The organism is Nonomuraea sp. NPDC005501 (assembly GCF_040605905.1).
Classification (GTDB): Bacteria; Actinomycetota; Actinomycetes; order Streptosporangiales; family Streptosporangiaceae; genus Nonomuraea.
The window spans coordinates 1-56,740 of the sequence record NZ_JBEXDT010000011.1; the positions used below are offsets into that span (position 1 = coordinate 1).

51 protein-coding genes and 2 pseudogenes are annotated in these 56,740 nt (G+C 70.6%); 23 read left to right on the plus strand and 30 right to left on the minus strand.

Features of this window, described 5'->3' with window-relative positions; all coding sequences use genetic code 11:
• The 4 genes and pseudogenes from ABZS51_RS08740 to ABZS51_RS08755 all read right to left on the minus strand — a co-directional run.
• A pseudogene (locus tag ABZS51_RS08740) lies at positions 1-1,257 on the minus strand (hypothetical protein); the annotation flags it as partial.
• Entirely contained in the window at positions 1,254-4,346 is a 3,093-nt protein-coding gene (locus ABZS51_RS08745) for an ABC transporter permease (RefSeq protein ID WP_355437866.1), read from the minus strand. The gene ABZS51_RS08745 and the pseudogene ABZS51_RS08740, both read right to left, overlap by 4 nt.
• Before the next feature lie 219 nt (positions 4,347-4,565).
• A complete protein-coding gene (gene rpsT / locus ABZS51_RS08750) occupies positions 4,566-4,835 on the minus strand; it encodes a 30S ribosomal protein S20 (RefSeq protein WP_310710404.1) in 270 nt (89 codons plus the stop codon).
• 130 nt (positions 4,836-4,965) lie between these two features.
• Positions 4,966-5,955 (minus strand): hypothetical protein, encoded by a 990-nt coding sequence (locus ABZS51_RS08755; protein WP_355437868.1) that lies wholly within the window; start codon positions 5,953-5,955, stop codon positions 4,966-4,968.
• 55 nt (positions 5,956-6,010) lie between these two features.
• Between ABZS51_RS08755 and lepA the strand changes: the two genes are divergently transcribed.
• Positions 6,011-7,840, plus strand: coding sequence for a translation elongation factor 4 (gene lepA / locus ABZS51_RS08760; protein ID WP_355437870.1), 1,830 nt, complete (start codon positions 6,011-6,013; stop codon positions 7,838-7,840).
• A gap of 72 nt (positions 7,841-7,912) precedes the next feature.
• On the opposite strand, the gene ABZS51_RS08765 is transcribed toward lepA, so the two are convergent.
• Both ABZS51_RS08765 and ccmA read right to left on the minus strand, forming a co-directional pair.
• On the minus strand, positions 7,913-9,553 hold the full coding sequence (locus ABZS51_RS08765) for a DUF6297 family protein (RefSeq protein WP_355437872.1): 1,641 nt from the start codon (positions 9,551-9,553) through the stop codon (positions 7,913-7,915).
• A complete protein-coding gene (gene ccmA / locus ABZS51_RS08770) occupies positions 9,550-10,176 on the minus strand; it encodes a heme ABC exporter ATP-binding protein CcmA (RefSeq protein ID WP_355437874.1) in 627 nt (208 codons plus the stop codon). Before ccmA ends, ABZS51_RS08765 begins: the two co-directional genes overlap by 4 nt.
• Before the next feature lie 124 nt (positions 10,177-10,300).
• Between ccmA and ABZS51_RS08775 the strand changes: the two genes are divergently transcribed.
• Positions 10,301-10,675 (plus strand): hypothetical protein, encoded by a 375-nt coding sequence (locus ABZS51_RS08775; RefSeq protein WP_355437876.1) that lies wholly within the window; start codon positions 10,301-10,303, stop codon positions 10,673-10,675.
• Between the two features lie 40 nt (positions 10,676-10,715).
• Here the strand turns inward: ABZS51_RS08775 and ABZS51_RS08780 are convergent, their stop codons facing one another.
• Positions 10,716-11,375, minus strand: a complete 660-nt coding sequence (locus ABZS51_RS08780; protein ID WP_355437878.1) for a TetR/AcrR family transcriptional regulator — start codon at positions 11,373-11,375, stop codon at positions 10,716-10,718.
• A 22-nt stretch (positions 11,376-11,397) separates the two neighbouring features.
• Here ABZS51_RS08780 and ABZS51_RS08785 point away from each other — a divergent pair, with 22 nt between their 5' ends.
• The 3 genes from ABZS51_RS08785 to hemW all read left to right on the plus strand — a co-directional run bounded on the left by ABZS51_RS08785 (position 11,398) and on the right by hemW (position 14,942).
• A complete protein-coding gene (locus ABZS51_RS08785) occupies positions 11,398-12,807 on the plus strand; it encodes an MFS transporter (protein WP_355437880.1) in 1,410 nt (469 codons plus the stop codon).
• 105 nt (positions 12,808-12,912) lie between these two features.
• Positions 12,913-13,545: an MOSC domain-containing protein gene (locus ABZS51_RS08790; protein ID WP_355437882.1), complete on the plus strand. Its 633-nt coding sequence runs from the start codon at positions 12,913-12,915 to the stop codon at positions 13,543-13,545.
• 176 nt (positions 13,546-13,721) lie between these two features.
• Positions 13,722-14,942, plus strand: coding sequence for a radical SAM family heme chaperone HemW (hemW, locus tag ABZS51_RS08795; protein WP_355437884.1), 1,221 nt, complete (start codon positions 13,722-13,724; stop codon positions 14,940-14,942).
• Positions 14,943-15,102: 160 nt separating this feature from the next.
• Here hemW and ABZS51_RS08800 read toward each other — a convergent pair whose 3' ends face one another.
• On the minus strand, positions 15,103-15,909 hold the full coding sequence (locus ABZS51_RS08800; RefSeq protein WP_355437886.1) for a DUF3097 domain-containing protein: 807 nt from the start codon (positions 15,907-15,909) through the stop codon (positions 15,103-15,105).
• Between the two features lie 18 nt (positions 15,910-15,927).
• Positions 15,928-16,926, minus strand: coding sequence for a hypothetical protein (locus ABZS51_RS08805; RefSeq protein ID WP_355437888.1), 999 nt, complete (start codon positions 16,924-16,926; stop codon positions 15,928-15,930).
• Positions 16,927-17,077: 151 nt separating this feature from the next.
• Here ABZS51_RS08805 and hrcA point away from each other — a divergent pair, with 151 nt between their 5' ends.
• From hrcA to ABZS51_RS08820, 3 genes are read left to right on the plus strand one after another with little or no spacing between them, the layout of a single operon-like run.
• The gene (hrcA, locus tag ABZS51_RS08810) at positions 17,078-18,091 is read left to right on the plus strand and encodes a heat-inducible transcriptional repressor HrcA (protein WP_310710390.1); all 1,014 of its coding nucleotides are present in this window, start codon (positions 17,078-17,080) and stop codon (positions 18,089-18,091) included.
• Positions 18,092-18,102: 11 nt separating this feature from the next.
• Positions 18,103-19,242, plus strand: coding sequence for a molecular chaperone DnaJ (dnaJ, locus tag ABZS51_RS08815; protein ID WP_310710389.1), 1,140 nt, complete (start codon positions 18,103-18,105; stop codon positions 19,240-19,242).
• A gap of 28 nt (positions 19,243-19,270) precedes the next feature.
• A complete protein-coding gene (locus ABZS51_RS08820) occupies positions 19,271-19,996 on the plus strand; it encodes a 16S rRNA (uracil(1498)-N(3))-methyltransferase (protein ID WP_355437891.1) in 726 nt (241 codons plus the stop codon).
• A 101-nt stretch (positions 19,997-20,097) separates the two neighbouring features.
• On the opposite strand, the gene ABZS51_RS08825 is transcribed toward ABZS51_RS08820, so the two are convergent.
• Together ABZS51_RS08825 and ABZS51_RS08830 are read right to left on the minus strand one after the other, a co-directional pair.
• Positions 20,098-20,859, minus strand: coding sequence for a hypothetical protein (locus ABZS51_RS08825; RefSeq protein ID WP_355437893.1), 762 nt, complete (start codon positions 20,857-20,859; stop codon positions 20,098-20,100).
• A complete protein-coding gene (locus ABZS51_RS08830) occupies positions 20,856-21,335 on the minus strand; it encodes a SigE family RNA polymerase sigma factor (RefSeq protein ID WP_175595049.1) in 480 nt (159 codons plus the stop codon). The genes ABZS51_RS08825 and ABZS51_RS08830 overlap by 4 nt, the downstream gene beginning before the upstream one ends.
• A 350-nt stretch (positions 21,336-21,685) precedes the next feature.
• On the opposite strand from ABZS51_RS08830, the gene ABZS51_RS08835 reads away from it, so the two are divergent.
• The 8 genes from ABZS51_RS08835 (at position 21,686) to era (ending at position 27,691) form a co-directional block, all read left to right on the plus strand.
• On the plus strand, positions 21,686-22,030 hold the full coding sequence (locus ABZS51_RS08835) for a histidine triad nucleotide-binding protein (RefSeq protein ID WP_355437895.1): 345 nt from the start codon (positions 21,686-21,688) through the stop codon (positions 22,028-22,030).
• A gap of 91 nt (positions 22,031-22,121) precedes the next feature.
• Positions 22,122-23,162, plus strand: coding sequence for a PhoH family protein (locus tag ABZS51_RS08840; RefSeq protein WP_355437897.1), 1,041 nt, complete (start codon positions 22,122-22,124; stop codon positions 23,160-23,162).
• On the plus strand, positions 23,159-23,635 hold the full coding sequence (gene ybeY / locus ABZS51_RS08845) for an rRNA maturation RNase YbeY (protein WP_310710383.1): 477 nt from the start codon (positions 23,159-23,161) through the stop codon (positions 23,633-23,635). Before ABZS51_RS08840 ends, ybeY begins: the two co-directional genes overlap by 4 nt.
• Positions 23,632-24,936, plus strand: a complete 1,305-nt coding sequence (locus tag ABZS51_RS08850) for a hemolysin family protein (protein WP_355437899.1) — start codon at positions 23,632-23,634, stop codon at positions 24,934-24,936. Before ybeY ends, ABZS51_RS08850 begins: the two co-directional genes overlap by 4 nt.
• Positions 24,937-25,274: 338 nt before the next feature.
• Positions 25,275-25,955, plus strand: a complete 681-nt coding sequence (locus tag ABZS51_RS08855; RefSeq protein WP_355437901.1) for a hypothetical protein — start codon at positions 25,275-25,277, stop codon at positions 25,953-25,955.
• Between the two features lie 10 nt (positions 25,956-25,965).
• The gene (locus ABZS51_RS08860) at positions 25,966-26,286 is read left to right on the plus strand and encodes a cytidine deaminase (RefSeq protein ID WP_310710380.1); all 321 of its coding nucleotides are present in this window, start codon (positions 25,966-25,968) and stop codon (positions 26,284-26,286) included.
• A 1-nt stretch (position 26,287) separates the two neighbouring features.
• Positions 26,288-26,764 (plus strand): NUDIX domain-containing protein, encoded by a 477-nt coding sequence (locus ABZS51_RS08865; protein ID WP_355437903.1) that lies wholly within the window; start codon positions 26,288-26,290, stop codon positions 26,762-26,764.
• Between the two features lie 9 nt (positions 26,765-26,773).
• Complete coding sequence (era, locus tag ABZS51_RS08870; protein ID WP_355437905.1) at positions 26,774-27,691, plus strand: GTPase Era; 918 nt, start codon at positions 26,774-26,776, stop codon at positions 27,689-27,691.
• A 56-nt stretch (positions 27,692-27,747) separates the two neighbouring features.
• Here era and ABZS51_RS08875 read toward each other — a convergent pair whose 3' ends face one another.
• Positions 27,748-28,218, minus strand: a complete 471-nt coding sequence (locus ABZS51_RS08875) for a hypothetical protein (RefSeq protein ID WP_355437907.1) — start codon at positions 28,216-28,218, stop codon at positions 27,748-27,750.
• A gap of 9 nt (positions 28,219-28,227) precedes the next feature.
• Positions 28,228-28,983, minus strand: coding sequence for a Mut7-C RNAse domain-containing protein (locus ABZS51_RS08880; protein ID WP_355437909.1), 756 nt, complete (start codon positions 28,981-28,983; stop codon positions 28,228-28,230).
• A gap of 32 nt (positions 28,984-29,015) precedes the next feature.
• Between ABZS51_RS08880 and ABZS51_RS08885 the strand changes: the two genes are divergently transcribed.
• Positions 29,016-29,915 carry a TAXI family TRAP transporter solute-binding subunit gene (locus tag ABZS51_RS08885; RefSeq protein ID WP_355438026.1) on the plus strand — a complete coding sequence of 300 codons (900 nt, stop codon included), beginning with the start codon at positions 29,016-29,018 and terminating at the stop codon, positions 29,913-29,915.
• Positions 29,916-29,921: 6 nt separating this feature from the next.
• On the opposite strand, the gene ABZS51_RS08890 is transcribed toward ABZS51_RS08885, so the two are convergent.
• The 4 genes from ABZS51_RS08890 to ABZS51_RS08905 form a co-directional block, all read right to left on the minus strand.
• The gene (locus ABZS51_RS08890; RefSeq protein ID WP_310710375.1) at positions 29,922-31,259 is read right to left on the minus strand and encodes a HAMP domain-containing sensor histidine kinase; all 1,338 of its coding nucleotides are present in this window, start codon (positions 31,257-31,259) and stop codon (positions 29,922-29,924) included.
• Entirely contained in the window at positions 31,256-31,921 is a 666-nt protein-coding gene (locus tag ABZS51_RS08895) for a response regulator transcription factor (RefSeq protein ID WP_310710374.1), read from the minus strand. The genes ABZS51_RS08890 and ABZS51_RS08895 overlap by 4 nt, the downstream gene beginning before the upstream one ends.
• Before the next feature lie 9 nt (positions 31,922-31,930).
• A complete protein-coding gene (locus ABZS51_RS08900; RefSeq protein WP_310710373.1) occupies positions 31,931-33,256 on the minus strand; it encodes an MFS transporter in 1,326 nt (441 codons plus the stop codon).
• A 155-nt stretch (positions 33,257-33,411) separates the two neighbouring features.
• Complete coding sequence (locus ABZS51_RS08905; protein ID WP_310710372.1) at positions 33,412-33,657, minus strand: DUF2630 family protein; 246 nt, start codon at positions 33,655-33,657, stop codon at positions 33,412-33,414.
• A gap of 38 nt (positions 33,658-33,695) precedes the next feature.
• Here ABZS51_RS08905 and ddaH point away from each other — a divergent pair, with 38 nt between their 5' ends.
• Both ddaH and leuA read left to right on the plus strand, forming a co-directional pair.
• Entirely contained in the window at positions 33,696-34,439 is a 744-nt protein-coding gene (ddaH, locus tag ABZS51_RS08910) for a dimethylargininase (protein WP_355437912.1), read from the plus strand.
• 198 nt (positions 34,440-34,637) lie between these two features.
• On the plus strand, positions 34,638-36,347 hold the full coding sequence (gene leuA / locus ABZS51_RS08915; RefSeq protein WP_355438028.1) for a 2-isopropylmalate synthase: 1,710 nt from the start codon (positions 34,638-34,640) through the stop codon (positions 36,345-36,347).
• A 97-nt stretch (positions 36,348-36,444) separates the two neighbouring features.
• On the opposite strand, the gene ABZS51_RS08920 is transcribed toward leuA, so the two are convergent.
• The 8 genes from ABZS51_RS08920 to ABZS51_RS08955 all read right to left on the minus strand — a co-directional run bounded on the left by ABZS51_RS08920 (position 36,445) and on the right by ABZS51_RS08955 (position 49,942).
• The gene (locus ABZS51_RS08920) at positions 36,445-37,035 is read right to left on the minus strand and encodes a hypothetical protein (protein WP_355437914.1); all 591 of its coding nucleotides are present in this window, start codon (positions 37,033-37,035) and stop codon (positions 36,445-36,447) included.
• Positions 37,032-39,245, minus strand: coding sequence for a hypothetical protein (locus ABZS51_RS08925; protein WP_355437916.1), 2,214 nt, complete (start codon positions 39,243-39,245; stop codon positions 37,032-37,034). Before ABZS51_RS08925 ends, ABZS51_RS08920 begins: the two co-directional genes overlap by 4 nt.
• Positions 39,242-39,484 carry a hypothetical protein gene (locus ABZS51_RS08930; protein WP_355437918.1) on the minus strand — a complete coding sequence of 81 codons (243 nt, stop codon included), beginning with the start codon at positions 39,482-39,484 and terminating at the stop codon, positions 39,242-39,244. The genes ABZS51_RS08925 and ABZS51_RS08930 overlap by 4 nt, the downstream gene beginning before the upstream one ends.
• A 264-nt stretch (positions 39,485-39,748) precedes the next feature.
• Positions 39,749-41,323: a serine/threonine-protein kinase gene (locus tag ABZS51_RS08935; protein WP_355437920.1), complete on the minus strand. Its 1,575-nt coding sequence runs from the start codon at positions 41,321-41,323 to the stop codon at positions 39,749-39,751.
• Positions 41,324-41,382: 59 nt separating this feature from the next.
• Positions 41,383-44,529, minus strand: coding sequence for a type I restriction endonuclease (locus tag ABZS51_RS08940; RefSeq protein WP_355437922.1), 3,147 nt, complete (start codon positions 44,527-44,529; stop codon positions 41,383-41,385).
• Between the two features lie 2 nt (positions 44,530-44,531).
• Positions 44,532-45,800 carry a restriction endonuclease subunit S gene (locus ABZS51_RS08945; RefSeq protein WP_355437924.1) on the minus strand — a complete coding sequence of 423 codons (1,269 nt, stop codon included), beginning with the start codon at positions 45,798-45,800 and terminating at the stop codon, positions 44,532-44,534.
• On the minus strand, positions 45,797-47,791 hold the full coding sequence (locus ABZS51_RS08950; RefSeq protein ID WP_355437926.1) for a class I SAM-dependent DNA methyltransferase: 1,995 nt from the start codon (positions 47,789-47,791) through the stop codon (positions 45,797-45,799). The genes ABZS51_RS08945 and ABZS51_RS08950 overlap by 4 nt, the downstream gene beginning before the upstream one ends.
• A 90-nt stretch (positions 47,792-47,881) precedes the next feature.
• The gene (locus ABZS51_RS08955) at positions 47,882-49,942 is read right to left on the minus strand and encodes an N-6 DNA methylase (protein WP_355437928.1); all 2,061 of its coding nucleotides are present in this window, start codon (positions 49,940-49,942) and stop codon (positions 47,882-47,884) included.
• Positions 49,943-50,077: 135 nt separating this feature from the next.
• Here ABZS51_RS08955 and ABZS51_RS08960 point away from each other — a divergent pair, with 135 nt between their 5' ends.
• The gene (locus ABZS51_RS08960) at positions 50,078-51,712 is read left to right on the plus strand and encodes a DUF6119 family protein (RefSeq protein ID WP_355437930.1); all 1,635 of its coding nucleotides are present in this window, start codon (positions 50,078-50,080) and stop codon (positions 51,710-51,712) included.
• 46 nt (positions 51,713-51,758) lie between these two features.
• Here the strand turns inward: ABZS51_RS08960 and ABZS51_RS08965 are convergent, their stop codons facing one another.
• Together ABZS51_RS08965 and ABZS51_RS08970 are read right to left on the minus strand one after the other, a co-directional pair.
• Positions 51,759-51,971, minus strand: a complete 213-nt coding sequence (locus ABZS51_RS08965; protein ID WP_355437932.1) for a DUF397 domain-containing protein — start codon at positions 51,969-51,971, stop codon at positions 51,759-51,761.
• Positions 51,959-52,786: a helix-turn-helix transcriptional regulator gene (locus ABZS51_RS08970; protein ID WP_355437934.1), complete on the minus strand. Its 828-nt coding sequence runs from the start codon at positions 52,784-52,786 to the stop codon at positions 51,959-51,961. Before ABZS51_RS08970 ends, ABZS51_RS08965 begins: the two co-directional genes overlap by 13 nt.
• 196 nt (positions 52,787-52,982) lie before the next feature.
• On the opposite strand from ABZS51_RS08970, the pseudogene ABZS51_RS08975 reads away from it, so the two are divergent.
• Positions 52,983-53,312: pseudogene (locus ABZS51_RS08975) on the plus strand (ATP-binding protein); the annotation flags it as partial.
• Positions 53,313-53,339: 27 nt separating this feature from the next.
• Here ABZS51_RS08975 and ABZS51_RS08980 read toward each other — a convergent pair.
• The 3 genes from ABZS51_RS08980 to ABZS51_RS08990 all read right to left on the minus strand — a co-directional run bounded on the left by ABZS51_RS08980 (position 53,340) and on the right by ABZS51_RS08990 (position 55,097).
• Positions 53,340-53,798, minus strand: coding sequence for a DUF3995 domain-containing protein (locus tag ABZS51_RS08980; RefSeq protein WP_355438030.1), 459 nt, complete (start codon positions 53,796-53,798; stop codon positions 53,340-53,342).
• A 55-nt stretch (positions 53,799-53,853) separates the two neighbouring features.
• Positions 53,854-54,306 (minus strand): hypothetical protein, encoded by a 453-nt coding sequence (locus ABZS51_RS08985; protein ID WP_355437936.1) that lies wholly within the window; start codon positions 54,304-54,306, stop codon positions 53,854-53,856.
• Between the two features lie 86 nt (positions 54,307-54,392).
• The gene (locus ABZS51_RS08990; RefSeq protein ID WP_355437938.1) at positions 54,393-55,097 is read right to left on the minus strand and encodes a TetR/AcrR family transcriptional regulator; all 705 of its coding nucleotides are present in this window, start codon (positions 55,095-55,097) and stop codon (positions 54,393-54,395) included.
• 113 nt (positions 55,098-55,210) lie between these two features.
• On the opposite strand from ABZS51_RS08990, the gene ABZS51_RS08995 reads away from it, so the two are divergent.
• Complete coding sequence (locus tag ABZS51_RS08995) at positions 55,211-55,564, plus strand: YrdB family protein (protein ID WP_355437940.1); 354 nt, start codon at positions 55,211-55,213, stop codon at positions 55,562-55,564.
• A gap of 38 nt (positions 55,565-55,602) precedes the next feature.
• The gene (locus tag ABZS51_RS09000; RefSeq protein ID WP_355437942.1) at positions 55,603-56,541 is read left to right on the plus strand and encodes a Gfo/Idh/MocA family oxidoreductase; all 939 of its coding nucleotides are present in this window, start codon (positions 55,603-55,605) and stop codon (positions 56,539-56,541) included.
• Positions 56,542-56,740: the final 199 nt, after the last annotated feature.

Here is a 56,740-nt window from a genome sequence, read left to right on the forward strand (position 1 = left end):
GCGCAGCGGCGCGCGGTGGGCGACGACCGGCCGCAGGGCGGCGAACCCGACGGCCGCGGCGAGCACCAGCGCCGGCCCGGCGTGGACGACGAACGTGGCGGGTCCGGGCACCAGCCACGACAGGGCGTACCCGGCGACGGCGGCCGGCACGGCGGCGAGCGCCACCGGCCCCGCCCCGGCGAAGGCCAGCTGTGGCAGGGACGCGCCGCGCGCCCGGGCGAGCGCCAGCGCCGGGTCGGCCCGTTCGGACAGCAGCCGCACGCCCAGCACGATCACGCCGGCGGATACGGCCAGCAACCCGCCGAGCACGAGGACCATCACGGTCCGCGCGGTGCCCTGCGCGGTGAGGAAGCCGTCGAGCAGCCCGGGCAGCCCGGTCACCAGCCGGTAGCGGCCGGAGGCCGGCGCCTCCACCGACACCGTCCGCTCGTAGTCGGCGACGGCGTCCTTCACCTCGGCGGCGCCGAGCGAGGTGGGCGCGGCCGGGTCCAGGCCGAGCACCCAGGTGTAGACGAGGTTGCGGTCGTCGCCGTTCAGCCGTGTCAGGCCGGCCTCGGAGATGAGGGCCGTGGCGCGCCGCTCCAGGTCGGTCTTGCCGGGTGGTTGCGTCTCGGTGACCCGCAGGACGTCGGCGTGGTGGGTCCAGTAGCGGTCGGCCGGGTCGTACGCGGCGAACACGCCCACGACCTTGACGGCCGCGTAGTCGCTCTCGCCGAGGATCCGCGTGGCGCCGATCTCCAGCCCCATCTTGGCGCGGGCGTCCTCGGAGACGCCGACCTCGAACACGGGAATGCTCTCCCGCTCGTACGTCATGGAGGCCGGCGCGCCGGGCCGCCTGCCCTCGACCCAGCGCACCCGCCGGTCGGCGTCGGACAGCCAGCCGAGGTTGAGGTACCGCATGCCGCCGGTGCCGTGGACCGGCGTGTCGTACGTCGTGGCGCTGGCGTGGCTGGTGCCCCGGCCGGGCGGCAGCACGAGCGGCCGGAGCGGCGCGGGCAGGAGCGAGCGCAGCCGCTCCTCGCCGGCGGCGAACTGGGCGGGCTCGCGCAGGGTCGCCTCCGCCGAGGCCGGCTCCACCTGCGCGAGGAGGTCGGTCTGCAACGCCGCCGCGTCGCTCAGGGACGCGTGCAGGGCGTCGTCGAGGGACGCCTGGACGGCCCGCGGCAGCCCGCCGACCAGCAGGCAGGCGCTCAGCGTGAGCACGGCCAGCAGCGTCACAGGGCCGAGATGGACGCGCGCCGGCACCAAGGACTTCACTGGAGCTCCCCCAGGCGGGCCCCGCGCCCGCGCACCGCGCGCGCGAGCCCGGCGACGATGGCGAACAGCAGGGCCGTCACCAGCGCCAGCATGCCGGCGATGGCGGCCCAGGGAACGTCGAGCACCACGTCCGGCGTGACGGCCGACGCCTGCCCGGTGAGCACGACGTGCGGCACGACGAGAACGTTCATGACGGCGGCGAGCGCGGTGCCCGCCACCAGCGACAGGCCGACGACGAACGCCTGCTCCACGGCCAGCAGCCCGAGCACCTGCCGCGAGCCGACCCCCAGCGCTCGCAGCACGGCGAACTCCGCGGCCCGCTCCCTGACCGCGACCGTGGCGTTGACCAGGAACCCGAGCACCGCGAACACCAGCGCCGCCACGAATCCGAGGATCAACGCCCCCTGCAGGCCGCCGGCGAGCGGGTCGTCGCGCAACGCGGTGGTCAGCTCGCGCCGGTCGACCGCGGTCACGTCCCACTCGGGCCGGCGGTCGAGGGCGGCGCAGGCGGGCGCGGTGTCGCCGTCGCGCACGGCCAGCCACCATTCGGTCGCGGGCCGCGGCTGCTGCCCGGCCGCCAGGGCGCGGGACTGGAGCGCCGCCCAGTCGGCGAGAACGGCCTGCTGGTCGCCGGCCGTCGTGGGCATCCGCTCGACGATGCCGGCCACCTCCACCTCGACGACGTCCCGGTCCAGCGTGACGCGCCCCCTCTGCCCGGCCCGCAGCTCGAGCGACTCGGCGAGCCCGGTCGTGAGCACCACGGGCAGCGGCCCGGCGGCCGGGACCGCGCCCGGCGTGAAGACGGCCGGCCGGATCCCGGTGGCCTCCAGCGGCCCGGAGCCGCCCGGCACGGCGAGTGGCCGGCCGCCGGCGCTCAGGCCGGTCAGCGTCACCTCGGCCCGGCCCTCCGCGACCGGCCCGGCGGTGACGCCGCGGATCCGCAGCGGGTAGGCGATCTTCCCGCCCCGCCCGGCCAGGCCGCTCAGGTCCGCCTCGAAGCGGTTGTCGCCGGCGCGCAGGGCGCCCAGGGGGAGGTCGCGCCACATGCCGAGCGCGTCGGAGACGGTCAGCCGCAGCGGCGCCGCGCCGTCCGAACGGACCTCGACCGTGAGTGTGGCGGGCCGGCCGGGGACCTCCAGGCCACCGGAGCCCGGCCCGGCGGGGCGCAGCGCGCGGGACAGCTCGCCCGTGTCCCGGTCCGACAGGTCCGGGCGCAGCCTGAACAGCTCGGCCAGCCGCGTGGCGTCGAGGCCGAGCAGCACGGCGTCGCCGCCGCCGAACTCGGCCTGTCCCCGGAACGCCGGGGAGATCGCCGTGACGCCCGGCAGCGCGGCGAAGGCCGTGCCCCGCCCGAGGGCTCCCAGCTCCGGCCCGTCGGGAGGCCCGGAGAGCCGCAGGTCGGCACCGGCCCGGTGGTCCGCCTGGTCCTGCTGCGAGGTCCGCCAGGTGGCGGCTGTGGCCATCGACATGATCCCGATCGCGATGGCCATGGTCAGCAGCAGCGCGGGCCCGGAGTACCGCAGCGGGCGCCTGCTGACCTGCCAGGCACCGAGCGCGGGGGCGAGCGCCCGGCGGCGCGCCGTCAGCCGCTCGGCGAGCCGGGACACGCGCGGCACCAGCCGCAGGCCCAGCATGCCGCCGGTGAGCAGCGCCAGCGCGGGCCCGGAGACGATCAGCGGGTCGACGCCCAGCTCGCCGGTGGCCGTGGCGGTGACGGGCGAGCCGTACCGGCGTAGCTGCCAGATGGCCAGCACGGCGACCACGAGCAGCGCCACGTCGGCGCCCGCCCGCTCGACCAGGCCGCGCCCGACCCCGCGCCCGCGCGTCGCCTGCTCCTCGACGTACGTACGGCGGGCGCCCGCGAGCGCCGGCAGCACGAGCAGCCCGGCCGAGGCCAGCGCCACACCCGTGGACACCAGGAACGTGCCCGGCCCGGCCTGCGGCGTCAGCCGCACGCCCGAGGCCGCGATCCACGGCAGCGACCCGATCAGCGACAGCAGGGGCGGCCCGAGGAACGGCGCGACCGCCGCGCACGGCAACGCCACCAGCAGCGCCTCGCCGGCCGCCAGCGCGGCCAGCCGGGACGTGCCCGCGCCGCGCGAGCGCAGCAGAGCGACCTCCATCCGGCGGTGGTCGGCGAGCAGCCGCGCGGTGAGCATGAGCGCGTACGCGGCCAGCAGCAGAAGCTGGAGCACCGGGATGAGCATGGTGGAGCGGGCCACCAGCGCGGCCGTGCCGAGCTGGGACAGCAGCTCCGGCAGGCGGCTGGTGGCGGTGCAGGACCGGCAGCCGGCGTCCTGGAGGGACTGGCGCAGCCCGGCCACCCGGCCGGCGAAGGGCCGCAGCGCCTCCGGGGTGAGGCCGCGCAGGTCGGGGACGGCGGTCCAGGTGGCGTTGACGCTGGTGGCGAAGCGGGCGAGGAACGTCTCACGGGCCACCATCACCGGCCCGTACGTGGTGAACTGGCCGGTCTCCACGCCCCGGCTGAGCAGCTGCTCGCCGGCCCAGCGGTCGCCGAACGGGTCGTCGAGCTGGAAGACGCCGGTGAGCCGTACCCGTACCGGCCGGTGGTCGAGGCGGCCCTCGGTGGTGAACTCCTGCCCGGCCTTCCAACCGGCCGCCGACGCCGCGGACAGGGACACCGCCGCCTCGACCTGGCCGGCCCCGTCCGGCGCGGGCCGTGGCCAGGAGCCCGACACGAGCCTGGCGTGCCGGTCGAGGCCGTCGTGGGTGCCGAACCTGAGCAGGCCGGGCTGCTTGCGGCGCTCCTGGCCGGGCAGCACGTACGAGTCGGAGCGGATGCTGGTGGTGATCGTGACAGGGGTGCCGGTGTACGCGGCGCCGGTCCGCTCACGCACGACCTTGTCCAGCCGGGGGAACGTCTCGGCCGTCACGGGGGTGGAGACGGCCGCGGCCACCTGGCCCAGCGGGGCGGTCTCCATCGCGCGCCGCAGGCCCGCCTCGGCCGTGGACGTGGCGTACATGGTGAGCGACACCAGCGTGGTCGTCGCCAGCAGGATCGACCCGAACGCCACCAGCAGCAGCAACGGCTCGCTGAGCGCGCGCCTGACCACCCACGGCCCCCGCACGGTGCTCCCTTCCGCCGTCCTGTGTGAACTCTGGGGACTCACCGGGACGAGGGCAAGGGATCTTGGCAACGGTGACGCAGCCGATACGGTGCGGCGACGCCGATGTGATATCGAAACTGTGACACGGAACGGCTGGACATCGCCGTTATCGGCGGATATGGGGTGGGGAACTGCAAACGCCGCACTTCACAGGTGAAGTGCGGCGCTCGAAGAACCAGGTTACTTGGCGGCCAGCGCGGCGGCCTGCTTGGCGATCGCCGACTTGCGGTTGGCGGCCTGGTTCTTGTGGATGACGCCCTTGCTGACGGCCTTGTCCAGCTGACGGGCGGCGATGCGCTGCGCCGCGGCGGCCTGCTCGAGGTCGCCCTGCTCGGCGGCCTCACGGAACTTGCGAACGGCCGTCTTCAGGGACGACTTGACCGCCTTGTTGCGCAGGCGGGCCTTCTCGTTCTGCTTGTTGCGCTTGATCTGGGACTTGATGTTCGCCACGAAGAAGCCTCGAAGAAAGTCTGGGTGATGGATGGGGCGCGCGGGCTCGAGAGAGGGCGCGCCACACGCAGTTGTACAGGATACCAATAACCCAGGCGGCTGCTCAAATCAACGACCTGGGTGTGCTCCGTCAAACGAGCCACTGTGCAGCGTACTCCCTCCAGTCCTCCTCTGTCGCCGCGAAGTCCACGTACAGCGCGAGGCCGAAATTCCGGCGAGGGCCGTGCTCCGACAGCGCCAGCTTGGCGGCGCGCGCCGCGTCCGCCACGCTCTCCGCGGCGTCGCTCCAGGAGACGCCGTGGTCGTGGTACGCGGGGGCGCCGATCAGCAGGTGGGTCCGCTCCGGGACCAGGCCGAGGGCCAGCTCGGCCTGGCGCGCGACGAATCCGCCGTAGAGCGACCCGGACGGCATGCCGGTGTCGTACGTCATGACCGCCACCTGGTCCACGCGCTCCGCGACCCGCCGGAAGTAGTCCTGCGACCAGTACTTGTCGTGGGAGATCGCCGCGCGGGCGGTCAGGCGCAGGAGCGGGTACGGCTCGACCTGCGGGGTCGAGGTGGACAGCAGCCTGGTGAGGGGCCTGGTCCGCGCCAGCAGGTCGAGGAACTCCTCGTCGCCGCTGCCGATGGGCTCGAAGTTGTAGTGGACGCCGTCGTATCCGGCCGCGACCACGTCCCGGACGCCGTCGAGCACGTTGGCCCGGGACTCGGCGTCGTCGAGGTCGAGGGTGCCGTCGACCTTCTGGCCGAGCCAGGCGGAGACGCGGACGCCGGGCAGGGCCTCGCGCACCCATGCCAGGAAGTCACGGGCGGCGGGGTACTTGGCGGGGTCCAAGCGGCCGTCGGCCGCGAACGGACCGGAATGGACGTACACGTCCTTGATGCCCGTGCCGCGCAGCCGTACCGCCAGATTCTGTACATCCTGCCGCGTACGGCGGCCGTCCACCCACATGTGGCCCAGCCAGAGGGCGTCGTTGCCCGTGCTCTTCGCCCAGCCTGCCGGAGCGCCGGTAAACTGGACACGGAACGCGGCGGCCAGGAGGCCGACCAGCGCGACCACGACGACCAAGGCAAGCGCGAGCAGGCGCAGGCCGCGGCGGATGACGGTTCGGGGGATCACCCGGGCATGTCACCATGAAAGACGCTTGACCTCAACCCTGTCGAAACGGACTTCGGTGCGCACTCAGCCTGGCCAGACCGACCCCGCGTTGATCCGCAACTTCTGCATCATCGCGCACATCGACCACGGCAAGTCCACCCTTGCCGACCGGATGTTGCAGATCACCGGCGTGGTGGACGACCGCTCCATGCGCGCGCAGTACCTCGACCGGATGGACATCGAGCGCGAACGCGGCATCACGATCAAATCCCAGGCCGTCCGGCTGCCGTGGGACGGTCACGTGCTCAACATGATCGACACGCCCGGCCACGTCGACTTCACCTACGAGGTGTCGCGCTCCCTCCAGGCGTGCGAGGGCGCGGTCCTGCTGGTCGACGCCGCCCAGGGCATCGAGGCCCAGACCCTGGCCAACCTCTACCTGGCCATGAACGCCGACCTGCACATCATCCCGGTGCTCAACAAGATCGACCTGCCCGCCGCGCAGCCCGAGAAGTTCGCCGAGGAGCTCGCCGGCCTCATCGGCTGCGAGCCCTCCGACGTGCTGCGCGTGTCCGGCAAGACCGGTGCGGGCGTGCGCGAGCTGCTCGACCACGTGGTCGCCTCCGTGCCGGCGCCGGTGGGCGACGCCGACGCCGCCGCCCGCGCGCTGATCTTCGACTCGGTGTACGACACCTACCGGGGCGTCGTCACGTACGTCCGGGTGATCGACGGCCACCTGAGCAAGCGCGAGCGCATCCTCATGATGTCCACCGCCGCCACCCACGAGACGCTGGAGATCGGCGTCATCTCGCCCGAGCCCAAGCCCGCCGAGCGCGGACTGGGCGTCGGCGAGGTGGGCTACCTCATCACCGGCGTGAAGGACGTCCGCCAGTCACGTGTCGGCGACACCGTCACCTCCTCGGCCAACCCGGCCGGCGAGATGCTGGCCGGCTACGAGCACCCCAAGCCCATGGTCTTCTCGGGCCTGTACCCGATCGACGGCGACGAGTACCCCGAGCTGCGCGAGGCGCTCGACAAGCTCCAGCTCAACGACGCCGCGCTGGTCTACGAGCCGGAGACGTCGGCCGCGCTCGGCTTCGGCTTCCGCGTCGGCTTCCTTGGCCTGCTGCACATGGAGATCGTGCGTGAGCGGCTGGAGCGCGAGTTCGGCCTGTCGCTGATCTCGACCGCCCCCAACGTCGTCTACCGCGTGGTCATGGAGGACGGCAGCGAGCTCACGGTCACCAACCCGTCGGAGTTCCCCACCGGCGGCAAGATCTCGCAGGTCTTCGAGCCGGTCACCAAGTCCACGATCCTCGCGCCGTCCGAGTTCATCGGCGCGATCATGGAGATCTGCCAGGGCCGTCGCGGGCAGCTCAAGGGCATGGACTACCTGTCGGAGGACCGTGTCGAGATCCGCTACACGCTGCCGCTCGGCGAGATCATCTTCGACTTCTTCGACCAGCTCAAGTCCCGCACCCGCGGCTACGCCTCGCTCGACTACGAGCCCGCCGGCGAGGAGGAGGCCGACCTGGTCAAGGTCGACATCCTGCTGCAGGGCGAGCCGGTCGACGCCTTCAGCGCGATCGTGCACAAGGACAAGGCGTACGCCTACGGGGTCGACATGGCCAAGAAGCTGCGCGAGCTGATCCCGAGGCAGCAGTTCGAGGTGCCCATCCAGGCGGCCATCGGCGCCCGCGTCATCGCCCGCGAGAACATCCGCGCCATCCGCAAGGACGTCCTCGCCAAGTGCTACGGCGGCGACATCTCCCGCAAGCGCAAGCTGCTGGAGAAGCAGAAGGAGGGCAAGAAGCGCATGAAGATGGTCGGCCGCGTGGAGGTTCCGCAGGAGGCGTTCGTCGCCGCCCTGTCGACCGACTCCAGCGCCGACAAGTCCAAGCGCTGACCCTCGCCCGCGTCCAGCCATCGTCCGACCATCGCCGCGCCCGGTTCCCCGGGCGCGGCTCTCCACCGCTTCTCAGCTGATCGTCGGCTTCCGCGCCCTCAGCAGGTAGGTCGCGAGCATCAGCGGACCCGCCACGGCCTGCGCCACCAGCAACATGGCCAGGCCGTCCGGCGGGGCCAGGAGCGCGACGACGGCCGGCAGGCAGCCGGCCAAGGCGACGTCGACGCCGGTCAGCGCCCAGAGCAGCGGGCCCGTGGGGATGGCGCCGCCCGGGGTGTCGATGACCGGCATGGAGTGGTCGATGGGCCGCCTGCGTGCCATCCGGAGCGCCCCGGCGGCCACGGCGGGCGCGACTGCCGGGCCGAACGCCCACCACGCCCCGGCGGGCAACGCGCCCACCAGCGTCAGGCCGGTCAGCGCGGCGGCCGTCCAGGCGCCGGCGAGGAGCGCGGGCAGCATGGCCCGGGCGGCGAGTGCCGGTCGCAGGCCGACGGCGGCGAGCCTGGCCAGGGTGGGGTTGTCGCCGTCCCGGCGCGCCCCCGCCACAGCAGCCGCTGCCACGGCCACGGCCCCGGCCAGAACGGCCGCCGCCGTAGGCACTCCCGGTCCGCTGGCCGTGACGCCCAGGGCCTGGGCCAGGATGGCGGGGAGGGCGGCGGAGGCGGCCATCGCGATCAGGCGGCCCGGCCGGCGGGCGAGGCGGCGCCAGTCGTGCCAGGCCAGCGCCGCCGGCGCCGGAAGCGACGGCCACCTCCTGGACCGCAGCCTCCTGGCGCTCCAGTGGTTGTCCTCGGCGATCCAGGTCAGCGCCCCGGGATCGAGGAGCACGGCCGCCCGGGTGACGTGCGCGGCCCGGGTGGAGGCGGCCAGCACGGCTCCGGCCGGCATCCGGTCCAGGGTGGCCCACGCCTGCCGTACGAGGAGGGCGGCTGTCAGGGCGGCCGTCACAGCGACGCCCGCCACGACGGCGGGAGGAGCGGCGGCCACGGCGCCCACCGCTCCCAGGACCGCGTGGAGGACAGCAGGGACGAGCCCTGCCTCGCCTCCCGTGACACCGCCGATCCCTGACACGCTTCCGGCACCCGTCGTCAGGTCGGCTCCGGTGAGTGCGGGACGGGCTGTCCGGGCGCCCATCGCCGCCACGCTCAGCACCACGGCCAGCGTCACCAGCGCACCCGTCGCGATGCCCAGCCAGCCGTCCCAGAGCCTGGACGCCTGCTCCAGAACGGCCAGGGCCATGGTGCTCACCGTCGCGCCCACGCCGACCACCAGGGCCCCGGCCAGCCGCCAGAGGAGCCGGTCCGGCGCGCCGAGCACGGCCAGCAGCGCCAGCCCGAGCAGCGCGCCCGCCACCACGGCGGCCACCAGCAGCAGGCGCGCCGTCCGGCCCAGGATCCCGCGCCGTCCCAGCGGCGCCAGCAGCAGCCATGACGCGTCGGGAGCGGACAGCGCCACGGGCCCGGCGGCCCGGGCGGCGGCGGTGAACCCGGCGAAGGCCAGCACGACCAGCGCCAGTCCCGCGCTCATGCGGGCCGTCGTGGTCGCCCCCGCCATGCTCGCGAGCAGCGAGGAGATGGGATGCGCGGCGACGACACCCACGAGGGCGACGCCGAACACGGTGACGTACCGGTCGAGCGCGCTCGTGGAGCCCTGCCGCCGCTGCCGCAGGAACCACCGCACCGCGGCGGGATCAGGGGAGTGCGGGGAGCTCATGCCGTCGCCTGGCCGGCGGGGGAGACCTGGCGTGCGCGGGCCGCCAGGGCGGGGTCGTGCGTGGCCATGACGACGGTGCCGCCGCCGGCCGCGTACGCGTCGATCAGCTCGCCGAGCCGTACGCGGAAGGAGGCGTCCAGCCCGCGCTCGGGCTCGTCGAGAAGGAGCAGCCGGCTGGGCCGGAGGAAGGTGGCGGCCAGGGAGAGGCGCTGGCGCTGGCCGGTGGACAGGTTCTGCGGCGGCGCGTCGGCGCGCCCGGCCAGGCCGAAGACGCTCAGAGCCGCTTCGGCGGTCATGCGCGGCGCGCCGTGGACGGCCTGGACGAGTTCCAGGTGCTCGCGGCTGGTCAGGCCGGGGTACCAGGCGGGCTCGTCGGCCAGCAGCGCGACGTCCCGCCAGAACGCGGCGTCGTCGGCCGGTGGGGCCCCGAACACGGTGACTCGGCCCCCGCCGGCCGGCTGGAGGCCGGCCAGGCAGCGGAGCAGCGTGGACTTGCCCGAACCGTTCTGGCCCACGACGGCGACGATCTCGCCGGGGGACGCGCTCAGCGAGAACCCTTCGAGGACGGGGCCGTCACCAAGGGCGACATGGAGGTCTTCGGCGACGACGGTCTTTTCGTACACCGTTCGAGCCTAATCCGTAGATCGTCTCGCGCGGGTTGCTGATGTGCGGCCCGGGCACCCGGATTCTGTCGGTGGCGCCGTCTAGCGTTGGTGTTCACGAACACCTGTGCGACTGGAGAGAGACATGCTTGCTGCTGAGAGGTTCGAGCGGGCGGCCGTGCTGGGGGTCGCGATGGCCGAGGAGATGCGGCGGCTGCTGCGGCTGCACCTGGTGCCGGCGGATCGGGCGAAGGACGGCGCCCTTGTGATCGACGTGCCCTACCCCGACGCGGCCGTGGTCACGGCCGTGCTCGACGTGGCGGCCGACTGTTTCGGGGAGCGGGGCGCCACCCTGGAGGAGACCCGGCAGGCCGCGCTGGAGAAGCTGTTACAGCTGGCGGGCTTCGATGCCGAGTCGCAGCTCAACCTGTCAGGCGCGGTCGCGCGTGACCGTGCCGGCAAGGCGGCCCGCGACCGTACGGACCGGTTCGCCGACCGGGCCGGCTGGGGCCGCCGGTGACCGTGACGGCACCAGGGGGTGAGGCCCCGCCGGGCGGAGCTCAGACCGGGGGAGGGCTCAGCAGGCCGCGCACCAGGGCCCGTACCCCTTTGGCGTAGGTGTCGCGGGCCGTCAGCTCCTCCCATCGGCCGCCCAGTGAGGCGATCCTGGGGAATTGCGCCGCGTCGAGGTTCTCGAACACCTGGCTCCGGTACGTCGGCCTGCCGTCCTCGCGCCGGCGCGCTGCGGCCGCGCGCGCGGCGATCTCGCCCGCCGTGTAGTGCCAGATGATCCGGTACGCGTCCACGGCGTCCTCCGCGGTCAGGCCCCCCTGGACGGCCGCGTCGATGATCTGCTCCGGGTACCACAGCGCGCGGGCCGACATCAGATCGTCGGCCCTGAGCACCTCGACGATCCACGGGACATCCATGAGCGCCACGCGCATGGCGACGGCGGCGGCCACGATCCGCTCGCCCGGGTCCGCGGACCCCGCCTGCGGCTCGGGTCGCGGCACGCCGGCCGCGTAGTCGTCCAGAAGCAGCAGGAGCAGCTCGTCCTTGTCGCGCACGTGGTGGTAGAGGGCCATCGGCGTGGCGCCCACCTCGTGGGCCAGCCTGCGCATGGTCAGTGCCTGCGTGCCCTCCTCGTCGATGACGCGGTGGGCCGCGGAGACGATGTCCGCCTTGGAGATCTTGGGGGGTCTCCCCGTGCGCGCCGGCATCCTGCCATGTTACTTTTTATACATGTATAAAAAGTCGCCATGGGCGGCCGTGGGCGTGCTCGCGTTCGGCGTGGCCGTCGGCACCCTCCAGATGACGGCCGTGGTCCCGATGCTTCCCGTGCTGCAACGCGAGCTCCACGCGCCGCTGACCTCCGTCTCCTGGGCGCTCACCGCCTCCCTGCTCTCCGGCGCGGTCACCATCCCGCTGTTGTCACGCCTCGGCGACCTGTACGGCAGGCGTCCCGTGGCCGTCGCCACCCTCCTGCTCCTGGTCGCCGGGTCGGTCATGGCCGCCCTGGCCGGCACGCTGTCCGTGGTCGTCGCCGGCCGGGCGCTCCAGGGCGTGTCCGCAGCCCTCCTGCCCCTGGCCATGGGCATCGCCCGGCAGAAGGTGACGCGCGACCGGCTGCCCACGGCGATCGGCGTGCTGAGTGCCATGATCGGCGTCGGCAGCGGGGCCGGCATGATCCTCGCGGGCCTGGCCGGAGGCGGCTACCAGGCGCTGTTCTGGACCCTTGCGGGGCTCGGGGCCGCCGGAGTGGTACTGATCATGCTGTTCGTCCGTGAACCCGGCCGTCCTCAGGCCGCCGGACGTCCCGACTACGCGGGCGCGGCGCTCGTGGCGTCCTGGCTGGTCTGCCTGCTGCTGGCCGTCAGCAAGGGCGCGGCCTGGGGCTGGACCTCGGCGGGCACACTGGGGCTGCTAGCGGCGAGCGTCGCGCTGTTCGCCCTCTGGGTGGTCTCGGCCCGGCGGGCCGCGTCTCCGCTCATCGAGATCCCGATGCTGCTGCACCGGGGGACCGTCGGGGCGACGGTGGCGTCGCTGCTGCTGGGGTTCGCACTGTTCGGCACCATCACCACGCTGTCGTCCGTGGCCCAGGGACGGCTCGGCGCCTCGGTCCTCCAGGTCGGCCTGTACCTGCTGCCGGCGGCGCTGCTGATGCTGACGGTCTCGCTGCTCGCCGGCCGCCTGATGCGCCGGTTCGCGGCGGCGTCGCTGGTCGGCGCGGGGTCCGTGGTGGTGGCGGTCGCCGCCCTCTGGCTCAGCGTCTCGCACGGGTCGCCGGCGAGCCTGTACGGGGCGTCGGCCGTCCTGGGCGTGGGGATCGGGCTCGGTTACGCGGCGCTCGGCACGATGGCGGTCGAGCATGTCGAGCCGGCCAGGACGGCGGCGGCCGGAGGCGTGAACTCGCTGGTCAGAGTGGTGGGGAGCAGTCTGGCCGGCGCGGTCACGGGAGCGGTGTTGTCCGGCGCCGGGGCGGGGTGGAGCTTCGCCGTCTCGGCCATGGCGGCCCTGGTCTCGGCGATCTTCGGCTTCGTGCAGGGCGTGTACGGCGCCCGCCGTGCCGAGGACGTTCGCGGGGGCGCCGGCGACGGTGCGGCCGGTGCGGACGGCCGGGCGACGGTGCTCGCGGTCGAGGAGCCGGTGTGATGGGCGAGGAGAACTGCCTGTCTCCCATGACCTCGGATTCCGAATCCGGGGAAGGGGCTGGAAAAGGGATCGCCGCCGGGGAACGGCTCGGTTACCGTCGGCGCTATGCGGGTCATCTCGGTAAATGTCGGGAAAGTAGTGGACGCCCCCTGGGCCGGTAAGACCGGGCGCACGGCGATCGACAAGGCACCGGTGCTCGACCGGGTGGAGGTACGCCCCGAAGGGGTCGCCGGGGACGGCCGGGGCGATCTGGTCAACCACGGCGGCGGCGACCACGCCGTCTACGCGTACGCGCGCGAGGACTACGACTGGTGGGAGGCCGAGCTGCGACGTGGGCTGCGCGACGGCAGGTTCGGCGAGAATCTGACGACCGAGGGACTCGACGTCAACGGCGCGGTGCTGGGGGAGCGCTGGCGTGTCGGGTCGGCCGTGCTGGAGGTGAGCGGGCCACGGGTGCCGTGCGTGGTGTTCCGCAACTGGATGGACGAGCCGGGATGGGTGCGCCGGTTCACGGAGGCCGGGCGGCCGGGCGCGTACCTGAGGGTGGTGGAGACGGGCGAGCTGGGCGCCGGCGACGGAGTGCGGATCGTGCACCGGCCGCACGACGGGGTGACGGTGGCCGAGGCGTTCCGGGCGTTCCACGGCGACAAGGAGCTGCTGCGGCGCGTGCTGGCCGTCCCGGGACGCTCGGCCTTCTGGGACGACGTGGCCGACCGGGTGCTCGGAACGGCACGTTGACCTGAGCGAGCCGGCCCGTCGCGCCTCCCGGCCTTGTCGGACCCGCACCGCCGTGGAGGGGAGCCGGGGAAGGCGTGACCCGTGGTCCGGGGGCCCGTGGTCTGAGCCCGTGATCTGGGCCCGTGGTCTGCAGGCCCGTGGTCAGGGTGGTCGGTGGTGGCGGGCAGACTGGAGGTGTGCCATCCACCCTGCCCGACGGCGAAGCCGCGCCCGCCTCGGGCGAGCTCCCCGAGAGCGCGCTGCGCGGCCTCGGCGAGCGCCCGTTCGGCTTCTACGTCCACGTGCCGTTCTGCGTGACGCGCTGCGGCTACTGCGACTTCAACACCTACACCGCCGCCGAGCTGGGCCCCGGCGCCTCGCAGCGCGACTACGCCGACACGGTCGTCGAGGAGGTGCGGCTGGCGCGGCGCGTCCTCGGCGACGCCGACCTCCCGGTCCAGACGGTGTTCTTCGGCGGCGGCACCCCCACGCTGCTGCCCCCGGCCGACCTGGTCCGCGTCCTCGCGGCCGTCAGGGACGAGTTCGGCCTCGCGCCGGGAGCCGAGGTCACCACCGAGGCCAACCCCGAGTCCGTCGGCCCCGCCTCGCTGGAGAGCCTGCGCGAGGGCGGCTTCACCCGCGTCAGCTTCGGCATGCAGAGCGCCCGTGAGCACGTGCTCAAGGTCCTCGACCGCCATCACACCCCCGGCCGGGCCGGGCAGGCCGTGAAGGAGGCGCGCGCGGCCGGGTTCGACCACGTCAACCTCGACCTCATCTACAGCACGCCGGGTGAGTCCGACGACGACTGGCGGGCCTCGCTCGCCGCCGCCATCGAGGCCGAGCCCGACCACGTCTCCGCGTACTCGCTCATCGTCGAGGACGGCACCCGCCTGGCGGCCCGCATCCGGCGCGGTGAGCTGCCCATGCCCGACGACGACGTGGCCGCCGACCGCTACCAGATCGCCGACGCGATGCTCGGCGAGGCCGGGTTCCGCTGGTACGAGGTGTCGAACTGGGCCACGTCCGACGCCGCCCGCTGCCGCCACAACCTGCTCTACTGGACCGGCGGCGACTGGTGGGCCGCCGGCCCCGGCGCCCACAGCCACGTCGGCGGCACCCGCTGGTGGAACGTCAAGCACCCCGCCGCCTACGCCCAGCGCCTGACCGCGGGCGTCTCGCCCGCCCACGCGCGGGAGGTGCTCACCGCCGACGACCGTGAGACCGAACGCCTCATGCTGGAGCTCCGGCTGGTGTCCGGCTACCCGCTGGCCGACGTCGCCCCCGGCGCGCGGACGGCCGTCGCCGCCGCGCTCGGTGGCGGGCTGCTGGAGCCGGAGGCGTTCAAGGGCGGCCTCATGGTCCTCACCCTGAAGGGCCGGCTGCTCGCCGACGCGCTGGTACGCGACCTGGTCAGCTGATCAGGCGGACGGAGACGGGGAAGCGGCGGTGCGCGGCCGGCGCCGCCCGGACGTGGAGGACCAGCGACACGATCCACACGATCGGGAACAGGACCGGCCGTGACCGTGGCCCTGGCCACCCGACCGCGGGCCCGTGGCTGGTGACGCGGCGGGTCCCGGGTCAGGGTGCCTCCGTGACGAAGTCGATCAGTTCCTCCACCCGGCCGAGCAGCTCGGGCTCCAGATCCGCGAACGAGGAGACGGCCCCCAGGATGCGCCGCCACGCCTCGGCGGGCTCCACGCGCCACCCCAGGGCGGCGATCACGCCCTCCTTCCACGGCACCCCGCGCGGCACGTCCGGCCAGGCGGGGATGCGCAGCGCGGACGGCTTGACCGCCTGCCAGATGTCGACGAACGGGTGCCCGACCACCAGCACCTCCGGAGAGGTCACCCGGGCCGCGATGCGGCTCTCCTTGGAGCCGGGCACCAGATGGTCCACCAGGACCCCCAGCCGGCGCCCCGGACCGGGGCCGAACTCCTCGACGATCGCGGGCAGGTCGTCGACGCCCTCCAGGTACTCGACGACCACCCCCTCCACGCGCAGGTCGTGACCCCAGATCTTCTCGACGAGGGCGGCGTCGTGCACCCCCTCGACGTAGATGCGGCTCTCCTTGGCGACCTTGGCGCGCAGCCCTTCGACCGCGATCGACCCCGACGCGCTGCGCCTCGGCCCGCTCGGCGCCGCGACCGGCCGCACCAGCGTCACGGGCCTGCCCTCCAGCAGGAACGCGGCCGGTGCCAGCGGGAACAGGCGCCGCCGGCCGAACCGGTCCTCCAGCGTGACGGCCTCCTTGTCGCAGGCCACGACCGCGCCGCAGAACCCGCTGTCGGCGTCCTCCACCACGAGGTCGGGTTCGGCGGGCACCTTCGGGATCGTGCCCTTGCCCGGCCGCCGCCAGTTGCCCGCGAGAACATCACCGTCATACACACCGGGGACCGTAGCAAATCACCCGCCTGCCGCGAGGCGCCTGCGGTGGCCGCTGCGCCGTGCCAGGACGACGACGGTCAGGACGACCGCGACCAGCACGCCCGCCCCGGGCAGCAGGAACAGCGCGGCCACGCCGCCCAGCAGCCCGCCGGCGTCCACGGCCGGGCCCACCGCGAAGCGCGCGCCCGATCCCGCGGCCGTGTCGCACTTGAGCTGGTAGCCGCCCGCCTTCGGCACGTTCAGGGCGAGGATGGCCCGCCAGGTGGTCGAGCCCTGCGTGACCGTCATGCTCCCGGGCATCCTGGCCAGCAGCGCCTTGCCGGCGCCGCCGGCCGAGCAGGTGTACTGCACCGGCGAGGCGCTGGCCAGGTACACCACGGGCTCGTCGGCGGGGTCCACGTTCACGGTGACCGTCTCACCGGAGCCGAACGTCCTCGTCGGCAGCGCGCTCCGCGCCGTGTCCGCCACGCCGCCCGCGAACAGCGCCACCCCGGCCACCACGCACACCAGCGCGAGCCCCCAGGCGGCCCACACCCACCACAGCGGGGGCCGGAGCAGCTTGGGGTCCGCCCGGGGCGCGTACAGCGGGCCGCCGGCGTACATGCCGGACACCGGGAGGGGCGGGCCGCCGTACGGGCCCGTGAGCGGCCGGCCGCCGTAGGGCCCCTGCTCGCCCGAAGGAGAGCCGTAGGGGCCCGGCTGGTACGGGACCTGCGGGTGGGCGGCCTGCTCGCCGGTCACCGGCCCCGGCCCGTACGACGGCCCGTACGGCGGCTGCGGGTACGGCGGCTGGGGGTACGGAGGCTGCAGCGAGTACGGGGCCTGCTGCGGCGGCATGCCGTGCGGCCCCGTCTGGTACGGCGGCTGCCCGTACGGGGGCTGCCCGTACGGCGGCTGCTCATACGGCGGCTGCTCATACGGCGGCTGCTCATACGGCGGGGGAGGAGGGGGCTGACCGGGATGGGGGCCGGACCCGGGCGCCGGGTCGTTCGGCTGGGAGGGGGACTCGTCGGTCATGTCCGCAAGTCTGATCCCTGGAGGCGGGCCCGCGCCAGCGGCAGGATGGCTAGGTGTTATCGCACCTTGTGGGTGAGAGCCGTACACTTGGCACTCGGGAACACAGAGTGCTAGACGGTCGTTCCCCGAGGCAGACGCAGGAGGTGAGCACGTGCTCGACGAACGTAAGCTGGCGGTGCTCCGCGCCATTGTCGAAGACTACGTGTCCACCAACGAACCGGTGGGCTCCAAGGCGCTGGCCGAGCGCCACAATCTCAAGGTCTCCCCCGCCACCGTGCGCAACGACATGGCCGCGCTGGAGGAGGAGGGCTACATCACCCAGCCGCACACCAGTGCCGGCCGCGTGCCGACCGACAAGGGCTACCGGCTGTTCGTCGACAGGCTGTCACAGGTCAAGCCGCTGTCCGGGGCGGAGCGCCGGGCGATCGAGACGTTCCTGGCCGGGGCGGTCGACCTCGACGACGTGGTCACCCGCACCGTGCGGCTGCTCGCGCAGCTCACCCGGCAGGTCGCGGTCGTGCAGTACCCGACGCTGACCCGCTCGACCGTCCGGCACGTCGAGCTGGTGCCGCTCTCGGAGCGGCGCGTCATGCTGGTGCTCATCACCAACACCGGCCGCGTCGAGCAGCGCGTGGTCGAGCTGCCCGAGGTCGTGGAGGACACCCGCATCGCGCACCTGCGGGCCGTGCTCAACGCCTGTCTCGACGGGTGCGGCCTGAGCGCCGTGCCCGATCTCGTCGCCGACCTGCCCGAGCGGCTGCCCGCCGAGGACCGGCCGGCCGTGGCCACCATCCTGTCGGTGCTGCTGGAGACCCTCGTCGAACGCCACGACGAGAAGATCGTGTTCGCCGGGGCGGCCAACCTCGCCGGCGCCGACTTCACCGTCGGCCTGCGCGACGTGCTGGAGGCCCTGGAGGAGCAGGTCGTGCTCATGCGGTTGCTCGGCGAGACGTCCAGCGACATCCCGTCCGCGCTCACCGTGCGCATCGGCTCGGAAAACCCCTATCTGCACGGCACGTCCATCGTCGCGACCGGATACGGTTCTGGCGACAACCAACTGGCCCGGCTCGGCGTGCTGGGTCCCACGAGGATGGACTACCCCGTGACGATGGGCGCCGTACGCGCGGTGGCACGCTACGTCAGCCAGATCCTGGCTGCATCATAAGAGGTCGATAAGTGGCAAACAGCGACTACTACGCCACCCTCGGGGTGCGCCGTGACGCCAGTCAGGACGAGATCAAGAAGGCCTACCGCAGGCTGGCCCGGGAGCTCCACCCTGACGTGAACCCCGATCCTGAGACCCAGGAGCGGTTCAAGGAGATCACGCAGGCCTACGAGGTCCTGTCCGACGCGAACAAGCGCCAGATGTACGACCTGGGCGCGGACCCGTTCGGCGGCGGCGGGGCGGGCGCGGGGGCCGGCGGCTTCGGCGCGGGCTTCCCGTTCAGCGACATCATGGACGCGTTCTTCGGCCAGGCCGGCGGCGCGCGCGGGCCCCGCTCACGTGCCCGCAGGGGCCGCAACGCGACCATCCGCGTCGAGCTGGACCTGCGCGAGACCGCGTTCGGCACGACCCGGGAGCTGGTCGTCGACACGGCCGTGCTGTGCGAGGTCTGCCAGGGCGCCGGCGCCGCGCCCGGCACCCACCCCGACACCTGCGACATGTGCAACGGCCGCGGCGAGATCTCCCAGGTCACCCGGTCGTTCCTGGGCCAGGTCATGACGTCCCGGCCGTGCCCCCAGTGCGGCGGCTTCGGGTCGATCATCCGGCATCCCTGCCAGGAGTGCTCCGGCGACGGCCGGGTGCGCACCCGCCGTACGATCAAGGTGCGCATCCCGGCGGGCGTCGAGGACGGCACCCACATCCAGCTCGCCGGCGAGGGCGAGGTCGGCCCCGGCGGTGGCCCGCCCGGCGACCTGTTCCTGGAGATCGTCGAGCGCCCGCACGAGATCTTCGAGCGGCGCGGCGACGACCTGCACTGCACGGTGCAGATCCCGATGACGGCCGCGGCGCTCGGCACGATCCTCACCGTCGAGACGCTCGACGGCTCCGAGGAGCTCGACGTGCGGCCGGGCACCCAGTCGGGGCAGGTCATCACGATGTACGGCCGGGGCGTGCAGCGGCTCAACGAGAGCGGCCGCGGCGACCTGCTGATCCACGTCAACGTCGAGACGCCGTCGCGGCTCGACCCGGCGCAGGAAGAGCTGCTACGGGAGCTGGCCAAGCTCCGGGGAGAGGAGCGCCCTCCGGGTAAGTTCGCACCGGGGCAGCAGGGTTTTTTCTCACGGCTGCGCGACGCGTTCAACGGGAGATGAGGCCGCCGCGGGGTAGAGACGGGCGGACGTGAGCGTCCCCGTCTTCCTGTCCGACGCCCTCGACGGGCCCGAGCTGCTGCTCGACGGGCCCGAGGGGCGTCACGCCGCCGCCGTGCGCCGGCTGCGCGCCGGCGAGCGGGTGGACGTGACCGACGGCGCCGGGGCGGTGGCCGAGTGCGTCGTGCGCGAGGCGCTGAAGGACTCCCTCCGGCTCGACGTGGTCACCCGCCACGACGTGCCGGCGCCGCGGCCCCGGATCGTCGCCGTGCAGGGCCTGCCCAAGGGTGACCGGGGCGAGCTGGCCGTCGAGATGATGACCGAGGCGGGCGTGGACGTGATCGTCCCGTGGTCCGCCTCGCGCAGCATCACCCAGTGGAAGGGCGACCGGGCGGCCAAGGCGCTGGCCCGCTGGCGCTCCACCGCCCGGGAGGCGGGCAAGCAGGCCCGCCGCTTCCACCTGCCCGAGGTGACCGAGCCGGCCTCCACGGCTCAGGTCGAGGCGCTGCTGCGCGGCGCGGCCCTCGGGCTGGTGCTGCACGAGGAGGCCGCCGAGCCGCTGGCGCGCCTGGAGACTCCGGCCGACGGCGACGTGGTCATGGTCGTGGGCCCCGAGGGCGGGGTGTCGGAGGAGGAGGTGGCCCGGTTCCGGGCGGCCGGAGCGGTGCCGGTGCTGCTCGGGTCCACGGTGCTGCGCACCTCGACGGCGGGGGTGGCGGCGGCCTCGGTCCTCATGGCCCGTACCGGCCGCTGGTGACCCGCTGAGAGGTCCGCACGGCCGTTGATGACCCGCCGGATGGCCCGTACCGGGCGTTGGTGACCCGCCGGCGCCGGGCCGCCTCGCGGGCGCCGGCGGCCCTACTGCGAGGAGAGCGGGCTGGCGTCCATGATCGTGGTGATGGTCTGGACGGTCTGGACGGGCTGCGTCGGGTCAGGGGCGTCGGCCGGGCAGTCGTCGGCGGGGCACGGCACGGCCGCCGGCGCCGTTTCGGTCACCGTGGCGGCCGGGGTGGGCGTCCGGGCCGGGGTCGGCGTCGCGCCGGGACAGTCGTCGCGCGGCTCGGCCGGCCCGCTCGTCGGCCCGCCCGTGGGCTCGTCCGTCTGGTCGGACGTCGGCCCGGGCGTCAGGTCGTCGGCCTGCCCGGTGGTCCGCCGGCCGGCCTGCTCGCCGGGCGGCGTGGGGCACGGGGTGGGGGAGGACGCCTTGGGCGTGGGCTTGCTGGTCGACCTGGCGGTCTCGGGGACGTGCCGCGGTGGCCGCGTCGTGGGATCGGGCAGCACCACGACCTCACGCTCCTCGCTGCGCTGCGGCGGATCGGGCGACACGGCCCGGTTGGTGGAGGACCCCGCGGGCGGGGTCGAGGTGGTGCGGACGTCCTGCACGGTCTCCCGCAGCACCTGGTGGCGCAGCTCGGGGACCACCATCACGATCGTGCCGGCCACCAGCACCGCGCTCGCCGCGGCGGCACCCGCCCGCCACCAGAACAGGTTGCGGATGCCGCGCCGCTCGATGCGGGCACGGATGATCTCCAGTCCGTCCGGCGAGGGCACGACCGTGTCCGCCTCCGCGCGGAGCACACGGCGCAGTACGTCGCCGTACTCGTCGGGGGGCTGGGTCATGACATCTTCTCCAGGACGGAACGCAAGGCGGCCATTCCACGCGCGGTGTGGCTCTTGACCGCTCCCTTGCTGATGCCCATGGCGTGGGCGATCTCAGCCTCGGACAGATCACCGTAGTAGCGAAGGACGAGTGCCTCTCTCTGACGTGCCGGCAGGGCCCGCAGCGCCTCGATCACGGCCGAGCGTTCGAGCTCGCCGATCGCGCCGTTCTCGGCGCTCGGGGCGTCGGGCAGACCCTTGGGAGCATACTTCTCGACGACCGCGCGATGTCTCAGCACGGATCGGGAGCGGTTGACGACGGATTGACGCAGGTAGGCGAGTGCCTTGTCGGGGTCGCGCAGTCTCCGCCAGGCGCCGTGGATGGCGACGAACGCGTCCTGCACGACCTCCTCGGCGGTCGCCATGTCGCGTACCAGCAACACTGCGAGACGCACCAATGACCGAAAGTGCGCGCTGTACAGCGCGGTCACGGCCATGTCGGCGTCCCACCCGACCGGCACCGCCCCTAACGACCTGTCGGCCAGAAGGGTCTCGGTGGTCACCTCATGAGGACGCGCGGCCTTCCGAGAGGGTTTACGCTCTTCCGGTTCCTTAGGGGGCATTACCCAGTCGTGTCCTCGCCAGGCGGCCTTGCCCAGACCCTGATTGTCCTGTTGCGCCGAAGTGTCGCATACCCACCCTAACCGCGAGGATCTTCCTACGCACGGCGCGCTCGGTCACCGATTCGCAACAGGGGCAGGGAGTTCGGAACGTTCCAGGCGGGGCGGAAGCAGCATAGCGCGGTGATCACCGTGAGGAGGACGGACTGTCTCGATAGGGTGGGCGCGTGACCGACTGCATCTTCTGCAAGATCGTCGCCAAGGAGATCCCGGCCGAGGTCGTCCTGGAGACCGACCGGGCGCTCGCGTTCCGCGACCGCAACCCGCAGGCCCCGACCCACGTGCTGGTGATCCCCAAGGAGCACCACGCCGACGCGGCGGCGCTGGCCGCGGCCGACGACGGCCTGGCCGACGACGTCCTCAAGGCCGCCCACGCGGTGGCCGTCCAGGAGGGCGTGGCGGACGCCGGCTACCGCGTGGTCCTCAACACCGGGCCCGCCGCGGGCCAGACGGTCTTCCACGTCCACGCGCACGTGCTGGGCGGCCGTGACCTGACGTGGCCGCCGGGGTGATATTGGCGAGAGCGATTCGCGTGGTCCCGGCTACCATGGGCGGAGAAGCACACACGAAGAGACCGGGAGGCATCAGGCCGCTGGCCTGCCCATGTCCGAACTACACGAATCCCGCCGGACCGCACCTCCGACGCGCACACAGGCCAAGGTGCTGATTCCGGACGAATACCCGATGGTCAGCCTCCTGGGCTCCCGTGACGAGCTGTTGCGTGTCATCGAGGGCGCCTTCCGGGCCGACATTCACGTCCGAGGAAACGAGATCACCGTCACCGGCAGCCCCGACGAGAGCGGGGCCGTGGTACGGCTGTTCGAAGAGCTCGTCGAAGTGCTGCGAAGCGGCGGCGAGCTCACGCCCGACGCGGTCGAGCGGAGCATCGCCATGCTGCGCATGACCTCCGACCGGCCGGCCGAGGTGCTCTCCCTCGACATCCTCTCCTCGCGCGGCCGGACGATCCGGCCCAAGACCGTCAACCAGAAGCGCTACGTCGACGCCATCGACAACCACACGGTCGTCTTCGGCATCGGCCCGGCCGGCACCGGCAAGACGTATCTCGCCATGGCCAAGGCCGTGCGGGCGCTCCAGGAGAAGCGGATCAACCGGATCATCCTCACCCGCCCGGCCGTCGAGGCGGGTGAGCGGCTCGGCTTCCTGCCGGGCACGCTGTACGAGAAGATCGACCCCTACCTCCGGCCGCTGTACGACGCGCTGCACGACATGGTCGACCCCGACTCCATCCCCAAGCTGATGGCGGCGGGCACGATCGAGGTCGCGCCGCTGGCGTACATGCGGGGCCGCACCCTCAACGACGCCTTCATCATCCTCGACGAGGCCCAGAACTCCTCGGCCGAGCAGATGAAGATGTTCCTGACCAGGCTCGGCTTCAACTCCAAGATCGTGGTGACCGGCGACGTGACCCAGGTCGACCTGCCGGCGGGCACCACGAGCGGGCTGCGCGTCGTGCAGGAGATCCTCGAGGGCATCGACGACATCCACTTCTCCCGCCTGACCAGCGCCGACGTGGTCCGCCACAAGCTGGTCAGCGAGATCGTGGACGCCTACGGGCGCTACGACGCGCTCCAGGGGGCGACGGAGCCCGCCAAGTCGATCCAGCACCGGGGTAAGCGGCGATGAGCATCGAGATCAACAACGAGTCGGGCGTCGAGGTGGACGAGGAGAACATCGTCCGCCTCGCCGCCCACGTGCTCGGCGAGATGGGCGTCAACCCGCTCGCCGAGATGTCCATCATGGTCGTCGACGAGAACGCCATGGCCGAGCTGCACGAGAAGTGGATGGGCGAGCCCGGCCCCACCGACGTCCTCGCCTTCCCCATGGACGAGCTGCGTCCGGGCGGCGGGGCGCGCGGCGACGTCGACGCGCCCACGGATCCGGCGCTCCTCGGCGACGTGGTGCTCTGCCCGCAGGTGGCGGCCCGGCAGGCCGAGGAGGCCGGCCACTCGGCCCGCGACGAGCTCGAACTGCTGTGCACGCACGGCATCCTGCACCTGCTCGGCTACGACCACGCCGAGCCGGAGGAGCACAAGGAGATGTTCGGGCTGCAGGCGAGGTTGCTGGAGGCGTGGCAGGAGGTGCGCGACCCGCGGTGAACGCCTGGTTGCCCCTGGCCGTCGCCCTCGTGGTGATCGGTGGCCTGATCGCCAGCGCGGAGACGGCTCTGACCCGCATCTCACGGGTGCGGGCGGAGGAGTTCGTGCGCGAGGGCAGGCGCGGCGCCGTGCGGCTGCAGGCCATCGTCACCGACCCGCCGCGCTACCTCAACCTGCTCCTGCTGCTCAGGCTGAGCTGCGAGCTGGTCGCCACGGTGATCGTGACGCTGCTCTGCATCGACCGGCTCGGCGACCAGGGGTGGGCGTACGTGACGGCCGCCGCCGTGATGATCGTGGTCAGCTACGTGATCGTCGGCGTCTCGCCGCGCACCCTGGGCCGCCAGCACGCCGAGCCCATCGCGCTGGCCGGGGCGCCGATCGTCTACGGGCTGACCCGCATCTTCGGCCCGCTGCCCAAGCTGCTCATCCTGCTCGGCAACGCGCTGACCCCCGGCAAGGGCTTCCGCGAGGGCCCGTTCACCTCCGAGGCCGAGCTGCGCGACCTGGTGGACCTCGCCGAGGAGCGCCGGGTGATCGAGCCGGACGAGCGCGAGATGATCCACTCGGTGTTCGAGCTGGGCGACACCCTGGTGCGCGAGGTCATGGTGCCGCGCACCGACATGGTCTTCATCGAGCGGGGCAAGACGCTCAGCCAGGCGCTCTCGCTGGCGCTGCGCAGCGGCTTCTCCCGCATCCCCGTCGTGGGGGAGAACGAGGACGACGTCGTCGGCATCGCCTACCTGAAGGACATCATCCGCCGGGTGCACGAGTCCGGGCAGGACGGCGGCACGGAGCGGATCGACTCGACCATGCGCCCGGCCACGTACGTGCCCGAGAGCAAGCCCATCGACCAGCTCCTGCGCGAGATGCAGGCGCGGCAGATCCACATGGCGATCGTCATCGACGAGTACGGCGGGACGGCCGGCCTCGTCACCATCGAGGACGTCCTGGAGGAGATCGTCGGTGAGATCACCGACGAGTACGACCAGGAGGCGCCCCGCGTCGAGTCCATGCCCGACGGGGCCCTGCGGGTGACCGCCCGGATGCCGGTGGACGAGCTGGGCGAGCTGTTCGACACGGAGATCGAGGTCGACGACGTGGAGACGGTCGGCGGGCTGCTGGCCCACGCGCTCGGCCGGGTGCCGATCGCCGGCTCGCAGGCGGAGGTGGCCGGGCTCCAGCTCACCGCCGAGAGCCTCGCGGGCCGCCGCAACCGCATCAGCACGGTCGTGGTCCGCCGGGTCACGCCACCGGAGGACGAGGCCGTCCCGGCCGCCGCCGAGCACCAGGACCGCTCCTGACGAGTGGTGCCTGATTGCAGGGATGCGGCATTTGTCAGCAGTTGTGGCAAGCGTTCTACAAGTCTTCTGCAAGCGCGGTGCCCCACTCTTGTCTCGACGCCCAGTGCGGAGGGTGTCAACGAGGGAAGCGTCCGAACGCCGGGTGGGGTTCGCGGCCGGAGGGCGCTCCCGGGGGGCGGCAACGTCTCGATCATCACGATCGTGGCGTTGCTTGGCGTAAAGGGTGCTCTCATCCGGAAGGCCGGACGAGAGCACCCTTTCGGCGTTTGAGGCTTTATTGGCGAGTGCAGTGGGTTGTCCGGTTACGCCCCCGGGGAGATCCGCATGCGGAGGTAATCATGCGACGCGGACTGCGGATCATCGGGCTCGTCACGGCGGCCGGGCTCCTGGCCGGATGCCTGGCGGCGTGCGAGGCCCGGAGGGGCCGGGAGGACAGAGGCACGCACACGAGCACGCACACGAGCACGCACGCCGGCTCGCGGTCGGAGTCCCGGCTGCGCGTGCTGCTCGACGGGCCGAAAGGGTTGCCCGACGGCATCTCGCCCCGGCCCGGCGAGGCGTGGCGGGTGCCGTTCAGGGTGGCCGACCGCGACTGCCGCGCCGCCCTCCAGCCCGCCGGCGGGCGGGCGCCCCAGCGGTCGCTGACCGCGCAGGCGGCGGCCAGCTACCAGGGGGACGGGGTCGGCGAGCAGGTGGCCGTGGGCCTGGCCCGCTACTCGGGCTCCGAGGTCGAGAGCCATCTCGACGCGCTCGCCGAGTCGCTGTCGCAGTGCCAGGCCCTGCGGGCGCCCGCAGGCACGCGGCTCAGGCTACGCTCGCTGCCGGTCCAGGCGCCCGGCGACCAGGCCGTCAGCGCCCGGCTGCGGGGCAGGCTGCGCGGCTATCCGTACACGATGGACGTGGTGCTGGCCCGCTCGGGCGACACGCTCGTCTCCGTCGTCCACACCGGCATGGCCCGCGTCGAGCCGGGGAGCACCGAGAAGCTGGTCGGCGCCGTCATGAGGATGGCCGGCGCCTAACCTGGTCCTTGTGACTCTCGATCCCGAAGACAACAAGATCATCACCCTGGCCCGTGCCGCCCGCGCGCGCAACGGCTCCGCCGAGGGCGCGGCCGTGCGCGACGAGACCGGCCGCACGTACTCCGCGACCGACGTCGCGCTCTCCTCCCTGCGACTGTCGGCCGTGCAGGTGGCCGTCGCGATGGCCGTCTCCAGCGGCGCTCGGTCGCTGGAGGCCGCGGCGCTGGTCACCGCCGGCGACGGGCCGGGCGCCGCCGACGAGGAGGTGGTCCGCGAGCTGGGCGTCAAGGCGCTGCTCGTGGCCGGTCCTGACGGCTCGCTGAGGAGCTGACATGCCGATGTCGCCGTACCTGGCCGGGCTGCGGGAGAAGGTCGGGACCGACCTGCTGCTGCTGCCGTCGGTGTGCGGGTGCGTGTTCGACGCGTCCGGGCGGCTGCTGGTGGCCCGGCACGGCGACGTCGGGGTGTGGGCCGCGCCGGGCGGCGGTGTCGACCCGGACGAGCGGCCCGAGGACGCCGTGGTCAGGGAGCTTCGGGAGGAGCTCGGCGTCGAGATCGAGGTCCGCGGCGTGATCGGCGTGTACGGCGGCCCCGAGTTCCGCACCGTCTACCCGAACGGGCACCGCTGCGCGTACGTGATCGCCGTCTACGGCTGCACGCTCGTGTCGGGCACTCCGGTGCCCGACGGGGACGAGATCACCGACGCCCGGTGGGTGAGCGAGGACGAGCTCGCGGGGCTGTCGATGACGCCGTGGTCGCCGCGGGTGCTGCCCGAGGTGTTCGCCTGGTGGCGCCAGCAGACCCGCTGATGGGACACAATGCACTATGTGACCTCGCCAGACAGCCATCGCGCCGGATTCGCCTGCTTCGTGGGAAGGCCCAACGTCGGCAAGTCCACGTTGATGAACGCCCTGGTCGGCACCAAGGTGGCGATCACCTCGTCCAAGCCGCAGACCACCCGCCGGGTCATCCGCGGCATCGTGCACCGGCCCGAGGCGCAGATCGTCATCGTGGACACGCCTGGCCTGCACCGGCCGCGCACCCTGCTCGGCGAGCGGCTGGACAGCCTGGTGCTGTCGACGCTGACCGAGGTGGACGTCATCGGGTTCTGCCTGCCGGCCAACGAGCCGGTCGGCAAGGGCGACCGGTTCATCGCCGACAAGCTCGCCGCCGTCAAGCGCACCCCGGTCGTCGCCGTGGTCACCAAGTGCGACCTGGCGACCAAGGAGCAGATCGCCCAGCAACTGCTGGCGGTGTCGCAGATCGCGGAGTTCGCCGCGATCGTGCCCGTGTCGGCCGAGCGGGGCGACCAGCTCGACGTGCTGGGCGACGTGCTGATCCAGCACCTGCCCGAGTCCCCGCCGTTGTACGAGGGCGGGCAGCTCACCGACGAGCCCGAGCAGGTGCTGGTGGGCGAGCTGATCAGGGAGGCGGCGCTGGAGGGCGTCCGTGACGAGCTGCCGCACTCGATCGCGGTGGTGGTCGACGAGATGCTGCCGCGCGAGGGGCGCGACGACCTGCTCGACATCTACGCGCACATGTTCGTCGAACGGCCGTCGCAGAAGGCCATCGTCATCGGGCACAAGGGCGAGCGGCTGCGCGACGTGGGCACGCGGGCCCGCAAGCAGATCGAGGCCCTGCTGGGCACCCGCGTCTACCTCGACCTGCGCATCAGCGTCGCCAAGGACTGGCAGCGCGACCCCAAGCAGCTGCGCCGCCTCGGCTTCTTCGACTGACCGCCTCCGCCGGCCGGCCGCTCCCGCCGGCTGATCGCCTCCGCCGGCCGGCCGCTTCAGCGGCGGCGGAACACCGTCAGGACGGCGAACAGGATCAGCGCCAGTGAGCTGGCCAGCGCCGCGAACCACCCGTACCTGATGACCGGGCTCACCGACAGCAGCCCGCCCAGGTCGAGCGAGACCCGGTCCGCGACGCCGCCCGGGTCGGCCACGAACATCACCAGCAGCACGGTCGCGAACGCCCCCGGCAGCGCGGCCAGCGCGGCCACCCACGGGCGGCCGCCCAGCAGCCCCGCCACCCCGAGCGCCAGCGCCGCCAGCCCGGCCAGCAGCGTGTAGACGCCCACGGCGGCGTCGATGCCGCGAACGTCGCTGGTGAGACCGCCGCCGATGACGTCGCTCCTGGCCTCGATGCCCGCCCACGGCAGGACGGCGCAGAGGACGAGCAGCGCCGCGGCGACGCTGACGGCCAGCGCGTAACCGCGCCTCCCGCGCCCGGCGGGGCCTTGCTGAAGGTGGTCGGCCACACGGTCACCTTAGGACGGCCGCGCCGCCCCGGCCAGAGCACGCGCGCGGGACTCCTCGGCCGTGCGGACGATCTCCTCCAGGTGATCGCTGTGCGCGCCGTGCCAGTACACCTGGCCGCACACCCGGCACTGCCCGTACGCGTCGTAGCTGCGCCGCGTCCCCGCCTCCAGCCGGGCGGCGACCGCGCCCTTGTCGGCGGCCGTGAGCTCGCCGTTGCAGGCGGTGCAGCGCGTCCACGGCCGCAGCGGCGGGGCGAAGCGCTCCATCAGGTCCCGGAGCTGGTCCTGCGGCCGGGAGCCGTGCACGTACGCGCCGAGCCACAGGGCGCGGCGGCGCAGCAGGCCGCGGTCCTGGGTGAGCAGGACGCGCCGCTCCTCGTTGGCCTGGACCACGAGCGCGGGGTCGTCCATGTCGTTGTGGTAGGCGGCGTCGATGCCGAGCAGCCGCAGCCGCCGTGCCAGCGTGCCGAGGTGGACGTCCAGCAGGAAGCGCGGCTCGCGGGGGAGCTGCTGGGGCCGGGGCACCGGGCCGACCTCGACGACGTCCCCGGCCGCGAGCTGGCGGGAGGGCCCGACCCCGTACCCGCCGATGGTCATGGGGCCGACCTCGGTCAGGGGGATGCCGGCCGATTCGACGTGGTGCCCGAGGGTGGAGGTGCCGTCGGGCGTCACCCGTTGCCACTCCTGGCGGCGGCTCACGGGCAGGAACATCCTCAGCTCCGGGGCGATCCGGAGAAGTGCGTCCCGTTGGGTCATATCTCTCATTCTGCGTGATTCGGTAGCGTGAGCTCGTGCCCATGTCCCGCCGCGTCTTCCTCGCGCTCACCGCGCTGGCGGCCACCGGCTGCTCGTCGGCCGAGGACGCGGAGCACGCGATCCGGCTGGCCACCGGGCTGGCGGGCGGGCCGTACGAGGTGCTGGGGGACAGGTTCGCCGCCGAGCTGCGGCGCGACGGCGTCGAGGTCCAGGTGATCAAGACCGCGGCCAGCGTACAGAACCTGATGATGCTCACCGACGGCCGCGCCGACGTCGGCTTCTCGCTCGCCGACAGCGCCGACGACGCGGTACGGGTACGCCACCAGCCCGTCGCGGCGCTGGCCAGGATGTACATGAACTACGTCCACCTGGTCGTCCGCCGCGACTCCTCGATCCTCGAACCGAAGGACCTGGCCGGGCGGGTCGTGTCCATCGGCGCCGAGGGGTCCGGCACCGCGGTGACCGCCGCGCGGGTGCTGTCGGCCGCGGGCCTGCCGAGCGGCGGCGCGCTGCGGCTCGGCCTGGACGCCTCCATCCTGGCGTTGCGGGAGCGGGACGTCGACGCGTTCTTCTGGTCGGGCGGCGTGCCCACCCCGGCGCTCGCCGCGACGGAGGGCATCAGGCTCGTCCCGCTGGAGTCGCTGGTCCCGGTGCTGCGCCGCACGTACGGGCCGGTCTACGAGCCGGCGGACGTCCCGGCCGGCGTGTACGCGGGGACGGTGCCGGTGCCCACCGTCGGCACTCCGAGCTACCTGATGTGCCGGCGGAACCTCGGCGAGGACGCCGCCTTCACCGTCACGGAGACCCTCTTCCGCGCCCGCGACCGACTCCAGGCCCCGTCGGCCCCCGGCGGCCGGCTCGACAAGAGGTACGCCATCGGGACCGGCATCGTCCCCCTCCACCCGGGCGCCGCCCGCTACTACCGCTCCGTGTACGGCTGAGGCGGCCTACGCCTTCGCGTACGGCTCGGGCAGGCGGATCTCGACCACCAGCCCGTGCGGGTCGGCGGGCAGCAGCGACAGCGTCGCCCCGCACATCTTGGCCAGCTCGGCGGCGATGGCCAGCCCGAGCCCGCTGCCCGGCACGTTGGCGTGGCCCCCCGACCGCCAGAAGCGGCCCAGGGCGTCGGCCCGCTCCTCCTCGGACAGCCCCGGCCCGTCGTCGGCGACCCGCAGCACCCCGTCCCGCAGCGTGACCGTCACCGTGCCGCCCGCCGGCACGAACTTCTGGGCGTTGTCCAGTGCGATGTCCGCGATCCGGGCCACCGCCTCCGGCACGACCGACATCTCCGGCACGTCCATGTCCAAGGTGAGGCCCTGCGCCGCGTACACCTCGCGCCACACCCCGAGCCGGGCCGGCAGCTCGGCCTCCCTGTCGTCGGGGACCGCCCCCGCCTCCACCCGGGCCAGCGCCAGCAGGTCCTCGACCAGCACGGCCAGCCGGTCGAGCTCGGCCATGGCCTCCTCGAACTCGGCCGATCCGTCGTCGGTCAGATGCGGCTCCAGGTTCTCCAGCCGCAGGCCCAGCACGGTGAGCGGGGTGCGCAGCTCATGGGAGGCGTCGGCGACGAACGCCCGCTGCCGCTCCATCGCCCCCGACAGCGCGTCGGCCATGGCGTTGAACCGCTCCTCCAGCCGCCGCAGCTCCGTCGGGCCGCCGCCCGGGTGGGCGCGGGCGTCGAGGTGGCCCTCGGCGATGGCCCGCGTCGTACGGTCCAGCTCGGTGACCGGCCGCAGGACCCAGCGGGCCAGCCGGCGCGCCGCCAGCACCCCGTAGCCGAGCGCGATCAGCGACCCGAGCGCCAGCGCGCCCCACACCAGCCCGACGTCCTGCCGGGCCTGGTCGGTGCGGGCCTGGAGCAGCACCGCGCCCGAGAGCTGGGCGTCGCGGCCCGCCGGCTCGGCCAGCAGCACGGTGGCCGGGCCGAACGGGCCGACCGTCGGCAGGTCCTCGGTGGTGCGGCCGGACAGCGCGAGGCGGGTGGGCTCGGTGTCGTCGGCCTCGAACCGGCCGGCCGTGACGAGGACGCGGCCGGCCCGGTCGCGCACCCGCACCGCCGCGCCGTACAGCTCGGCGTAGCGCACCACCTCGGAGGTCAGGCCCGTGTGGTCGCCGTCGCGGGCGGCCTGGTCGGCCAGCTCCGCGAAGCGGGTGGCGTCGGCGCGGCGGTCCAGCAGCAGGCGGTTGGTGCGGTGGGAGGCGTAGGAGAGGGCCAGGGGCACGGCCAGCGCCGTGATGAGGAAGGCGATCAGCGTGGTGAACGTGATCACCAGGCGGGAGTTCACGCCGGGGAGCCCAGGCGGTAGCCGGTGCCGCGCAGCGTCTCCACCAGGCCGGGCCGGCCCGTCTTCGAGCGCAGCCCCGCGACGTGGACGTCGAGCGAGCGCGACGCCGACAGCAGCGGGTCGCCCCACACCTCGTCGAGGATCTCCTCGCGGCTGCGCACCACGCCCGGCTCGCGGGCCAGCAACGCCAGCACGTCGAACTCGCGCCGCGTCAGCGTCACCGCCGCCCCCGCCACGGTGACCTGCCGGGCGACGAGGTCGATGCGGACGTCGCCGACGCTGACCACCTGCCCCCGGTCCGGCATCGGCCGCGTCCCGCGCCGCACCACGGCCTCCATCCTGGCCATCAGCTCCACCGTGCGGAACGGCTTGACCAGGTAGTCGTCGGCCCCCGAGCGCAGACCGCGCAGCACCTCGCGCTCCTCGGTCCGCGCGGTCACCACGATCACCGGCACCGCCGACACGCGGCGCAGGCGGCGCAGCACGTCGAGGCCGTCCATGTCGGGCAGGCCGAGGTCCAGCAGGACGAAGTCGACGCCCCCCGCCAGGCGGAGGGCGTCGACGGCCAGCCCCGCCCGCGCGACCTGGTGGCCGTGGCGGGCGAGGGCCGTGGTGAGCGCTGAGGCGAGCCGATCGTCGTCCTCGACCAGGAGAACCCGCATGTCGCCAGACTAGAGGCGAACGGGGAGCGATTCCGCTTCGCCCGGCTTCTGCTCGGCCCGGCTCAGGGCCGCGTCGCGGGTTTCGCGCATGGTCAGGTAGACGGCCAGGGACACCGCGGCGCAACCGGAGACGTACCAGTAGAAGCCGGACTCGATGCCCGCGTCCTTGAACCACAGCGCCACGTACTCGGCGGTGCCGCCGAACAGGGCGTTGGCGATCGCGTACGGCAGGGCCACGCCGAGCGCCCGGATGTTCGTCGGGAACAGCTCCGCCTTGACCACCGCGTTGATGGAGGTGTAACCGGTGATGATGATCAGACCGATCAGCGACAGGACGAACCCGCCCAGGAAGCCGTCCACGCTGCCCAGCGCGGTCATCAGCGGCACGGTGCCGAGCAGCGAGCCGATGCCGAACGTGATCAGCAGCGGCCGGCGGCCGATCCGGTCCGACAGCGACCCGGCGAGCGGCTGCAGGAGCATGAAGACGAACAGCGCGCAGAAGCTGATCAGGGTGGCGGTCTGCTTGGGCAGGCCCGCGGTGTTGGCCAGGTACTTCGTCAGGTAGGTCGTGTAGGTGTAGTACGCGACCGTGCCGCCCATGGTGAGGGCGATGACGAGCAGGGCCTCCTTCTTGTGCGCCATCAGCGCCTTGATGGTGCCGCGCTGCTGGTCGCCGCCCGCGACCTCGCGCTCCTCCTCGTCGTACGCCTCGGTCTCCAGGAGGCTGCGCCGCAGGTAGAACACCACCGCCGCGCCGAGCGCGCCGACGACGAACGGGATGCGCCAGCCGTACGACTTGAGCACCTCCTCCGACATGGTGTTCTGCAGGATGATCTGCAGGCCCAGGCCGACGAGCTGACCGGCCGTCATCGAGACGTACTGGAAGCTGGAGGCCAGGCCGCGGCGGCCGGGAGGGGTGGCCTCGGTGAGGTAGGTGGCGCTGGCGGCGTACTCGCCGCCGACCGACAGACCCTGCAGGAGGCGGGCCACCAGCAGGACAACGGCGCCGAAGTAGCCGACGGCCTCGTACGTCGGTGCGATGGCGATCAGCAGCGCGCTGGCCGACATCAGGGTGACCGTGAGCGTGAGCGCGGCCTTGCGGCCCTTCCGGTCGGCGTAGCGACCGAGCAGCCAGCCGCCGACCGGCCGCATGAAGAAGCCCACGGCGAAGATGCCGGCCGTGTTCAGCAGCTTGGCGGTCGTGTCGCCTTCGGGGAAGAAGGAGGCGGCGAAGTAGATCGCGAAGCTGCTGTAGACGAACCAGTCGTACCACTCGACCAGATTGCCTACGGAGCCGCCGACGACCGCCTTCCACGGCACTTTGGGTGTGCTCACTGACGTACCTCCTGGGGGAGAAGTTCCAGGCCAGAGCCTCTCCGCAGAAGGTTGTTCGGAACAAGGGGAGGGGGCTGATATCTAACGCGCGCTTAACATCGAGGCAACGCGCGGGTGGCACGCTGCCCCCTCACACCTGCTCCTGCGGGCGGTCCCTACTGGCGGTAGTTCTCGACCTCGGAGGCGGGGCGGGCGGCGGCGGAGTCCGGGTCCTCGCCGACGCCGCGGCGGGCACGGCGCTGCCTGAGCAGGTCCCAGCACCGGTCGAGGGCGACCTCCAGCTCCTTCACGCGCTCGTTCTCCTCCTCGGAGGTGACCTCGCCCGCCGACAATCTGCCGCGCAGCTCGTGCTCCTCGGTCACGAGGTCGTTGATCCGGCTCAGAATCTCGTTGTCACGCATGCCCGAGACTCTACTGATTACGTGATAGAAAGCGCCCTATGTCTGGTATCGCGCTGGTAAGAAAGCCCGGGCCGCGGATCGCCGACGGCCTCGTCACCCACATCGAGCGCGAACCCGTCGACCCCGAGCGCGCCCTCGTCCAGCACGAGGCGTACGTGGCCGCCCTGGCCGCCGCCGGCTGGCGCCCCGTCCACGTCGAGCTGGCCGACGACCTGCCCGACGCGCCGTTCGTCGAGGACGCCGTCGTGGTCTCGGGACGGCTCGCCGTACTGACGCGACCCGGCGCCTCGGAGCGACGGCCCGAGGTCCCCTCGGTGGAGAAGGCGGTGCGGGCGCTCGGCCTCAGCGCCGTGCGCGTCACCCGTCCCGGCACGCTGGACGGCGGCGACGTCCTCCAGGTGGGCGCCACCGTGTACGTCGGCAGGTCGGCCCGGACCAACGACGAGGGCATCGCCCAGCTGACCGCGCTGCTGCCCGAGCGCCGGATCGAGCCCGTGGGCCTCGACGGCGTGCTGCACCTCAAGTCGGCCGTCACCGCGCTGCCCGACGGCACCCTGATCGGCGACCCCGCCCGCGTCGACCTGCCCGGCCTGCTCGAACCCGAGGAGGAGTCCGGCGCGCACGTGGTGCTGCTCGGCGGCGACCGCGTCCTCATGGCCGCCTCCGCCCCCCGCACCGCCGCCAGGCTGGCCGGGCGCGGGCTCGACGTGACCACCGTGGACATCTCCGAGTTCGAGAAGCTGGAGGGCTGCGTCACCTGCCTGTCCGTCCTCGTACCCTGACGTTTCCGCTGGCGGTTCGTCTGCCATCTCAGCATCCGAGATCATGGACGGTGCACGGCGAGACGTCTGGTAGCGTGCAGGACATGCTGCGCGGACTCCTTCTTAGCCGCCGCGGCGGGGGCCTCTGAGGCCGGCTCCCTCGCCGCGGGGCGAGTCATGCGCGTCGGCCGTTCGCATCGCCCGACGAGGAGACCCGACATCATGACCGCACAGCAGCCCAGCCCCATGCCGTTCCGTCGCTACCAGCCCTTCGAGCCGGTACGCCTGACCGACCGCACGTGGCCCGATCAGGTGATCACCAAGGCGCCCCGCTGGTGCGCGGTCGACCTGCGCGACGGCAACCAGGCGCTCATCGACCCGATGGACTCCCATCGCAAGCTGCAGATGTTCGACCTGCTGGTACGCCTGGGTTTCAAGGAGATCGAGGTCGGCTTCCCGGCCGCCAGCCAGACCGACTTCGACTTCGTCCGGCAGATCATCGACGAGGGCCGCGTCCCCGACGACGTCGTCATCCAGGTGCTGACCCAGGCCCGGCCGGAGCTCATCGAGCGCACCTTCGAGGCGATCGAGGGCGCCAAGCAGGCCATCGTCCACCTCTACAACTCCACCTCCACCCTGCAGCGCCGGGTCGTCTTCGGCCAGGACAGGGACGGCATCACGGCCATCGCCGTCGAGGGCGCCAAGCTGGTCAAGAAGCTCGCCGACGCCACCGACGTGGACGTGTACTTCCAGTACTCTCCCGAGTCCTTCACCGGCACCGAGCTGGAGTACGCGGTCGAGGTGTGCGACGCCGTCAACGATGTGTGGCAGCCCACCCCCGACCGCAAGGTCATCGTCAACCTGCCCGCCACCGTCGAGATGGCCACCCCCAACATCTACGCCGACCAGATCGAGTGGATGCACCGCAACCTCAGGCACCGCGACTCGATCATCCTGTCGCTGCACCCGCACAACGACCGGGGCAGCGCCGTGGCCGCCGCCGAGCTGGGCTACCTGGCAGGCGCCGACCGCATCGAGGGCTGCCTGTTCGGCAACGGCGAGCGCACCGGCAACGTCTGCCTGGTCACGCTGGGCATGAACCTGTTCTCCCAGGGCATCGACCCCGAGCTCGACTTCAGTGACATCGACGAGATCCGCCGCGTCACCGAGTACTGCAACCAGCTGCCCGTGCACCCGCGCCACCCGTGGGGCGGCGAGCTGGTCTACACCGCCTTCTCCGGCTCCCACCAGGACGCCATCAAGAAGGGCTTCGAGCACCTGGAGAAGGACGCCCAGGAGGCGGGCGTGCCCGTCGAGGAGTTCACCTGGGCCGTGCCGTACCTCCCGATCGACCCCAAGGACATCGGCCGCACCTACGAGGCCGTCATCCGGGTCAACAGCCAGTCCGGCAAGGGCGGCGTCGCCTACATCATGAAGGCCGACCACCAGCTCGACCTGCCGCGGCGGCTGCAGATCGAGTTCTCCAAGGTCGTGCAGGCGCGCACCGACAGCGAGGGCGGCGAGATCAGCCCGGCCGCCATGTACGAGATCTTCCAGGACGAGTACCTCCCCACCCCCGCCCACCGCTGGGGCCGGCTCGGCCTCATGGCGCACCGCCACGAGTCGGTGGCCGACGACGTGGACCGCATCAGCGCCGACGTACGGGTGGACGGGGAGATCCGCGAGGTCGCGGGCTCCGGCAACGGCCCCATCTCGGCCTTCATCGACGCGATCGCCAAGGTCGGCGTCCAGGTGCGGGTCCTCGACTACGTGGAGCACGCGCTGAGCGCCGGCTCCGACGCCAAGGCCGCCTCGTACGTGGAGTGCGACGTCGACGGGCAGGTGCTGTGGGGCGTCGGCATCGACGCCAGCACCACGACGGCCTCCCTCAAGGCGGTCATCTCCGCAGTCAACCGCGCCACCCGCTGACCGCGGGACCCAACTCCGGGCCGCCGCACGACCTGCGGCGGCCCGGCTCACTCGACCGCGCTCCCCGTATCCCTGGGGAGGCGCGGTCGAGTTGTCTCTAGCGGCCGGGGGTGCAGTGGTAGAGGACGCCGTAGCGTTTTTGGGCGATGCGCATGAGCTCCGTCATGTCTTTGATAGCGTCCCTGCCCTTGACGAACTGAGCGAAGGAGAGGGAGAGCAGGCGCTTCTTTCCACCGCATGAGAACTTCGCGACCACCTCATACGGCTGGCCAGTGAATAGCCCGTACGGCAAGTGCACCGCCATTCCCTCACCAAGGCCAACGGGAAGAGCTATCCCCCCGTGCCTGCCGAAGACCTTCTGCTTGTCGTCCAGGATGTAGTCGAGGTCTTTCTCCGTCCGGCCCCCGAGCTCCTGAGACCAGGCGACGCTCAGTGGGTTGGGGTCGGCATCAGGCGTTCGGCATTCACCGTCTGCCTTGGTGCCACCCGCTCGCTCGGTGAGAGGCCCGGTCACTCCGCTGGCCAGCCGCAAGGCATACTCGGGTACGAACGTGCAGAGATAGGGGGCGGAGTCTCTGATCACGTCCGTGCTGCTCGAATCAGACGGGGGAGGCGCCTTCTCCTGGGTGCATGCCGCAGTGAAGATCATGATGGCAGCGAGCACAGTCAGCAGGCACCGGATCCTCATGTCCCACCCTTCGAAGCGGAAGGAACCTCCAGGCCGAGATAGCTGTTCACGTCTGCGGTGTCATGGAACGTTTGCTTGAACCGGTCAAGTTGATCGTTGGTCCCTCCCTTGCTCCGAGCCCAGTTGAGGAAGTCGCTGTACTCCTGCGGGCTCATTTCGGGGAAGGGTTTGATCGTCGGCGGAGTTCCGGTCGTGAACATTCGATTCTGCATATCGCGCCGGTCAAATAGGCCCTTGTCCAGCATGGCTGTCGCGAGCATCTGCTCCGCCAACCTCTCCACCGCGAGTCGGTTGTCCGCCAGCGTCCGGTACGTCTCGTCCAGGCCTTTCCCGTGTTCAGACATCCGCTGGGCCACCTGTTCGGCGATCTGGTCGTACGCGGCCCCCGCCAGCTTGTCGTACCCCGAGCTGATCAGGTCGCCGAACGCTCCGGTCGCCAGCTCGCCCACCCGTCTGGCTCCCGGCACGGGCAGCAGTCCTATCGCATTGCCCACCATGCTTTTCAGCGCCTCGTCCGCCTTCTTGTCGTCCAATCCCTGAGCGATCAGCACCTGGCGGCGAATCTCCACGATATAGCTGAAGGGCTGTGCCTCCGCCACGGTCCGGTCCGTCAAGAACTGCTTGATGTCGCTCTTGTCGACTCGTCCGTCCTCGTTGAAGTCGAACCCCTTGACGTCGGACGCCTTGAAGCCGAGTCGCTCGGCGTTGGAAGCGTCCAAACCGACCGGAGGTACGGCGCCGAGGGCCGCGCGCATGTGCTCGGTCTGCGCTCTCACCAGGGCTTCGAAGGCGGCGTCGTCGGAGGTTGCCAGGGCCAGCGCGTACGACATGTCCTTGGCCGCCACCTCGCCGAAGGTCGCGTGGTTCAGGAGGAGGCGTGACAGCTCGTCGATGTTGGCCGCGAGTGCGAGGCCCAGGGGCCGGCGCAGGGGAGCGTACCGGTCGAACAGATCCCTGTCCTTGATCTCCAGGTTGCCGCTGTCGTCCTTGCCGAAGGCGCCGCTGACCTCGCTGGAGAGGATCTTGGTCAACTGGGCGGCCAGGGCCTTGGAGGTTTCGTCCCGGCCGGTCGTCGCGGTCACCAGCAGGTCGTTGAACGGCTGGTAGTCGCCCAGGTAGCGGGAGGCGCCCCACCGGGTCGTCAGCAGGTAGTCCAGCACGGTCTCCTTCGATCCGGCCGGTGTGTGGTCGAGCAGCGCGTGGGACGCCTCCCGGCTGGACTTCGCCGCGTGGAACAGGTCGTCCACGACCGATGATCGTCCGGCGGTGCCCGGTCCGCCCATCTGTGGTCCGGGTCTCAGCGCGGTGCCGAGGCCGAGCGCCCCGGCCAGGTCGACGATGGGGACCTGGGCGCCCGTGAAAGGCAGGGCCCGGCCCAGCGCGTCGTTGCTCGCCGCCCAGGTGTCCTTGCGCCGCTCGTACTCGTAGGCGATCACGTCGCGTCCCACGACCTCCATGAACTTCTTCGAGAACGGCGGCTTTCCGTCGTGGGCCCGCCAGACGAGCGCCTGCGCCTGGTAGCCCGAGTACGTCGTGTCACCGGCCTTGTGGTCGGCCCGGCCCTCCTTCACCAGGTCCTTGAGGAACGCCTCGCCCAGGTACGCGGGACTCTTGGGGTCGGTCCCCCTGGCCAGGGCCGCCGCGAGCATGCGCAGGGCCTTGGCGCCCTCCGCCGAGAGCCGCGCCGCACGCTCGGGATCACCGTGCACCTTGGCGTCGCGTACCCGGTCGGCGAGCGAGCCCGGTAGCCGGGTCACGCCTGCGGCGCCGAGCGCGCCCAGGAACGCCTTGACGAACTCCGCGTCCCCGGTACGGGAGGCGTATCGCTCCAGCCCGGGCAGCGCCGCCGCGTCCCCGTCGGCGGACTTGAGCGCGGCGCGGGCGGCCAGTGTGCCGTCCAGCAGGCCTTGGGCGGCCTCCAAGCCGTCGGGCATCTCCAGGAAGCTGCCGGCCGGGGTGCTCCGGCCGAACGTGACCTTCTGCCGTTGGAGCTCGTGGACCAGCCGCTGCCGCCGCCGCAGGTCCTCGGCCTGCGCGGTGACCCGTCCGGCGAGCTGCCGCAGCCGCGCCGCCGGTGCGGTGTCGAGTCCAGCGCTCTGAAGCTCGCCGTGCAGGGCTCGCGCCAGCTCCTCCAGCCGCCCGGCCGCCTCGGTGTGCTTGCCCGCCATCGTGTCGAACTCGGCCTGCCTGACCCCGGTGAACTCCGTCATGACCGGTCCGGAAGTGCGGCCAGCTTCTGGTCGGCGCTGTGGACGGCCTGCGTGAGCGCGGCCCGCAGCTCTCGCTGGTCGGCGTGGATCTGGGCGTCGAACCTGGCTCCCGTCGGCCCCACCCACGCGTCGTTCTCCATCAGGCGGCAGGACGGGTCGAGCGCCCACCAGTGCTCGTCCGACAACCGCTGGATCCGCTCCGCCACGGCCCGCATCGCCTCGCGATCGAGATCAGCCACGATGATCCCCTCGTACGGCTCGCTGCTCAAGAACCAGATCAGGAGGCGGCGTCCCCCGGTTTTCACACCGTAATCAACATCACGTCAACAGAACAAGCTCAACGCCGGTGAAAGGCATAGCTCGTTCGACTTATGTTCGTGAATAGGCGGTTTTGCCCGACTTGGGCAGGGCTCCGCTGAAACTAAAAGCGACTTGTAGCTGCCGGCGACTGAGGGGCGCATGCTGACCGACCGGTTCGGCATCTGTGGCACCCGGGCGCGCGCTTACCCGTTTGTGAGGTATCTGAGGATCTCTGCTATTTCCTGTGTTTCTTCGTGGTTTGGTCCGTAGAGGACGCAGAGGTCGTCGAACAGCGGGTTCAGTACCTCGCGTGCCGCCGTGACATCACCCTCGCCGGCGAGGAGCGTTCCGATGCTGCGCCGGAGCTCGATGGCGATCTGGGAGATGTCGCTCTCCTTCGCGCGAACCAGACGCAGAACCTCGCGGTACTGCTGGAGCGCGTGGGTGCCGTGACCCAGCTCAGCGCGGCAGTCGGCCGCGTGGCGACGGCAATGGATGACGTTGTTGCCGGTCGGTCCCTCGGTGACTTCATAGGCCCGGGTGAGGTCGTCGAACTCTGGTAGCGATCGGCGATAATCGCCGCCGACGAACAGGATCGCTGCCCTCTTCTTGCGCAGGGCGAGCACTGCCGGATGGCGGGCTCCGAGGTCGGCCGAGCCCGAGTCGATCACGTCTTGGAGGGCGTCTGCGGCCTGGACGTAGCGCTCCTCGACAAGAAGGTCGTCGACCTTGCGGTTGGCGTCGGCGACGGCATGCTTGAAGTTGGTGTCGGCCATCCCACCTGGCGAAAGAACAAGTGCTGGCGCGGATGCTCTGGGAAGGACGTCGGGCGGGCGTGGAGCGTTCGGGCGGCGATACATCTGGGTGGGATCCGGGCACCCGGTGAGCTGAGGGCCGCTCCGCGGTGCCGATGATCCCGGTGGAGGCAGGAACGGCAGAAGGCCGAGGTAGGCCGCGTAGGCGTCTGACGGGCGCTGCTCGGGCTTCTTGGCCAGCAGTTCGAGGACGAGCTTCTCCAGATCCTCGGGGACTTCGGGGCGCAGCACGCGAACCAGCGTCGGTCGGGAATGGCGATGCTGCTCGACGAAGTCGTCCTCGGTGGGGCCGTCGAAGGCCGGCCGGCCGGTGAGCAGCTCGTGGAGGAGACAGCCAAGGGCGTAGAGGTCGCTCTGCGGGGTGACCTGGCGGGCCCGGGTCTGCTCGGGCGACATGTACTGGTAGGTCCCCATCGGGATACCGAGCCTGGTCAGTTGCGGGACATCGGGGCGGAGGATCGCGGCAATGCCGAAGTCGAGCACCTTGACCGTGCCGTCTGCGCTGACCAGCACGTTGGCGGGTTTGAGGTCGCGGTGGACGACGGGAATGGCGTGGGCATGGGAGAGCACGGTGGCGATCTGTGCGGCCATCGCCGCCGCCCAGGGGATCGGTAGGAGAGCGCTCGGCTGGATGTAGGAGCGCAGGCTGGTGCCGTGGATGTACTCCATGACCAGGTAGAGCTGGTCGTAGGGCTCTTCGAGGACGGCGTCGTAGACCTGGGGCACGCCGTGGTGGCGGATGCGCGCGGTGATGCGCGCTTCGCGGCGGAAGCGGTCGGCGAGTTCTTTGGCGTCCCGGGCGGACGTAATTACGTCCGTCCGGATTACCTTTACGGCGACTTCGCGGTCGAGTACCGCGTCGTAGCCGCGCCAGACCGTGCCCATGCCGCCGGTACCAATCTTTTCGGCCAGTTCATATCGCCCGGCGACGGGTTCTATCGGCACGTTGTCTCCACGAGTCACAATGAGCACCTTTGTGATCAGTGTGCTCGTGAAGAAGCCCGGCTGTCCAACAGAAGGGATCAGGCCACGTCGCCGAGCCCCTCCTGTTCGCGGATGAGCCGCCAGGCCGCTCGGCGCGCGGTCTTGGTAAGCGCGACTTTGAAGGTGGGGTCCTTGTCGAAAAATCTGTCGCCGAGCGTCTTCAGGTTGTCGACGTGGTCGGCGACCTTTTCCTCGAAGACCTTGTTGAAGACGTGCCCGAAGTTGTCCGGGTCCATGTTGGCAACAGCGGCCTGCCGTACTCCGAGGTCGGCGACGGTCTCGTTGAATGGGACGATCATGTCCTGTTCCGTGAAACTGGTGCCGAACTTCTCGTTGAACTTCTCGATCAGCTCGGACAACAGCGACTTCTCCTCCTCCTTGGATCGGCCGGAGCCGTCGCCGAATCCCTTGAGGGTGGAGGCGCCTTCAGGATCGAGGCTGAGGTCGTGGTCGCCGGTTTTCTCGGTCTTGACGTGAGTGAGGTCGATCTCGCCCAGATCCACGTCACCCCTGGCGCCGTGGGGGAGCCGGGCCAGCAGGTAACGGCCGTAGACATAGAGCAGCTCCAGGTCTTCGTCCTGATAGGGGATGACCTGGGAGAGGAACCCGTACTTGCTGACGTAGGCGTCCAGGTCGGATCGGAACTCCTCGGCCTTCTTCTGGTCGTCCTCGTCTTCGCCGTCCAGCAGGTCCTTGAATCGGCTGACCGCCGGGGCGAGCAGCCGGTAGAGCTCCGCGTGGAGCTTCTCGTGAGAGATCCTCGCCTCGTCGGCCGCGAAGAGCGCTGCGGCGAAGGCGAGCATCTCCTGCTTGTAGAGCACCTGGTGACCCATGACCTTGCTCAGCGCCGTGTACAGCAGGTTCGGGTCCGAGGGGAGCGTCTCCGCCTCTTCGAAGTACGGGCGGAACGAATCCCTGATCTGCTCGGCGTCGTTGACGAAGTCGATGACGGCCAGGTCCGCTTGTGACTTGCGCTCGGCGGTCCGGTTCAGCCGCGACAGGGTCTGCACGGCGGCGATACCCGACAGCTTCTTGTTGACGTACATCGTGGTCAGCAGCGGCTCGTCGAAGCCAGTCTGGTACTTATCGGCCACGACCAGAATGCGATACTCGGCACGGCCCCTGCCGCCGGCCTTCACCATTTTGTCGTCGGCGCGGGTGTAGGCGAACGCCTTGGGCAGGGCGTCCTCGCCGAGGCCGCTGTTCTCCTTGACCTCGGTGATGTCCTTGTCGCCGTCGTGGTCGAGGCTACCGGAGAAGGCGACCAGCACTCCGATGTCGCTGCCGCGGATCTCCAGCTCCTCCTTGATCGCACGTGACATCTGCAACGCGCTGACCCGGTATGGAGTGACGACCATTGCCTTGGCCCGTCCGCCCATCCTGCCTCGGGTGTGGGCCAGGAAGTGCTCGACGATGACGACCGCCTGCTGCGCGACGGTCGCATCATGGGTGAGGGCGTACCGGGCCAGCTGTGGGCTGGCCTTCGACTTGTCCACTTCTCGGTCGTCAGGGTTTTTACTGACGAGCTTCCAGAAGGTGTCGTAGGTGGCGTAGGCGCGGAGCGGATCGAGGATGAAGCCCTCCTCGATCGCCTGCCTCATCGCGTAGGTGTGGAACGGCTTGTACTTGTCCTCGCCGTCGACCTTCTCGAACTTGCCGAACAGCTCCAGGGTCTTGGCCTTCGGCGTGGCCGTGAAGGCGAAGTAGGAGATGTTGGGAGCCATGCTGCGCTCGGCGGCGCTCTGCTTCAGCTTGGCGTCCACGCTGGTCGCGCCCTGCGCATCGTCCTCAGCATCCAGGCCAAGGTTGCGCAGCGCGGCACGGACGGCCCTGGCGGCCTCGCCGGACTGGGAGGAGTGCGCCTCGTCCACGACGATCGCGAACGTCCGGCCCTTGATCTCGGTCGGATTGTCCTTGAGATACTCCACCAGCACCGGGAAGGTGGCCAGGGTCACCGTGATGATCTTCCCGCTCTCACTGGAGAGCGCCTTTGCCAGCTGCGCCGACTTCGCTCCCCCCCGCTCATCGATCTTGACCACGAGCCCGGCGGTCTGCTCGAAGCTGCCGACCGTCTCACGGAGCTGAGCGTCCAGGTTGCGCCGGTCGGTGATGATGATCGTCTTGTCGAAGACCGGGACGCCGGGCTTGAGCCCCTTGGCTACCGCTTCCGGATCGAGCTCGCGGACATCGGTCGCCGTGTGCAGCGCACTCAACCGGTGCGCCAGCCAGGCGATCGTGTTCGACTTGCCGGACCCGGCCGAGTGCATGACCAGGTAGTTGTGGCCGGCTCCATGCGCTACGGCATGCGCCGTCAGTTTCTTGACGGCGTCCCACTGGTGGAATCGGGGGAAGATCGCCGAGCGTCCACTGCCCTTCTTGTCCTTGGGCTGGTGGACGAAGCGCTCCAGCAGGTCCAGCCAGTTGTCGCGCTCCCACACCTGCTCCCACAGGAAGGAAGTTGGATACTTCCCAGGTACGGTCGGCACCGGGTTTCCGGCGCCGCCGGACTCGCCAGCGCCTTCCGAACCGGTGTTGAAGGGAAGGAACGGCGTGGGCTTACCGCGCAGCCTCGGGGCGACGAAGACCTGGTCCGGATCGACGGCGAAGTTCGCCACCGACTTCTGGGCGAAGATCGGCTCGGTGGGGTCGCGCTCTTCCCGGTACTGCTTCTTGGCCTGCTCCACGCCCTGCCCGGTGAGCGGGTTCTTCAGCTCGGCGGTGGCGACCGGGATACCGTTGACGAACAGCACCAGGTCGAGGCGGTGCCCCTTGTCTGCCGCTTTGGTCGCGTAGGCGATCTCTCGGATGACCGTCAGCCGGTTGGCCCGGTAGTTGGTCAACACGGCGTCGGATTCGACCAGGTTCGGCTTGAAGTAGGCCAGCCTGATGCGGACGCCGCGATCTTTCACGCCGTTCCGCAGCACGTCAAGGACGCCTTCGGTGGCGATCGCCTGGTTCAGCCGCTTGATGAACCCCTGCTGGGCGGCGTCGGCGTCGTTGCCGTAGAGGGTGAGCAGGTGGTTCCACTCGTCGATCTGGGTCGCGCCGATGAAGGTGAATAATTCGGCGGTGGCCAGTCCGACGTCGGCCCGGTAGTCCGAGTGATGTCCCACCTCCCAGCCGCGCTGCTGCATTTCTGCGAGAATTCCGCTCCGGAAAGCTTCCTCGTTGTGGTTCGCAGCCATCACTACTCCACTCCACGTCCGCTTGCCGATGACACATCGAACTGCCCGGTCACCGCCGCCGTGATCAGCGCCTGTCTCCGCTCCGCAAGCAGCGCCGATTGGCGGTTCATAGTTGTGCGCAGCGAAGCGGTTGCGGATGTCCCTTCTTGAATACGCACGACAAGTGCCTCCTGCTGAGCGATTGTCGCAGCAGGAATCGGCCAGGTCCTAATGTCTTCCCCACGAAGTTTGACCATCGACTGTGACGAACCTCGGGCGACAGACTGAATGAAGGTCCGCACTCGACTGCTCATTGCTACTTGGGCCACGAACTCCGGGATAACGCTGGTTGATAGCCCGACGCGGTAAATTAGGTCAGGAAGAAGTAGCTTTTCACATGCTCTATTCACTACCGCTACGTCTCCCACGAGGTTCGGAGTGTTCGCTCTCGTGACGAGAAAGTCTCCAGGTCGGACCTCATTCGCTCTTATGGGTTCGATATCGTTAGGGAGTCGCTTGTTCTCGCGTGGATTAAAAGCTCCCATCTTCACAGCGCTCAGCTTGAGGACGCCCCACTCGCCTGGCTCGCACGGTACGGCCTCACATTGAGGGCTTGTGCCTTGCTCGATGGTAGTAAGCAGTCGCCGAAATGGTATCTCGCCTACATTATTGAAGAGTGTGTCGATCAGAGTATCTCTGAGTGCGGTGTCCCGCTCATCGATTCTCTTCTGTGCCTCGGTCTGGAGCGCACGCAAGCGGTCGATGCGGGTGGTTTCGGCGTCGAGGAAGTCCGCTATTCGTCGCTGTTCGTTCAGGGCAGGGGTTGGGATTCGAAGGTTTCCCACTTGCTCGAAGTTCAGGCCATCGCGATTGCCGCCGACTTGTAGTGAGGAGATTTGCATCCATGTGGTATGCGCCGATATAGCGTATTCGAGAAATCGCGGATCGATAGAACCTTTTGGGCGCAGGATGCATACGTGCTGATTGACATTCGCCTCCCCTGTTCCCGCAGGAAAGCGAGTTGCTCTGCCGAGCGATGCTCCGGTTATATTGAGCAGTATGTCATTCGCTATCAGTCTTGTGTTGTCCATTTCTTGATGAGTTACATCGCTGATATAAGCGACGTCCTCAAGTTTGAGGCCCCCGAAATGAATGTTTTGGCTCCGTAGAAATATAACGCCCTCTTCAAGGTAGGTTTCCGAACCGCCAGATGGCGTCTTGCCGCTTCCGATTTTAGAAACAACATGCTTAACCCGTGACATATTTGCAAAAGCTGTCATGGCCTCGGTCATTCGGTCACCTCGCTGAGGAGGGCCTGGATCTCGGCCTCAAGGGACTTGAGTTCGGCGTCGATCTCGGCCAGCGGACGGGGTGGCGTGTAGACGTAGAAGTGCCGGGTGAACGGGATCTCGTAACCGATCTTCGTCTTTTCGTGGTCGATCCAGGCGTCGGGGACGTGCGGGAGAACCTCGCGCTTGAGATACTCCTCAACGTCCTCATCAAGCGGCACATTCTCGAAGTCGCGCAGGTCCGGGTCGGGCTCCGGGTTCGGGTCGCCCTTCTTCTTGTACTGAATTTCGCCCTTCGGGTCCTTCACGCCGATGGCGTCGCGGAGCGACTTGAGGAACGGTGCCTTCGACGGCCACGGGCTCCCGGCGGCGGCCACCGCCTCGTGCAGAGCCGAGAAGGCCTCGGCCTTCGTCCACCACGTGGAGCCGAGCAGTGGGCGGACCGCCTCAACCTGGCTGCTGACGCCGATGTCGCTGCCGGCGGCGATGGGATTGTGGACCATCAGGGCGATCCGGAACTTCTTGAGAGTCTCTTCGGTGAGCTCGAAGCGGAGCTTGAGCGGGCGCTCGACGGTGATGCGGCGGTAGCCGAAATCTTCGTTGCGGAAGACCTTGACCTTGCCGTGCAACGGGTGCTCAGGGTCGTCGGCCACGGTGAGGGCTTCGCCGTAGAGTCTGGTGATCTCTCTGATCTGGCCTTCGCCGATAGCCTTGCGCTTGTCGCCGAGGGACTTGCGCATCTTCTGCCAGTACTCCCGCGCGTCCAGCAGGATGACCTTGCCCCGGTGATCTGGAGACTTGCGGTTGCTGAGGATCCAGAAGTAGGTGGAAATACCGGTGTTGTAGAAGAGCTGGTCGGGCAAAGCGACGATCGCCTCAAGCCAGTCGTTCTCCAGGATCCAGCGACGGATGTTCGACTCGCCGGAGCCGGCGGAGCCGGTGAACAGCGGGGAGCCGTTGAAGACGATCGCGATGCGACTTCCGCCCAGCGCGGGGGTCTTCATCTTGGAGATCATGTGCTGCAGGAAGAGCAGCGAGCCATCGTTGATGCGGGGCAGGCCGGCCTGGAACTTGCCCTCTGGCTCGCGCTCGGCCTCGTCCTCGATCTGGGTCTTGATCTTCTTCCATTCGACGCCGAACGGCGGGTTGGCAAGCAGGTAGTCGAACCGCTCGCGCAGATGGCCGTCGTCGGTGAAGGAGTTGCCGAAGGCGATGTTCTCAGGGTCCTGGCCCTTGATCATGAGATCGGAGCGGCAGATGGCCCATGACTCAGGGTTGAGCTCCTGTCCGAAGGCTTTGACGGTCGCGCCCTTGTTGAACTTCCTGATGTGCTCCTCGGCGGCGCTGAGCATGCCGCCGGTGCCGCAAGCCGGGTCGAGGACGGTACGTACCACGCCGCTGTCCCGCAACAGGTCCGCGTCGGGCGCGATGAGCAGGTTGACCATCAGTTCGATGACCTCGCGCGGGGTGAAGTGCTCACCGGCCGTCTCGTTCGAGGCTTCCGAGAAGCGCCGGATCAGGTCCTCGAAGACGTATCCCATGGCTTGGTTGGGTACCACTGACGGGCGCAGGTCAAGGTCGGCGAACCTGCCGACGACCTGGTAGAGCAGGTCGGCCTCGTCGAGCTTCTTGATCTGCTGCGCGAAGTCGTACTTCTCCAGCACTTCGCGGGCGTTGTCAGAGAAGGCCGCCACGTACTGGTTCATCAGCGAGGCGGCGTGCTTCGGGTCGCCTGTGATCTTCTTCAACGTGTAGCGGCTGGTGTTGTAGAAGTTGTGCCCGGCCGCCCGGCGCAGGAAGAACTCGCGCTCCTCGCCCTTCTCGGCGGCGTCGGCGACTGCCTCCCGGGTGGGTTCGAGGACGCACTCGAGGCGGCGCAGCACGGTGAACGGCAGGATCACCTTGCCGTAGTCGTGCCTGCGATAGTCGCCGCGCAGCAAGTCGGCGACGGCCCAGGCGTGGTTGGACAGTTGGGAGTGCTTACCGAGGTCCAACGGTGGTCCTTCTCTCGTGGCGATCGGGAGGACAGTGTCCTCAAGTGTGAGGGGAGCGCGAAGAGCAGGAGTGCTGATCCAGCGGAAAACTCAATGCTGCGGAGGTGCCAGCCCGCCGCCGGTCAGGGATGAAGAGATGGTCTTGGCGGTCTCGGCGGCCAGCTCGTGCATGCGCTGGGCTGCCTCCTCCAACCGGTGCAACTCGCGGAAGGCGGAGCCGTACCGGATCTGCTCCTCCAACGGGATGAGCGGCACCTTGAACCGCAGTGGATCGATGGGGACGTGGGTGCGGAGACTGGAGGTGGCCGCGAGGTTTTCCTCCGTCAGCATGAAGCCGCCCAGGAACCATGGGTCCATCCGTGACGGGTCGACCCGGAGTGCCACCACGCCGCCGCTCAGCAGAGCGCCTGCGTCGCGGTCGTCGGCCACCCGGAATCGGGCTCGTTCTCGCGAGGCGATCGCCTTCGGAAGGAGAACGTCGCCCACCGCCACGATGACCGGCTCCCCGATCTGGTGGTCGGCGGCAATGCCGCTCGCCCGGCTGCCGGTGGCGACATCGCGGTCGGTGAGCATGGGCAGCGCGACATGTTCGTCCGTGAGTCGTTGTTTCTCGGTGGCTGGACCAGCCCGGAGAACGGCAAGCAGACCGCCCCGGACGAGATCGCTGACCAAGGCAGAGCGCCACGTCCTCGGCTGGTCTGTCGAGCCCCACCGTTGGGCCGAGATCGCTGCTCCGAGTTCGGCGTGGCCCTGGGAGAGTTCGCTGAGCAGGAGAGCGGCCCGTTGGGAAGACTCGGCCGGATCGAGCGGTGCATGGTGCAGGTGCCGTACCGGTGTGAGATCGACGTTGTCGCCGAACAACTCGACCACGGGGACCGCACGGGCGGTGCCGGGTATCGGCTCGAAATCGACGGAGTCGTTGAGGAAGGCCCGCCATGTGGTGAGGGCAGTGCTCGTGAGTGTTTCCCAGGCAGGCGCGTCGTCATCGGTCGCTTCCGACAGGTCGAGCATCAGGATCGGTTCGGCTTCCGTACTCGGAAGGGGCTTGCGCAACACCCACAGGTGCAGGCCGACGTGCAGCGGGACGACGAGGCCGGGTGGCAGGGCGATCACCGCGCGGATGGCGCCCGCTTTGAGCAGCTCGGTGCGGATCTTCCTGCTGGGCGTGCGCATGGCCGTGGACGGTGGTAGCAGGAGCACCGCGTGACCACCGGGGGCGAGGTGGGCCAGCGCGTGCTGTACCCATGCCAGCTCGCTTTCACCGCGGGACGGAGTGCCGTACGTCCAGCGAGAGTCATACGCCAGTTCGTCGTGGCCCCACTCGCGGTCCCCGAACGGTGGGTTGCACAGGACCGCGTCCGCCTCCAACGCGGGGAAGGCATCGGCCCGCAGGCTGTCGCCGGCGCGCACCAGCGTCAGGGATTCCGGGCGGGACAGCGTCAGGCGGATGGTGCTGCGCAACGCCTGCACTTCCAGCCGATCCTGTCCCATCAGCTCGGTCGCTCCCTGGCGGCCGGCGGCGTCGAGGAGTGATCCGCCGCCGCAGGCAGGGTCGAACACCGTCTCAGGGTAATGATCACCGGTTCGCAGGAGCGCTGCCATCAGGTCAGCGAGCCGGCGTGGGGTGGTGAGGGCACCAGGGGAGTTGCTGTCGGTGAGCTCCCGTTCGGCCAGGACGTCCACAACAGCGGGACCACCCTCGTCGCGCACACTGCTCAGGATGGCTCGGAGCAGTGGCGCATCATCAGTCTCATAGGTCGGCGTGGAGCCTCCTGGAAGGTCAGTGAGGCGGGCCACGGCCTGGTTGGCGGCATCGGCGAGCGCATCGTCCGACAGCGGCATCAGCTCGCGTCCGCCGTGCACCGCGGCGAGTACGAAGGGCAGGAGTTGGTGCGCGATGGCGGTGCCCTGCCGTAGCCGTAACAGCGTGCGGAGCTCCGCCAGGGCAGAACCCGATTTTGTCTGGCCGTGGGCTGCCAACCAGGCCCGGACGGCTTCCAAGTCGTAGAGCGGACTGGTGTCGGCTCCGGCGGCGGGGGCGGGGAAGTCTGCGTGACGCCGCCGCCAGTTGCTGACGGTGGCTCTGGTGACTCCGGCCAGCCGGGAGATCTCGGCGGCGGTCACGTGCACCGGCTGCTGCGGCATGGTCATCTCGTTCCCTTGGCGACTGCCATGATGCTAACGCCGAAAAGCAGAGTTCAGCAAGCGGGAACTTTTTAACAGCGCTTTCAGTCATACTCAGTGCAAGCAGTTCAACATTCCGCTCTCTTTCCCCTTGGAGCTGTCATGGCGCCTGCGACCCTGCCCGCCACCGTCTACCGGCTCACCGACATCGCCCCCACCGCGGACTCGATGTTCGAAGCCACCTCCACCGGCCGCCTCGCCGCGCCGGGTGTCGATGTCATGGAGCTCGACATCGCCGGTTCACCGGCGGTTCTCTACTTCCGACAGCACCCGCCCTCCAAGGCCGGGTGGACCCCTGGGCTCTCCTCGCTCACGGGCGTGTCGCTTCCGCTGGTCAAGCAGGACTGCGAGGCGGTGCTGATCGTGGCGGCGGAGCCGTACGTCTACGGGATCGGTTTCGGCCAGGGATATCTCGCCGTGGCCGACTCGCGAGAACCGGGCTTCGGGCTGCGCTGCGCGCTGCGCGCGGTGGACCCCGCACGGGTGCGCGACGTGGGCCGGCGGGCGCTCGGCGGCCTGCCGCGACACGACTCCACCTACGTCCCGGACGGTATCCCCATCGGTGGCGTCGGCATCCGGGACTACGCCGAGCTGGTCAAGAAGCTCGGTGGCCTGATCAAGGCGTCCGACCTCGGTCTCAGTCACCGGGAGAGTGTCTCTGTCGAAGGTGCGGACGGCTTGCGTCTGCCCATCCCGCTGGAGCCGACGGCGTTTCGAGCCCTGCTGCACCGGCTGAACGAGATCAGCGAGCGCGAGGTGCCATCCGACTTCGAACGGTTGGAGGCCATCCGGCCGGTCGGCTCCGAGCCGCTCCGCGACAGGTTGGACGCGCTGCTGGACGAGGCGCTCCGCGGTCAGGGGGACCCCCGGCTGCACGTGGCGGTCCCGTCCACCCTGATCGAGCTGCGCCACGAGGCCCGGTCCTACCGCATCAAGGTCGGTAGCGTCGCGATCGTCCGAGAGGAACTCGATCTTGACGACCTTCGCCGGCGGTGCAAGGTGCAGCACTGCATCAGCCCCTCCGCCGCCCTCCGCGAGGGGACCGTCGAGATGTGTGCCGACAGTGAAGGGAAGGAGTCGATCGGCCGGGCCCGGGCCATCCGCTGGATCGAGGCCGTGGGGTCGATCGGGTCGCATGTCTACCAGCTCAGCGACGGCGACTGGTATGAGTGCGGCGCTACCTACGTGAGGTCGGTGCAGCGTCGCCTGCAAGAGCTCATCGTGCCCGAGCCGGAGGTGACCATGCTGCCGTGGCGGGCCGGCGAGTCCGAAGAGGACTACAACGTGCGCATGCAGGACACGCTCGGACGAGGCCGATATCTGTGCCTCGACCGCAAGTTCAGCCGGACCCGGCAGCAGCGCCGGGGCAAGGGGTACGAGGCGTGCGACGGGCTGACCGACCGCCACACGCTGGTGCACGTCAAGGCGGCAGGCAGCTCAGAGCCTCTCAGTCACCAGTTCGCCCAGGCGCTGATCTCGACCCGGACGTTGTACAGCGAGCCGGATGCTCGGGCGAAGTTCAGCGCGAAGGTGGCAGAGCTGAGCGGCGGGCTGCTCACCGTCCCGGAGGACTTCGTCCCGAGCAAGGTCGTGCTGGCTGTTCTCCTCAAGGGGAAGGAGCTGACGCCGGACTCGCTCTACCCGTTCGCCCAGGTCGCTCTCGTCACGCTCGCTGACACGCTCCGGCGTGACCATGGGGTGATCGTCGAGGTCGTCGGCATCCCGAACGACTCCTGAGGTGAGGAGGGCGGCTGCGGCCCGGCCGTACGAGTGGTGTGTCCAGTCAGTCGAACTCGCCATTCTTCGCGCCGTCGATGAAGGCGTCCCATTCGCCGGAAGTGAAGATCAGCGCGGGGCCGGTGGGGTTCTTGCTGTCGCGGACGCCCCGGTGTCCGCCGGACAGTTCGGCGACTTCGACGCAGTTGCCGCCGTCGGGTCCTGATCGGGTGGACTTGCGCCACATGGCTGTGTCGAGTTCTCGGATCAGCTCGTCCATCGCTGCAACGTCTCCTTGATCAGTTCCCGGGACTCGCGCTGGGGCAAGGCTTCGGAACGAATCGCCTCATATCTGTATGTTAGGGCGCTGACGTCCTCTGGTCGCTCTGTTACTCGGCTCATGATTCCAGCGGACTCGACATACGCCGTGTCGAAGACTCCATGAGCTTGCGCGATGGCGAATCCGCCGGCAAGGCCGGTCGTGGAGTAGGCATTGAGGGGCAGGATCTGGATCGTGATCCGGGGGGCCTGGCCCGCTTCGAGGAGGTGGGTGAGCTGCGCGGACATGACAGCAGGGCTGCCGATCGGGCGATGTAGCACCGCCTCGTCGATCACGATCCAGAGCAAGGGCGGCTTGGGGCGCATCAAAATGCTCTGGCGCTCCATCCGGGCGACCACAAAGGTCTCGATCTGCTCGGATGTCGCGCCGACATCGCCGCTCAGCACGGCACGGGCGTAGTCCTCGGTCTGGAGGAGGCCGGGCACGACCAGAGGTTCCCAGGTTCGGATGGCCTCCGCTGTGGCCTCGACGTCGAGCCAGGGCCGGAACCACGGAGGAGCCGATGCGTGGCTGACCATGGGCCAGAGCCGCACAAGCGCCCCTTCTGCCTCCAGCGCCTCGTCGCAGTGGCGGGCGAACTCCTCCGTCGGTGATCGCCTGGCTGTCTCGATCATGCTGATCGTGCCGACGGAGTAGGACACCGCCTTCGACAGGCGGACCTGGGACCAGCCTCGCGCCTTGCGGTGTCGCCGCAGCTCGAAGCCGAAGAGTGCGGTCGGCGAGTCAGCGGGGCACAGCTCGCTTTCCTTCGGCACCTGACCTCCCGGGGGATCGCCACTGTTTCAACGAAGCTTTCACTGAAACAGTTGATGGCATGACGAAGTCGATCGACTACTGAATGTAGCCAAATCTTGGGATGGTGGGAAGGTCGATCGAGGCCGACTTCTTCGAGTGGGTGAAGCCGTGAAAGTGCCGAGTGCGGAGCCGAGGGTCATCGGTTCGATCCAGCTGGTGGGCATTCGCGAGTCCGTCTCGCATGCTCGCTCCGAAGTGCGCAGATGGCTCGGAGACGATCACCCCGCTGTCGACGACGCCGTGCTCGCGGCGTCCGAGCTCGTGACGAACGCGCTCCGGCACTCCGACGCCAGGCCGTACGACTTCATCGGCCTGACCGTCACCGGGACGGAGGAGTTGGTCTACGTGCTGGTGCGTGACCCCGGTTCGGCGTTCTCCGGGCCGCACGTCCGGAAGGAACCGGAGGCGGAGGACGGTCGCGGCCTGCTGATCGTCGGTGAGATCTCGGAGGATTGGGGAGTCCGGGAGCACGGCCGTGGGCGGGGCCGTACCGTCTGGTGCGCCATCCGGGTCCTAGACCCGGCGCGTGCCGGCCGGCGAGTCTCGCCGGCTCAGCCGCCATCCGGTCGTCGCCCAGCACATCCCCCAGAGCAGGAAGAACGGCGACCACAGCAGCAGATCCCAGCGCGCCAGGGTGCGAGCCAGGGCGGCGTGCTCGACAGGCGGCGGGCGGACACCGGTCACCAGCAGTACGTCGCCGACGAAGCCGAACCCCAGCGCTCCGATCGACCGGGCGATCATGAAGGTCCCCAGTGTCCAGGTGATCACGAGTAGCAGCCGGCGCGGGACCCTCGCACCCCAGGGCCGCACGGTGGCCAGCGCGACGATGACACCGACCACCGCGGCACCGGCCAGCACCCAGTGGCTCGCCACGAACATGGGATCACGGGCGAGCAGCTGCTCGCGCAGGTGTGGAGGCAGCGGGTCCTTGTCGGCCAGCGCGTTGGCCCCCAGCGCCTGGGCGAGCTTCATCGATCCGTACGCCGCGGCGCACGCCGCGGCCCCGTACGCACCCGCCCTCGCCCGATCAGCCCGCGACACGTCTGGTCGCCACTGTGTAGGACCTGGCCATCTCCAAGGACAGCCCGATCACGACGATCCCGAGGACTCCGTGGTACCACTGCCAGCCCACACCGATGCCGACGAACCCGTCCAGGATCATGATCCCGCCGCCGCCGCCGACGGCCAGGAGCATCCCGGCCAGCACGAGCAGCATCAAGGGTCTCGGCACCCTGCGCCCCGGCGCCGTGACGGTGGCGATGGCCACGCACGCACCGAGCACGCCGGTCGCGGCTGCGAGCCACTGCCCGGCGGCCGCGTCCAGGAAGTAGCTCTCGGTCTCGGCGGCGGAGACGGGCGGCCCGCCCGGGAACCCGAGCCGGGCCTGCAGGGCGAAGGCGGCCTTTCCCACGGCGTACCCGAGGAACAGCACCGCCATCGCGTACGCCGGCCAGCGTCGTGGATGATCAGAATGGGCCATGGCAACGACGGTAGAGGCCGCTCACCAGAGCATCACTCCCCTTCGCGGGGGAGGTGCCTCCCTGTGAAGGGGGAGCCATGTGATGATCAACCAGGCTGGGGGAGTCCGATCATGGCGCCCAGGACGCGTACCGAGTGGCCGAACCCCGGCCCGTTGTCCTGGAAGGCACCCTGGAGCTGGCCGAACACCTCGAAGTTCACCCACCCGTACAGGGACGTCCACGCTGACAGGGCGCGGAGCAGCACGTCGCCGGGCACATCAGGCATGAATGCGCCGAGGCTCGCCTCCGCCTCGCCCGCCAGCGCCGGATCGGTATCGAGGGGGGCGGCCGGCGCCAGCGCCCCGGCCCGGTGGGCGTCGGCGAGGATGCGTCCGAAGACCACCAGATCACGCACCCGGGGCCCGATCGTGTCCTGCGGCGCCTGGTAGCCCGGCACCGGCGAGCCGTACAGCAGCGCGTACTCGTGCGGGTGCGCGAGCGCCCAGTCGCGCACGGCGTGGCACACGGCCGCCCACCTGGCCGGGAAGTCGTCCGGTGGCGTGGCGGCGTCGGCGTGCTCCACGGCCTCGCCGAGCGCGTTGTAGCCGTCGATGATCAGCGTGGTCAGCAGGTCGTCGCGGCTCGGGAAGTAGCGGTAGATGGCCGAGGACACCATGCCCATCTCGCGCGCCACGGCACGCAGGGACAGGCCGCCGGCTCCCTCGGTGGCGAGCTGCCGGCGGGCGATCTCCACGATCTCCCTGGTCAGCTCGGCGCGGACACGTTCTCTCGCGGTGCGGCTGGCTGTCATGCCCACGACGCTACCAGAGCACCGCAAGGAAAAGAGAGCACCGCTCTTGACGATGGCTGCTCTTTTGAGAGAGCATTGCTCTCGTAAGCGAACGGCAGTCACTGGAGGTTCACATGCTCGCCATCGCCAAGGGCATCAACCTGGCCCTGATGTTCGTCCTGGAGCTCGGCGTGCTGGCCTCCGTGGCCTACTGGGGGTTCACGGTGAGCCCGAACTGGGCGGTCAAGCTGCTCGCCGGTCTGGGCGCCCCGGCGCTGTTCATCGCCGCGTGGGCGCTGTTCGGGGCGAACGGCGGGGCCAACGCCGTGGTGCCGCTCACCGGCGCCGCCCGCGTCGTCCTGGAGATCGTCTGGTTCGGCGGCGGGGCGCTCGCGCTCTACGCGGCCGGCCTGGCCACCCCGGCCGTCCTCTTCGCCGCCGCCTTCGTCGTGAACGCGGTTCTCCGCATCGTCTGGAAGCAGGTCTGAGCACCCCTGCCGAGGCGCCGCGGGGCTAGGCTCTGCGGATGAAGACTGCCGTGATCGGCCTGGGCGACATCGCCGAGAAGGCGTACCTGCCCGTGCTCGCCACCCAGCCCGGCCTCGACCTCCACCTCTGCACCCGCGACCGGCGGGCCCTGGACCGGCTCGGCGACGTCCACCGCGTCGCGGCGAGGTTCACGTCCGTCGGGGAGGTGATCGAGGCGGGGGTCGAGGCCGCGTTCGTCCACGCCGCCACGACCGCGCACCGCGAGCTGGTCGAGCCGCTGCTCAAGGCGGGGGTGCACGTCTTCGTGGACAAGCCGCTCGCCGACAACCTGCCGGACTGCGAGCACCTCGTACGCCTGGCCCACGCCGAGCGCCGCTCCCTCATGGTCGGCTTCAACCGCAGGTACGCCCCCGGCTACGTCGGCCTCGCGGCGCTGCCCCGCGACCTCGTCCTCCTGCAGAAGAACCGCGCCGACCGGCCGGAGGACCCCCGCCGGATGGTGTTCGACGACTTCATCCACGTCGTGGACACGCTCCGCTTCCTCGCGCCCGGCGAGGTCACCGGCACCAGGATCCGCACCCGCGTCACCGGCGGCCTGGCCGAGCACGTCGTGCTGGAGCTGACCGGTGACGGGTTCACCGCGATCGGCTCCATGTGCCGGGTGAGCGGCGCCGCCGAGGAGAGCTGCGAGGTCATGGGCGGCGGCGTCAAGCGGCGGGTGGTCAACCTCGGCGACGTGGTCGACTACGCGGCGGGGGAGACGCTCGTGCGCCGGCCCGACTGGGTGCCGGTCGCCCGGCAGCGCGGCATCGAGCAGGCCTGCCTGGAGTTCCTCGACGCCGTGCACGCCGGCCGCCTGCTCACGGCCGACGACGCGCTCGTCAGCCACGCGATCTGCGAGGACATCGTGCGGCAGGCCCAGACGGGGAACACGTCCGCGTCGAACGGAACAGGCTCGAAGGGCGCGACCGGCTGAGAGGTGCGCTCGGCCGGCCGGGCGTTCGCGGGCCGGCGCTCGCTCATCCACCGGTCGGACTCGCTCAGCATCCGCCCGAACTGCCGGCCGCCGAGCCGGGTCAGCACGGTGAAGCCGCTCCGGTCGCTCAGCGGGCTGGAGGACGAGACGACGCCCGCCACCGCCCCGTCGTACAGGGCGGGGCCGCCGCTGCCGCCGT

Excerpts from the sequence above, each read along its gene's own strand:
- ABZS51_RS08905 (WP_310710372.1), bottom strand. The coding sequence starts at position 33,657 with ATGCGTGACAACGAGATTCTGAGCCGGATCAACGACCTCGTGACCGAG.
- ABZS51_RS08780 (WP_355437878.1), bottom strand. The coding sequence starts at position 11,375 with ATGCCGGCGCGCACGGGGAGACCCCCCAAGATCTCCAAGGCGGACATC.
- ABZS51_RS08965 (WP_355437932.1), bottom strand. The coding sequence starts at position 51,971 with ATGGACGAGCTGATCCGAGAACTCGACACAGCCATGTGGCGCAAGTCC.
- ABZS51_RS08995 (WP_355437940.1), top strand. The coding sequence starts at position 55,211 with ATGCTCGCCATCGCCAAGGGCATCAACCTGGCCCTGATGTTCGTCCTG.
- ddaH (WP_355437912.1), top strand. The coding sequence starts at position 33,696 with ATGTCTGGTATCGCGCTGGTAAGAAAGCCCGGGCCGCGGATCGCCGAC.
- ABZS51_RS08840 (WP_355437897.1), top strand. The coding sequence starts at position 22,122 with ATGTCCGAACTACACGAATCCCGCCGGACCGCACCTCCGACGCGCACA.
- ybeY (WP_310710383.1), top strand. The coding sequence starts at position 23,159 with ATGAGCATCGAGATCAACAACGAGTCGGGCGTCGAGGTGGACGAGGAG.
- ABZS51_RS09000 (WP_355437942.1), top strand. The coding sequence starts at position 55,603 with ATGAAGACTGCCGTGATCGGCCTGGGCGACATCGCCGAGAAGGCGTAC.
- ABZS51_RS08765 (WP_355437872.1), bottom strand. The coding sequence starts at position 9,553 with ATGAGCTCCCCGCACTCCCCTGATCCCGCCGCGGTGCGGTGGTTCCTG.
- era (WP_355437905.1), top strand. The coding sequence starts at position 26,774 with ATGCACTATGTGACCTCGCCAGACAGCCATCGCGCCGGATTCGCCTGC.
- ABZS51_RS08985 (WP_355437936.1), bottom strand. The coding sequence starts at position 54,306 with ATGGCCCATTCTGATCATCCACGACGCTGGCCGGCGTACGCGATGGCG.
- ABZS51_RS08945 (WP_355437924.1), bottom strand. The coding sequence starts at position 45,800 with ATGACCGAGGCCATGACAGCTTTTGCAAATATGTCACGGGTTAAGCAT.
- ABZS51_RS08925 (WP_355437916.1), bottom strand. The coding sequence starts at position 39,245 with ATGACGGAGTTCACCGGGGTCAGGCAGGCCGAGTTCGACACGATGGCG.
- ABZS51_RS08895 (WP_310710374.1), bottom strand. The coding sequence starts at position 31,921 with ATGCGGGTTCTCCTGGTCGAGGACGACGATCGGCTCGCCTCAGCGCTC.
- ABZS51_RS08880 (WP_355437909.1), bottom strand. The coding sequence starts at position 28,983 with ATGAGAGATATGACCCAACGGGACGCACTTCTCCGGATCGCCCCGGAG.
- ABZS51_RS08980 (WP_355438030.1), bottom strand. The coding sequence starts at position 53,798 with ATGAAGCTCGCCCAGGCGCTGGGGGCCAACGCGCTGGCCGACAAGGAC.
- ABZS51_RS08885 (WP_355438026.1), top strand. The coding sequence starts at position 29,016 with ATGTCCCGCCGCGTCTTCCTCGCGCTCACCGCGCTGGCGGCCACCGGC.
- ABZS51_RS08990 (WP_355437938.1), bottom strand. The coding sequence starts at position 55,097 with ATGACAGCCAGCCGCACCGCGAGAGAACGTGTCCGCGCCGAGCTGACC.
- ABZS51_RS08830 (WP_175595049.1), bottom strand. The coding sequence starts at position 21,335 with ATGGCCGTGACCGCGCTGTACAGCGCGCACTTTCGGTCATTGGTGCGT.
- ABZS51_RS08865 (WP_355437903.1), top strand. The coding sequence starts at position 26,288 with ATGCCGATGTCGCCGTACCTGGCCGGGCTGCGGGAGAAGGTCGGGACC.
- ABZS51_RS08955 (WP_355437928.1), bottom strand. The coding sequence starts at position 49,942 with ATGACCATGCCGCAGCAGCCGGTGCACGTGACCGCCGCCGAGATCTCC.
- ABZS51_RS08940 (WP_355437922.1), bottom strand. The coding sequence starts at position 44,529 with ATGGCTGCGAACCACAACGAGGAAGCTTTCCGGAGCGGAATTCTCGCA.
- ABZS51_RS08855 (WP_355437901.1), top strand. The coding sequence starts at position 25,275 with ATGCGACGCGGACTGCGGATCATCGGGCTCGTCACGGCGGCCGGGCTC.
- ABZS51_RS08920 (WP_355437914.1), bottom strand. The coding sequence starts at position 37,035 with ATGAGGATCCGGTGCCTGCTGACTGTGCTCGCTGCCATCATGATCTTC.
- ABZS51_RS08775 (WP_355437876.1), top strand. The coding sequence starts at position 10,301 with ATGCTTGCTGCTGAGAGGTTCGAGCGGGCGGCCGTGCTGGGGGTCGCG.
- ABZS51_RS08825 (WP_355437893.1), bottom strand. The coding sequence starts at position 20,859 with ATGACCCAGCCCCCCGACGAGTACGGCGACGTACTGCGCCGTGTGCTC.
- ABZS51_RS08785 (WP_355437880.1), top strand. The coding sequence starts at position 11,398 with ATGTATAAAAAGTCGCCATGGGCGGCCGTGGGCGTGCTCGCGTTCGGC.
- ABZS51_RS08790 (WP_355437882.1), top strand. The coding sequence starts at position 12,913 with ATGCGGGTCATCTCGGTAAATGTCGGGAAAGTAGTGGACGCCCCCTGG.
- ABZS51_RS08805 (WP_355437888.1), bottom strand. The coding sequence starts at position 16,926 with ATGACCGACGAGTCCCCCTCCCAGCCGAACGACCCGGCGCCCGGGTCC.
- ABZS51_RS08960 (WP_355437930.1), top strand. The coding sequence starts at position 50,078 with ATGGCGCCTGCGACCCTGCCCGCCACCGTCTACCGGCTCACCGACATC.